Source organism: Sphaerospermopsis sp. LEGE 00249 (assembly GCF_014299995.1).
Taxonomy (GTDB): Bacteria; Cyanobacteriota; Cyanobacteriia; order Cyanobacteriales; family Nostocaceae; genus Sphaerospermopsis; species Sphaerospermopsis kisseleviana.
In genome coordinates this window covers 1-47,209 of record NZ_JACJUZ010000041.1, presented here as the reverse complement: position 1 = coordinate 47,209, position 47,209 = coordinate 1, and the positions used below count along the sequence as shown (strand labels likewise).

The 47,209-nt window shown below is 38.6% G+C and carries 44 protein-coding genes, 1 rRNA gene and 1 pseudogene; 24 read left to right on the top strand and 22 right to left on the bottom strand.

The genetic code is table 11. The features are described from left to right. Positions 1–99: 99 nt before the first annotated feature. The 5 genes from H5968_RS15045 to H5968_RS25775 form a co-directional block, all read right to left on the bottom strand. A complete protein-coding gene (locus H5968_RS15045) occupies positions 100–555 on the bottom strand; it encodes a hypothetical protein (RefSeq protein ID WP_187040597.1) in 456 nt (151 codons plus the stop codon). Positions 556–887: 332 nt separating this feature from the next. Next, complete coding sequence (locus tag H5968_RS15040) at positions 888–1,082, bottom strand: hypothetical protein (protein WP_187040596.1); 195 nt, start codon at positions 1,080–1,082, stop codon at positions 888–890. Then, complete coding sequence (locus tag H5968_RS15035; RefSeq protein ID WP_187040595.1) at positions 1,075–1,644, bottom strand: zeta toxin family protein; 570 nt, start codon at positions 1,642–1,644, stop codon at positions 1,075–1,077. Before H5968_RS15035 ends, H5968_RS15040 begins: the two co-directional genes overlap by 8 nt. 39 nt (positions 1,645–1,683) lie before the next feature. Beyond that, positions 1,684–3,585 carry an ABC transporter ATP-binding protein gene (locus H5968_RS15030; RefSeq protein WP_222620691.1) on the bottom strand — a complete coding sequence of 634 codons (1,902 nt, stop codon included), beginning with the start codon at positions 3,583–3,585 and terminating at the stop codon, positions 1,684–1,686. A 131-nt stretch (positions 3,586–3,716) separates the two neighbouring features. Continuing rightward, positions 3,717–4,013, bottom strand: a complete 297-nt coding sequence (locus H5968_RS25775) for a DUF4351 domain-containing protein (RefSeq protein ID WP_255427145.1) — start codon at positions 4,011–4,013, stop codon at positions 3,717–3,719. 497 nt (positions 4,014–4,510) lie between these two features. Between H5968_RS25775 and H5968_RS25770 the strand changes: the two genes are divergently transcribed. Beyond that, positions 4,511–4,642, top strand: a complete 132-nt coding sequence (locus tag H5968_RS25770; RefSeq protein WP_255427144.1) for a hypothetical protein — start codon at positions 4,511–4,513, stop codon at positions 4,640–4,642. 73 nt (positions 4,643–4,715) lie between these two features. Here H5968_RS25770 and H5968_RS15020 read toward each other — a convergent pair whose 3' ends face one another. The 3 genes from H5968_RS15020 to H5968_RS15010 form a co-directional block, all read right to left on the bottom strand. Next, a complete protein-coding gene (locus tag H5968_RS15020) occupies positions 4,716–5,621 on the bottom strand; it encodes a DUF4351 domain-containing protein (RefSeq protein ID WP_187040593.1) in 906 nt (301 codons plus the stop codon). A gap of 462 nt (positions 5,622–6,083) precedes the next feature. Further along, entirely contained in the window at positions 6,084–6,278 is a 195-nt protein-coding gene (locus tag H5968_RS15015; protein WP_187040592.1) for a hypothetical protein, read from the bottom strand. 886 nt (positions 6,279–7,164) lie between these two features. Continuing rightward, positions 7,165–8,490, bottom strand: coding sequence for a glycosyltransferase family 4 protein (locus H5968_RS15010; protein ID WP_187040591.1), 1,326 nt, complete (start codon positions 8,488–8,490; stop codon positions 7,165–7,167). Between the two features lie 707 nt (positions 8,491–9,197). Here H5968_RS15010 and H5968_RS15005 point away from each other — a divergent pair. Both H5968_RS15005 and nadA read left to right on the top strand, forming a co-directional pair. Beyond that, complete coding sequence (locus H5968_RS15005) at positions 9,198–11,453, top strand: polysaccharide biosynthesis tyrosine autokinase (RefSeq protein ID WP_187040590.1); 2,256 nt, start codon at positions 9,198–9,200, stop codon at positions 11,451–11,453. Between the two features lie 292 nt (positions 11,454–11,745). Continuing rightward, positions 11,746–12,708: a quinolinate synthase NadA gene (nadA, locus tag H5968_RS15000; RefSeq protein ID WP_187040589.1), complete on the top strand. Its 963-nt coding sequence runs from the start codon at positions 11,746–11,748 to the stop codon at positions 12,706–12,708. Between the two features lie 106 nt (positions 12,709–12,814). Here the strand turns inward: nadA and H5968_RS14995 are convergent, their stop codons facing one another. The 4 genes from H5968_RS14995 to H5968_RS14980 all read right to left on the bottom strand — a co-directional run bounded on the left by H5968_RS14995 (position 12,815) and on the right by H5968_RS14980 (position 18,655). After that, complete coding sequence (locus tag H5968_RS14995; protein ID WP_187040602.1) at positions 12,815–13,720, bottom strand: hypothetical protein; 906 nt, start codon at positions 13,718–13,720, stop codon at positions 12,815–12,817. 118 nt (positions 13,721–13,838) lie between these two features. Continuing rightward, on the bottom strand, positions 13,839–14,969 hold the full coding sequence (locus H5968_RS14990; RefSeq protein ID WP_187040588.1) for a CO2 hydration protein: 1,131 nt from the start codon (positions 14,967–14,969) through the stop codon (positions 13,839–13,841). A gap of 222 nt (positions 14,970–15,191) precedes the next feature. Further along, positions 15,192–16,691 (bottom strand): NADH-quinone oxidoreductase subunit M, encoded by a 1,500-nt coding sequence (locus tag H5968_RS14985; protein WP_187040601.1) that lies wholly within the window; start codon positions 16,689–16,691, stop codon positions 15,192–15,194. A 107-nt stretch (positions 16,692–16,798) separates the two neighbouring features. Continuing rightward, positions 16,799–18,655 carry an NAD(P)H-quinone oxidoreductase subunit F gene (locus H5968_RS14980; protein ID WP_187040587.1) on the bottom strand — a complete coding sequence of 619 codons (1,857 nt, stop codon included), beginning with the start codon at positions 18,653–18,655 and terminating at the stop codon, positions 16,799–16,801. An 862-nt stretch (positions 18,656–19,517) separates the two neighbouring features. Here H5968_RS14980 and H5968_RS14975 point away from each other — a divergent pair. From H5968_RS14975 to H5968_RS14935, 9 genes and pseudogenes are all read left to right on the top strand, one after another. Beyond that, positions 19,518–19,826: a carbon dioxide-concentrating mechanism protein CcmK gene (locus H5968_RS14975; RefSeq protein WP_006276527.1), complete on the top strand. Its 309-nt coding sequence runs from the start codon at positions 19,518–19,520 to the stop codon at positions 19,824–19,826. Positions 19,827–19,925: 99 nt separating this feature from the next. After that, positions 19,926–20,270, top strand: a complete 345-nt coding sequence (locus tag H5968_RS14970) for a carbon dioxide-concentrating mechanism protein CcmK (protein ID WP_187040586.1) — start codon at positions 19,926–19,928, stop codon at positions 20,268–20,270. A 6-nt stretch (positions 20,271–20,276) separates the two neighbouring features. After that, positions 20,277–20,579: a EutN/CcmL family microcompartment protein gene (locus H5968_RS14965; protein WP_096571311.1), complete on the top strand. Its 303-nt coding sequence runs from the start codon at positions 20,277–20,279 to the stop codon at positions 20,577–20,579. 159 nt (positions 20,580–20,738) lie between these two features. Further along, positions 20,739–22,394 carry a ribulose bisphosphate carboxylase small subunit gene (locus H5968_RS14960; protein ID WP_187040585.1) on the top strand — a complete coding sequence of 552 codons (1,656 nt, stop codon included), beginning with the start codon at positions 20,739–20,741 and terminating at the stop codon, positions 22,392–22,394. Positions 22,395–22,588: 194 nt separating this feature from the next. Continuing rightward, positions 22,589–23,371, top strand: a complete 783-nt coding sequence (locus H5968_RS14955; RefSeq protein WP_187040584.1) for a transferase — start codon at positions 22,589–22,591, stop codon at positions 23,369–23,371. 49 nt (positions 23,372–23,420) lie between these two features. Continuing rightward, positions 23,421–24,206: a carbon dioxide-concentrating mechanism protein CcmK gene (locus H5968_RS14950; protein ID WP_096571305.1), complete on the top strand. Its 786-nt coding sequence runs from the start codon at positions 23,421–23,423 to the stop codon at positions 24,204–24,206. A 554-nt stretch (positions 24,207–24,760) separates the two neighbouring features. After that, entirely contained in the window at positions 24,761–25,702 is a 942-nt protein-coding gene (locus tag H5968_RS14945) for a LysR family transcriptional regulator (RefSeq protein ID WP_096571303.1), read from the top strand. Between the two features lie 200 nt (positions 25,703–25,902). Continuing rightward, a pseudogene (locus H5968_RS14940) lies at positions 25,903–26,290 on the top strand (DUF4140 domain-containing protein); the annotation flags it as partial. A 287-nt stretch (positions 26,291–26,577) separates the two neighbouring features. After that, a complete protein-coding gene (locus H5968_RS14935; RefSeq protein WP_187040583.1) occupies positions 26,578–27,324 on the top strand; it encodes a DUF561 domain-containing protein in 747 nt (248 codons plus the stop codon). A 729-nt stretch (positions 27,325–28,053) separates the two neighbouring features. On the opposite strand, the gene H5968_RS14930 is transcribed toward H5968_RS14935, so the two are convergent. Further along, positions 28,054–29,202: a DegT/DnrJ/EryC1/StrS aminotransferase family protein gene (locus H5968_RS14930; protein WP_187040582.1), complete on the bottom strand. Its 1,149-nt coding sequence runs from the start codon at positions 29,200–29,202 to the stop codon at positions 28,054–28,056. A gap of 156 nt (positions 29,203–29,358) precedes the next feature. On the opposite strand from H5968_RS14930, the gene fetB reads away from it, so the two are divergent. Beyond that, positions 29,359–30,135 carry an iron export ABC transporter permease subunit FetB gene (fetB, locus tag H5968_RS14925; RefSeq protein WP_187040581.1) on the top strand — a complete coding sequence of 259 codons (777 nt, stop codon included), beginning with the start codon at positions 29,359–29,361 and terminating at the stop codon, positions 30,133–30,135. Next, a complete protein-coding gene (locus H5968_RS14920; RefSeq protein WP_187040580.1) occupies positions 30,132–30,341 on the top strand; it encodes a DUF3368 domain-containing protein in 210 nt (69 codons plus the stop codon). The genes fetB and H5968_RS14920 overlap by 4 nt, the downstream gene beginning before the upstream one ends. Before the next feature lie 13 nt (positions 30,342–30,354). Here H5968_RS14920 and H5968_RS14915 read toward each other — a convergent pair whose 3' ends face one another. Both H5968_RS14915 and H5968_RS14910 read right to left on the bottom strand, forming a co-directional pair. After that, positions 30,355–31,995 carry a DNA methyltransferase gene (locus tag H5968_RS14915; RefSeq protein ID WP_187040579.1) on the bottom strand — a complete coding sequence of 547 codons (1,641 nt, stop codon included), beginning with the start codon at positions 31,993–31,995 and terminating at the stop codon, positions 30,355–30,357. Positions 31,996–32,200: 205 nt separating this feature from the next. Beyond that, positions 32,201–32,812: a hypothetical protein gene (locus H5968_RS14910; RefSeq protein WP_187040578.1), complete on the bottom strand. Its 612-nt coding sequence runs from the start codon at positions 32,810–32,812 to the stop codon at positions 32,201–32,203. 135 nt (positions 32,813–32,947) lie between these two features. Here H5968_RS14910 and H5968_RS14905 point away from each other — a divergent pair, with 135 nt between their 5' ends. Then, entirely contained in the window at positions 32,948–33,391 is a 444-nt protein-coding gene (locus H5968_RS14905) for a biotin carboxylase (protein ID WP_187040600.1), read from the top strand. 214 nt (positions 33,392–33,605) lie between these two features. Here H5968_RS14905 and H5968_RS14900 read toward each other — a convergent pair whose 3' ends face one another. The 3 genes from H5968_RS14900 to upp all read right to left on the bottom strand — a co-directional run bounded on the left by H5968_RS14900 (position 33,606) and on the right by upp (position 35,150). Beyond that, positions 33,606–33,878: a YggT family protein gene (locus tag H5968_RS14900; protein WP_187040599.1), complete on the bottom strand. Its 273-nt coding sequence runs from the start codon at positions 33,876–33,878 to the stop codon at positions 33,606–33,608. A 137-nt stretch (positions 33,879–34,015) separates the two neighbouring features. Next, positions 34,016–34,363 carry a hypothetical protein gene (locus H5968_RS14895; protein WP_187040577.1) on the bottom strand — a complete coding sequence of 116 codons (348 nt, stop codon included), beginning with the start codon at positions 34,361–34,363 and terminating at the stop codon, positions 34,016–34,018. A gap of 136 nt (positions 34,364–34,499) precedes the next feature. After that, a complete protein-coding gene (gene upp / locus H5968_RS14890; protein WP_187040576.1) occupies positions 34,500–35,150 on the bottom strand; it encodes a uracil phosphoribosyltransferase in 651 nt (216 codons plus the stop codon). 354 nt (positions 35,151–35,504) lie between these two features. Between upp and crtH the strand changes: the two genes are divergently transcribed. Next, positions 35,505–36,992: a carotenoid isomerase gene (gene crtH / locus H5968_RS14885; protein ID WP_187040575.1), complete on the top strand. Its 1,488-nt coding sequence runs from the start codon at positions 35,505–35,507 to the stop codon at positions 36,990–36,992. Positions 36,993–37,044: 52 nt separating this feature from the next. Here crtH and H5968_RS14880 read toward each other — a convergent pair whose 3' ends face one another. Both H5968_RS14880 and purT read right to left on the bottom strand, forming a co-directional pair. Then, positions 37,045–37,851 carry a DUF4058 family protein gene (locus H5968_RS14880; RefSeq protein WP_187040574.1) on the bottom strand — a complete coding sequence of 269 codons (807 nt, stop codon included), beginning with the start codon at positions 37,849–37,851 and terminating at the stop codon, positions 37,045–37,047. A 120-nt stretch (positions 37,852–37,971) separates the two neighbouring features. Next, positions 37,972–39,141 (bottom strand): formate-dependent phosphoribosylglycinamide formyltransferase, encoded by a 1,170-nt coding sequence (gene purT, locus H5968_RS14875; protein WP_187040573.1) that lies wholly within the window; start codon positions 39,139–39,141, stop codon positions 37,972–37,974. Positions 39,142–39,414: 273 nt separating this feature from the next. On the opposite strand from purT, the gene H5968_RS26150 reads away from it, so the two are divergent. The 7 genes from H5968_RS26150 to H5968_RS14830 all read left to right on the top strand — a co-directional run bounded on the left by H5968_RS26150 (position 39,415) and on the right by H5968_RS14830 (position 44,902). Continuing rightward, positions 39,415–42,396 (top strand): GUN4 domain-containing protein, encoded by a 2,982-nt coding sequence (locus H5968_RS26150; protein WP_370569773.1) that lies wholly within the window; start codon positions 39,415–39,417, stop codon positions 42,394–42,396. A 48-nt stretch (positions 42,397–42,444) separates the two neighbouring features. Then, complete coding sequence (locus H5968_RS14855; RefSeq protein ID WP_370569774.1) at positions 42,445–42,693, top strand: DUF4258 domain-containing protein; 249 nt, start codon at positions 42,445–42,447, stop codon at positions 42,691–42,693. Then, on the top strand, positions 42,690–42,890 hold the full coding sequence (locus H5968_RS14850; RefSeq protein ID WP_187040571.1) for a DUF2283 domain-containing protein: 201 nt from the start codon (positions 42,690–42,692) through the stop codon (positions 42,888–42,890). The genes H5968_RS14855 and H5968_RS14850 overlap by 4 nt, the downstream gene beginning before the upstream one ends. Positions 42,891–43,039: 149 nt before the next feature. Then, positions 43,040–43,264, top strand: coding sequence for a hypothetical protein (locus H5968_RS14845; RefSeq protein WP_187040570.1), 225 nt, complete (start codon positions 43,040–43,042; stop codon positions 43,262–43,264). A gap of 66 nt (positions 43,265–43,330) precedes the next feature. Then, complete coding sequence (locus H5968_RS14840; RefSeq protein WP_187040569.1) at positions 43,331–43,894, top strand: Uma2 family endonuclease; 564 nt, start codon at positions 43,331–43,333, stop codon at positions 43,892–43,894. Between the two features lie 260 nt (positions 43,895–44,154). Next, positions 44,155–44,508 (top strand): hypothetical protein, encoded by a 354-nt coding sequence (locus tag H5968_RS14835; RefSeq protein WP_187040568.1) that lies wholly within the window; start codon positions 44,155–44,157, stop codon positions 44,506–44,508. Continuing rightward, positions 44,501–44,902, top strand: a complete 402-nt coding sequence (locus H5968_RS14830) for an HNH endonuclease (RefSeq protein ID WP_137666627.1) — start codon at positions 44,501–44,503, stop codon at positions 44,900–44,902. The genes H5968_RS14835 and H5968_RS14830 overlap by 8 nt, the downstream gene beginning before the upstream one ends. 190 nt (positions 44,903–45,092) lie before the next feature. On the opposite strand, the gene mnmE is transcribed toward H5968_RS14830, so the two are convergent. Next, positions 45,093–46,487 (bottom strand): tRNA uridine-5-carboxymethylaminomethyl(34) synthesis GTPase MnmE, encoded by a 1,395-nt coding sequence (gene mnmE, locus H5968_RS14825; RefSeq protein ID WP_187040567.1) that lies wholly within the window; start codon positions 46,485–46,487, stop codon positions 45,093–45,095. A gap of 117 nt (positions 46,488–46,604) precedes the next feature. Between mnmE and H5968_RS14820 the strand changes: the two genes are divergently transcribed. Next, the gene (locus H5968_RS14820) at positions 46,605–46,805 is read left to right on the top strand and encodes a hypothetical protein (protein ID WP_187040566.1); all 201 of its coding nucleotides are present in this window, start codon (positions 46,605–46,607) and stop codon (positions 46,803–46,805) included. A 222-nt stretch (positions 46,806–47,027) separates the two neighbouring features. On the opposite strand, the gene rrf is transcribed toward H5968_RS14820, so the two are convergent. After that, positions 47,028–47,145, bottom strand: a 5S ribosomal RNA gene (gene rrf / locus H5968_RS14815). Between the last annotated feature and the right edge of the window lie 64 nt (positions 47,146–47,209).

Sequence of the window (47,209 nt, the reverse complement as noted above, 5' to 3'; positions counted from 1 at the left end):
TATTATTTAATTCTGACACATTTTGCCTAATTTTTTAGTCAACTTATTCCATGTATACGTCAAATACTTGTAGTTTTGTATGTACTTGTATAGGTTTGTCTAGTAAATTGTCAACTTAGGACAAGCTCCCTTAGCACCAGCTGATTTAGCCGGTTGAATTCCCCCCTCAATGGCAAACTTGTGCCAATGAGTGGGTAAATTATCCAGAAACTTTCCCTCATTACAACCTACGTCGAGGACAGAAATAGACTCTTGATTCTGGAAATACTCTAGCAATAACGTCTTACTTTTTGACCATCCCGCATTCTTTGCCAACTCATAATCCATCGCGCCACCCGGCGCTGTAGCATAAACCTGTTTAAGTTCATCCCCTGTTAAGCAAGGTAGCCGTTGTCCTAACCCACAGTCCTGACAACGATATAACTGACCGGGGGAAAGATTCGATAGTCCGACCTGTTCGAGTAATCCATTGGGAAATTCGGCACAATCCCATAAATAAACAAGACGATCAGAACCACAGGCCCGACACAGTAATTTTTTAGATCCTGTTAACACTGAATTTACACTCTATATATTTCAAGTATTCTGTGAAGGTGACAACGGCACTTTCTTTTGGCTTGACTGTAACTGCCAATAATTCCTATAGATACCCGACGACAACCCCAGTAACTCACTGTGGGTTCCCCTTTCCACAATGCGTCCCTGCTGAAGCACCACAATCTGATAAAATTGTACCTGGGGTATGTTGACTAATAGTTTGTTGTTGCAATATTTGTTTTTATCATCCGTGAGTGTTAGTTTTTCTCGGATGTGTTCTGGAACAAGAGAAAATACGTTAATCATCTGAAGTCAAAGGTGGAATTTATTCTAGAATGAGAGAATATAGTTTATTCATCTGAGTTTAAAGGTGGAATTTGTTCAGGAGTTAAGGTAACAACTTGGCCATCTTGCCAAATGCTAATCGCCTCGCCTAATTTGCGGTGTCTTTCAATAGCTTTAGCAATAGCGAGTTTAACACCTGCATCAATTTGGCTAGATAATTTCTCAGGAATTGGTTTATTTACAGAAATTGGCTTATTCATTAGTAGTAATTTGACTCCATAGTTGAGGTTGATAAATGATAGGTTCTTGATTTAAAGGGCGTTCAGCTATTAGCTGTAAAATTGGGTTAGAGTTATCATAAACAATCCATCTATCACATAAAGGTAAGTATAATTCAATTAAGTTCTTTCTACCACGTTCGTAGCGACGGCGAATAGTGTCTTCTGGGATGTTGTGACCGCCACTTTCTACCCGTCTGCTTACCCTGGCGATCGCTAATTCTGGACTTTGCAACCAAAAGTAAATTAAGTTAATCATATAACCTTTATCTTGACATTCTCTCAAAAATCGGGCAAAGTTACGGGCTGCTAATGTAGTTTCAAAGGCAAAATCAGTGTTAGCATTTACCAGTGTTTCTAATCTTGCTAACATTAATCTTCCGGCTTGAACTGCTACAGATTCGGGGTTAAAAGGAGAAAGTCCGGCTGCTATTTCATCAGCGTTGACGTATTCAAATACTTCTAGAAAATAGGGGAGAATTTGCATAGCGGCGGTAGTTTTACCAGAACCGTTTGCACCACCAATAATGTATAAGTTAGGCATTATTTTAATGGTAAGTTTATTCAGCAAGCCCTATATATTTCAAGTATTCTGTGAAGGTGACAACGGCACTTTCTTTTGGCTTGACTGTAACTGCGAATAATTTCTATAGATACCCGACGACAACCCCAGTAACTCACTGTGGGTTCCCCTTTCCACAATGCGTCCCTGCTGAAGCACCACAATCTGATCCGCATTAACAATCGTCGATAATCGGTGAGCAATCACTAACACCATCCGGTTTTGCCCAAACTTATCCAAAGCTTCTTGGACAAGCTTTTCTGAAACCGTATCTAGAGCGCTAGTAGCCTCGTCTAAAATTAGCAAATCCGGATCGGATAAAATCGCCCGAGCCAGGGCGATCCGTTGCCGCTGACCCCCACTGAGTCGGTACCCCCTTTCGCCGACTACCGTGTCATAGCCCAAGGGTAAATCCTGAATAAAGCCATCGGCTTGAGCCGCTTGGGCGGCAGCCATCACTTCCCAATCTGTAGCAGTCGGACAAGCGAAACGAATATTTTCAAGGATAGTGGCATTGAACAGAAAAGTATCCTGACTGACAACCCCTAATCGTTGCCGCCAGCTACTAGGATCATAGTCGCGCAAATCCCGACCATTGACCAAAATCTTTCCTCTGGTCGGCTCATAAAGCCCCACCAATAAATCCGCCAAGCTGGACTTACCCGCCCCCGACGATCCCACCAGGGCCGTTACCTTGCCCAAAGGTAGGACAAGATTAATATCTTGCAGTACCTCCCCCTGATCAGCCAAATAACGCAGACAAACCCCATCGAAGCTAATATCTGTGGCTAGGTTAGTAAAGGGTACTGTTCCCAGCCGCCCAAACTCCTTATCCCTGGGGTTAAGAATCTCTTGAAAGCGGGCTAACCTACCATAGTTATCAGCAAACCCCGTGACCGCTCCAGTAACACCCTGAAGACGGATATTAAACCGTTGCAAGGCCAAGACAAAGGTGACTAAGCTGGGTAACACCCCAGTGCTCCGCCGGGAAAACAGCAAAAAGGCAATACCCGCAATAATAGCCAACAAAACGACCGGTAAGGTTTGGGTAATGGGATTGGTAATATTCAGTAAGCGGATCTGTTTTTGCAGCCCTGGTTTAACCTGCTCTACTAATGCCTTAACTTGAGCCACAGCCCTGGATTGATGTCCTGTGGTGTGCAAGAGCCTTAACCCCTGCAAATTTTCGGTTACCTGTTTGCTAATTTCCACCAGTCCTTGCTCATTAACACTAGAGTAATGGCGGATACGGGGCAGTAATTGCTTTTGGATAACATAAAAAACTAAGACAGTGGACAGAGCGGCCAATAACAGCCAAGGGGAAATCACCACCAGAATGCCTAGATAGACCAAAAGCAGCAAAAAGTTAGTGATCAAAGTATTAGCTAATGTAATCTGGGTTTTAACCGTGGGCCCAGCGCTAGTGGCATAGGAAGTTAGATCTCCTACCTTATAACGACTGGCACAGGCAAAGCTAAAACTGAGAATCAGGCGATGAATATACTCTGTGAACTTAACCTGTAATCTGATCCCCAAGTCCCCCGCAGTCACCGCATTCCAATAGTTGCAAAGCCCCAGGAAGATTTGGGCTGTCACTGCTAGTCCTAATAAGAGAATAAATAACACCTCCTGACCAAGGGCATTCAACCAACTCCCTAGTCCGGGGACTGCCGCTAAGATGGCATACTGGTTCCAGTCTATTCCTTGGGGAGTGCTCAACAGGGCAACTGCCAAGAAGATAATGCCAAAGGTTCCCCCTTCAAACATAGCCCCTATAATACCAGTGACAAAGTTGGCTAGGATTAAACCCCAGTTCTCCCATGCAGACTGCAAAATCAGTCGATCTGCTTCAGTTTTCAGGTAACGATTCAAAAACCTAGAGGCTGATCTGCGTCCTAGCTTCACTGTCTTTGCTAAAGTCATTAATTCGGTTAAGGTTGTTTACAATAAGTCAAGACTTGATTTCTTCAATACTAAAGGCGATAGCGCCAGTGCAGCAAGGCGATCACCTTTGCCGTGCTGCATCATACCCAATTAATCTCATAAATTTTTGATTAACTGATATTTTGTTGTAACCAATTTTCCAGTTGATTTATCTCAGTGATTTCTAGTAAATCTGTAGCCAAATCTTCTAATTTAGAAGTTGACAATTGATTAATTTTAAGGTTTAACTCCGATGATAAAGCCCCAAAACGACGGTCAATTAATTTCTTTACTAACTTGAGACTTTCCTGCTGTAAACCTTGCTGTAAACCTGTTGCTAGACCTAGTTCTAAACCCTGTTTTTCTCCTGCTTCTAAACCTTCCTTTAATATTTGTTGATACCAAGGAGACTCTCTTAAAATAGTCATATCCCACCTCATTATCTGTTGTACTAAAGGTATATCTAAGACAAAACTAGCAAAAAATGATAGTAATGGTTCTAAATCTGTTAGAGTTTCATTGGCTCGTAATTCTACTACTGCTTTTCTGACTATGTTTTCATTTCCTCCTCCTTTTAATATTGGTACGAAAGGTAATGTATATTATGTACGTTATTTCGGTGGTAAATCTGTATGGTATCAGCGGAGGACATAAAGTAATTTAGATGATATTTAATAGAACCAAATGATATGCGATCGCTCTTTTTGTTCTAGAAAATGCTCCGGTCAGTCAGATGGGGAATAACTTCATAGTCTCATAATCTCATAGTCTCATAATCTCAAAGTCAGCCAGGGAATAAATTCCCTGTCTGAAAGCTTAAGTCGGTTTTTAACCGACTGCTTAGTTCAATACCTTTGCCATTTTTCCGTAGGTTGGGTTGAACGAAGTGAAACCCAACGTAAACTCAACGTATTTGTTGGCTTTCGTGCCTCAATCCAACCTACAAATTAAGATATTTTTGATTTTGGCGAAGGTATTGTTAGTTGTTGTAATTATGACATTTATTCAGGGCGATCGCCCCTTGGTGCACAACATCACTGAATGGCGATCGCCCTAGCACTGTTGCACTAAGTCTATCGCTCCTTATTACAGTCAACCGTGGTCGGTGAGCGAAGTCGAACCGTCAACCATCAAGAAAGGCTTTCCAACCAAGTCTGTAACTGTTCCACATCCCTAAAGTCTAATAATTCTTCTGCTAATCTTTCCAGTTGCTCTAATGGTAGCATCTGAATTTGCTGTTTGAGTGTATCATCCAAGGTTCCTAAGCGACGCTGTAACAGACGTAGAACCAATTGGGTTTCCCCTTCAAGTCGTCCTTGTTGTCGCCCCTGTTGTAATCCCTGTTGTAATCCCTGTTTTTCCCCCTGCTGTAATCCCTCTTTCAATATTTCCTCATACCAGGGCGATTCTCTTAATACCGTCATGTCCCACCTCATGATTTGTTGAACTAAGGGAATATCCAATACAAAACTAGCAAAAAATGACAATAATGGTTCTAAGTCTTGCAGTTGCTCATCCCGTCTTAACTCCCTCACCGCTTGGCGTAATTTCTCTTCCCTGTTTCCACCCTGCAAAATTGGTACAAATGGCAATAAGGTTGATATCTTCTGCTCAAATACCAGATTAACATCCACTTCCCACAGGTTAATCACTTGGTAATCTTGATAGGCTCTTATCCCTAATATCTCTGATTCATAACGTTGGGGAATGCTTTGTTTACTGCTCGGTGGCAGAATATTAATTAAAACTGGATACACTGGTAAATTATAACGCTCTTCTGCCAAAGCTGTATAAGCCCGTATCCTTCGGGGCATTTTCTGATTGTACCGTAGCTGTAATTCGTTGAGCAGCAAAAATTCCCCTATTTCTGGCGATAAAACCTTCAGTAAAACATCACTTTCCCGCTCTATCCACTGAAATTCTGTGTTGAGGATGTCTTGTACTTGTAAGTCACTGCGCTGGGTAATCCATTTTACCCAGGTGTTGGGTGCGAGACTGATTAATCTTTTTCCCCCTATGTCTGCTTTTTTAACCATTGATTGGTTAAGCTGTTGTGCATTTAATTTGTATAAGTGGAACAGGCAAGATGCCTGTTCCACAAGAGTTCAGAATATTAGGATTATACAATTTAGCTGTGTAACAGCTTATAAGTTATCAGTATGTTTATCTTGTATCATAGTTTTCTGTGTGTCTAATCAACTACACACTAATTTCCCATCCATTCCTATTCCCTATATCCTATATCTTGTGACAAATCACACAAAAACTTTCAACCCCCTTCTCAGTCGGTCTTTAACCGACTTAAGCTTTTAGCCAGGGAATTCATTCCTCGCAACTCTATCGAGTATACTGAATGGCGATCGCGAAGCGCAGCAGCACCAAGCCGATCGCCCCTTAATACAGTCAACCGTGGTCGGTGAGCGAAGTCGAACCGTCAACCATCAATAAATCTTAATCACATAGCACTTACCCGCCCAATGGAAAAATGCCGGATAGCGCTAATTATCCACTACCCGTAATAAATTAAACTGCTCACCAAAAGAAAGGTGAGGGTTTAGTTCGCTATCTTGGGGGCAACGCCGGGGATAAAATGAGGACTTACCTACTTGGGGTCGAGCTTGTTTCAAAATATCTGGATATTCCCTGACAAAGTGCTGACATAAATTTAAAGTGGCTTGAGCTTGGGCCTTCATCCAGGAAGGTTTAGGGTGCGATAAAACAATATTTGATCCATTAATCATGACTTATCAAACATCCTCTTAGACCATTGCCAAAAAATGATGATCCGGTTTTGAATAGCCTTGTTTACGTTAGCTGGAGGTTATTGACACAGAGGAGCCGGGGAATGAATTCCCCGAATCCCCTGTGGATAACTACGGACATCATATGTCCCATCATCCAACTGACGCACATAATACCAATTTTTCTTCTGGCATTGTGGACACCAAAAAGCTTCTAACCACTCTTCCTTTATGGGTACGGACACACAAGTGTTTTTTAACTTTGATGAATCGGACGTAACTTTATATTTGCGACTGACACTATCTAGATAACAACTATGAATAGGACAGTAAATAGCTCTACGTTTGGAACGTTTCCGATTATGGTTACACCTTTTATGCAATTCGTCCCCCTAATATCAAAATCAATAGGAAGATTAGGTTTGGAGAAACTGAGATCAATCAGACCATCAAAGCCCACTCCACAAAAATCAGCTTATACTGAAAGTAACTATTATTTTTTTTTAATTCACTTGATAAACTTGAGATGAAAAACCCCGTTAGGAATTATTTCATTTTTAGGTTTATCTTATTTTATTACACATAATTAGGGTTTGCTGAAAAAGTCCCTTCGTTGAGGCAGGGAATAGGGAATAGGGAATAGTTTTAGCTATCTGTTATCCCCAGATTTTCTAATTTATCAGACCCAAAATGCACAGTTTTTAAGGTATACCCTTCAAAAATCTTGCACTTTCTTTCCTCCTGATCAGCTTCAAACCTTTGATTTACGAGTATTTTGGGTTTATTCAGCAAGCCCTAATTACACAAGTCAATTGTACCACAAATTCAAGCAGTAATTTCAAAAATTTTTACCCTTTTTAATATTCACTGTTTGCAGTAAAACCTCAAGATACTGTTGGCAAATAATTTGCGGTGTAAAGTGGGATTGTAGATACTCACGGCCAGCTTTACCCATCTTTTCTGCTAGTGTTTGGTTACTTTGCAATAAACGGATAAATGTCGCCAGTCCCTGACCATCCCCATGGTCAAATGCTGCCCCACATTCAGCGTCAGTAATTATTTTTCTTAAGCTAGAGTAGGGTGAACAAACTACCGCCAATGGCCTCCCAGCTGATAATGCTGAATACAACTTACTCGGCAATACTAAACTTTCGCTGCTGGGGTTAACACTCACTAAAGACAGGTCGCAGGCTGTGAGAGAATAGGCTAAATCTTCCTTATCTTGATAAGGTAAAAATGTAAAATTACTTAGCTCTAGCTGAGAGACCCTAGCAATCAACTCTTCCCGTTTAGCACCCCCACCAATACACACAAACTGCACGGACTCATGTTGTAATTCTCTGGCCGCTACTAACAAAGTATCGATGTCGTGACATCGCCCCATATTCCCAGAGTAAAGGACAGTGAATTTATTGACTAAGTTGTACTTCCAAGCAAACCAGTTTTTTGATTTGGCAATAGGTACAATTAAATCTGGGTTAGCCCAGCTATGAATTACAGAAACTTTATGGGCGACTTGGGGACAGTATTCTACAACCCGTTGTTTCATCTCTGGACTGAGAACCACAATTCCCCCAGCTTTGAGCCAAACTCGCTGATTTAACCCTTGCCAAAGTTTTGTTACCCAGTGCTGCTTTGATACTACACCCAGTGCGATCGCCACATCTGGATACAAATCATAGACTATACAAACATAGGGCAACTTCCACAGCAGATTAGCCACATAACCCACAATGGGCAAAAATGGTGGTGCTGTTGTGATCAGTAACACATTACTTCGCCGCCAAGGTGAGAGCAGATACAAAAAAGCACGAATGCTGTATAAAACTCCATTTACAGCCTTTCCGCGAATTCTCCCAGTCCACATTTGCGCAGTCCGAGACCTATGAATCCTAGTTTGCTCACGCAGTTCCACACGGGGAGCCTTACTCACCCTGAAAGCATATCCAGGTTGACTGGTAAACACATCAATCTCTACCCCCTGCTGTTCTAACTGCTGTACAAGTTCCTCAATTAATTGTCCGGTAGCAGCATAGTCTGGAGGAAAAAACTGTGTCACTACAGATAACTTAATTGTTTGCTCATAGAAACAATCATCACCCTTGTTTGTACCATCTACCGACGACAGTCCTAATGGTTTGTAGGTCTGTTGAGCATTCTTCATACATCGCAATTAATTTTTAATTCAAGCTAATACTAAGCTGTTATTTATGTAGCTACACAGAAGAGTTGAATGTTAAGATTTTGAGAATATTGTTCAAGTTGTGCATTGGTATTGGTGATACCAAACTTGAGCAATTAAAAAATCTTATCGCAGGATTCAGCACTTAAATATCACAATGTTACAATATCACAATATCACAATATCACAATATCACAATATCACAATATCACAATGTCATTTTATTTCATGTATCAACACTGTATAAATCTTTATGAATCTATCCGACTAATACCCTTGTATTTATTAGATAGCAAGGACACACAGGATGTAGGCATTTTGTACTTTTAGCCCCTATCACCTTAACATTTATAATCACATATGAGACAATCTTGCAACTGCAAAATTAATGTCATTGAGTGCTATTTATAAGGAAATGGAGTGAGCCAAAACCACTGAAGCAAATAGGACTTACGCATTGACAAAGTAGTAAAATAGTGTATTGATAGAAAGTGTTATCTACTCAGCAGGTATCAAGTGTCAACAGTTCACGGATTAACTACTCTATATTAGACCTCTTTGAAAAAGATATAGGGACAATTCATGAATTGTTCCTACGAATGGGTTTCAGGTTACGCATATTTAATTTTCACCAGATGTCTATTGGATTTCATCTGATCTTCGTACTTAGTAAAAATAGAGTGTAAAATATGTCTAATATCCACAATCAAACTGATAAACCCGTAAATCCCGAACAGACGAGAAACTCCATCACTCCATTTTTTCCCTATCCCCCTTTTCTGGAAAATCAGCAACAAGAAAATCAGCAACAAAGGGAGGATTGGAATTACAAAGAATTTTTAAGTTTGTTAAGGCGTCGAATTGTAGTTGTTGTGGGAGTAGCTACAACTGTACTTGCCAGTGTAGGTGTAAAGATTTACTTAAATCCCCAAATCCCACCAGAATATGAAAGCAGTTTTACAATCCTGGTTGAAACCCCTGATAATAGGAGTGAGTTGTTAAACTTAGGCGATAACATCAACCGAACAATTACAAAGAGTTTCGATTATGAAACTCAAATTCTCGTGATGTTGGGTTATGATATTCTGCAAAACAGCATTAAACAGTTACAAGCTAACTATCCAAACATCAACTATGGATATCTGACTCGGGGTCTGAGGATTTCTCGTGTAGGTCAAACCAAAATTATCCAAGTCAATTATCGTAGCCAAAACCCTGTGGAATCCAAAGATGTACTAGAACAAATTGCTGCCGATTATATAGCTTACAGTCAACAACAAAAGCAAAATACCCTCAGTGAAAGTTTAAAATATCTAGATGAAGAACTACCCAAGATACAAAGACGCGTCAACCAGGTTCAGGCAACATTAGAACAGTTCCAACGTAGGCATAACTTTCTCAGTCCAGAAGTCCTAGCAGAAACAATTGGAAAGCAAATCACAGATGTAAATCAACAACTGCAACAACTACAACTACCACTAGCCCAAGCTCGTGCTGATTGGAATTTCTTACAAACTGAAGATGGTGTCAGGTCTATCCTGGATAACTATCCTATATATCGGTCATTAAATGAAGAATTGCGCCAATTAGATATTCAAATTGCCACACAATCAGCTGTTTTTCAAGATGGAAACCCCGCTCTAATTGCACTCAAGGAAAAACAGAACAACATCAGACCAGTAATCGAGCGAGAATCAGAATTATATATCCAAACTAAGCGAGCAGAAGCATATAAATTACTCAAATCCTTAGAACTTAATCAACAAGAACTGGAAACAAATCGCCGAATTTTAGAACGGAAAAGCCTGGAATTACCTACACTGATCCGACAATATACAGAAATACAACGCCGTTTAGCTATTGCTAATGAAAGTCTGAATCGTTTTTTATCAGCTAGGGAAGATTTGCTCATTAAAAAATCCTCTCAGACGGAACAAGGTTGGCAATTAGTTCAGTCACCTAACCTACCCATAAGTCCTATAGCTGTCTCTTCAACTATGATCCGGGATATGATCATGGGAATTGCCGCGAGTATCTCCCTAGGGATTGGTGCAGCTTTACTCTTGGAAAAGCTAGATCATACTTATCACAACGCTTTGAGCCTCAAAGAAAGAATCAAATTTCCTGTATTAGGGAATATTCCCTTTAATCAAGAAATGCAGCAGGATAAATCCCCTACTCTCAAACTCAAAAATGCTTTGATAAAATACTCGGATGGGCAGATGGAAACTACTACCCAAAGAACCACCGTAGCCAAACGGCACTACACCAATTACGCTAACAATTTTATCGAAGCCATCAGAGTGCTCTACACAAATATACAATTATTAAGCTCTGATACTCCCATCAGTTCTATTACCATCACCTCCTCCATGCAAGGTGACGGTAAAAGTACAATTGCCTTTTATCTGGCTCAAGTAGCTGCAACTATGGGGAGAAAAGTATTACTGGTAGATACAGATTTGCGCCGCCCTAGTATTCATACCTTGGCAAATTTAAGTAATATCTGGGGGTTGAGTAGTTTAATTACTACGGATATGTCCATAGAAAATGTAGTCACACTACTACCTGCTATGAATGAATTATCTATCATTACTTCTGGACCTATTCCCCCCGATGCACCTAAGTTACTCTCATCAGGGAAAATGAAAAAACTGATGGCACAGTTTCAAGATACCTTTGATTTAGTCATTTATGATGCTCCTCCCGTTGTGGGGCTAGCTGATACCAATTACATCGCTCCCCAAACCGACGGTGTGGTGATGATCGTCAGGATGGATAGAACAGACCGTTCTGTATTTGAGCAGGCTTTAACTGATATGAAAAATGCGTCCATTAATGTTTTAGGCGTAGTTGCCAATGGACAGCATAGTCATTCAGACAATTACTACAACTATTATTACAGGACTTACGCAAAAGGAAACGAAAGTAGGGGTAATTCATGAATTACCCCTACGCAAGAATATTCCTACTTCAAGAAAAAATCGTTCCTATCCAACTCTTGAAACTGTTCCCTGTTAAGAGTTGCCTGTTCCCTGTCTCCACGACAAGACTTTTATGCCTACGGCACGCTACGCGAACAGCAAACCCTAAGTGGACTCGTTGAATCAAGAATCTCCGGGCTTCAGCCCGGAGAGTGTCAAAAATTACCTTCATCAATTGTCTACCATTTTTGGTAAAAACTACTATAATTGAATCTATAAAGTAACAATTTGTAATCTAAAGCAGTTCTTAATTGTGTTTACAACTAAACTCTCTCGACTACAGGGTACACTACCACTAGATTTATTTGCGGCTATTGAGGATCTGAAAACAGAACTCAACGCGGTGATATTAGCGCATTACTATCAAGAACCAGATATACAGGATATTGCAGATTTTATTGGTGATTCTTTACAATTAGCAAGAGCAGCAGCACAGACAAATGCAGATGTGATTGTGTTTGCTGGTGTTCACTTCATGGCAGAAACCGCAAAAATCCTCAATCCTGATAAATTGGTGCTATTACCAGATTTAAATGCTGGTTGTTCTTTAGCTGATAGCTGTCCCCCAGATCAGTTTGCAGCTTTTAAAGCCGCACACCCAGACCATCTAGTAATTTCTTACATTAATTGCTCTGCCGAAATCAAGGCCATGAGCGATATTATCTGCACCAGTTCCAACGCTGTGAAAATTGTCCAGCAAATACCCAAAGAACAACCGATTATTTTTGCACCAGATCGGAACTTAGGACGGTACGTAATGCAGCAAACAGGACGGGATATGCTGTTATGGCAAGGTAGCTGTATTGTCCATGAGACATTTTCGGAAAGGAAAATAGTTGAGTTAAAAACTACACATCCAGAAGCAGAGGCGATCGCTCACCCAGAATGTGAAACCAGCGTTTTACGTCACGCCAGCTATATCGGCTCTACAGCAGCTTTATTGAATTATTGTCAAAAAAGTCCTAGCCATGAGTTTATCGTGGCTACAGAGCCAGGAATCATCCACCAGATGCAAAAATTAGCACCGGGTAAACACTTTATTCCTGCCCCTCCTGAGAATAATTGCAATTGTAACGAATGTCCATTTATGCGGTTAAATACCTTAGAAAAGCTGTACTTAGCGATGAAAAACCGCACCCCTGAAATTACCATGTCAGAGGATATCCGTCTTGCAGCACTCAAACCCATGCAACGGATGTTAGAAATGAGTGTTTAGCCATCAGGAGGCAGGAGGCAGGAGGCAGAATAATTTTAGATTTTAGATTTTAGATTTTAGATTGGAGTTGAGAAAAACAATCCAAAATCCAAAATCCAAAATTGAGTCACCTATCACCTATTTTTTCTGCTTCTTTCTCAGCAGCTTTACTATATTCCCTATATAACTTAGTACGAATTTGTGCTTCTTGATATCGGCTATGACTGGGTGGAACCTGACTCATTAAATCAGAAGCCCTTTGCCATCTAGCAGCTAATTCCAACCACTGAGTTGAAGTTGTAGCTGTTTTACCAGCAGCAGAGGCTTGATTAGCAAGTCTCACTGCATCTGCAAATTTGTCATCAGATGTATCATTTGCCGATTGAGCAGGGCTTTTTTGAGCATGAGAGGATGATACTTCTGATTTTATCTCACCTGCGGTTTTTACAGAAGGAGAAATTTGTAATGGTATCAGATTTTTTATTGAATTACCTAAACGTTCATCAAACAAAGCAGCCAGCAAAAGTAATGCACACAAACTAACTGATCCAATGATCAGCTTCTTGATTGTATCTTTGTTTTTATCTTGGTTAGTTAGTAAAGATTGAGCTTTGGGTAAAATCGGTTTTCCAAACTCAGTATAGGCTGCTGTAAAATCTTGAATTAATTGCTGGAAAAGACTAGGCTGAGATAAAGTAATTTCCTGTGACCAAAGTAATTGATTTTCGCTATTGCGGTTAATTTCCTCCAACCATAATAATTGCTCTTCCCGCACAATGCGACTGTTGATCTTGACTTTGCGAATGTTACGCGGTGCAATGGACTCTAAAATTTGCTGGATGTTGGCTACCAAGGTAGACTGCTCAAGTTGTTCTACCGTAGCCGCTTCACATAAAATTTGTAACACACCATCAGCAAAGATCGCTCTAGTTCTGACACCAGACATCACGAGTCTTTCGTTCAATACCTGAATAATAGCGGCAACGCTGCCCTGGTGAGCTTGCCAAGCTATATCGTTGATTCTATCTACCATTTGAGATTGAGTGATCTCTCGCACCCTGACCTATGAACTAACTCATTATCATTAATTTTGCACTCTGTTGTCACTAACTTCACCTAGTCTAAAGCAAACTTTTGTCTATACCTATGTACTATTCATTTACTTCTAATAACCGAGAAGTTTTAAATCTATCCATCCACTTTTCTAAATATACCCGATTCGCTGTTTGCTCTGATTGATCTTTTGTATCTACAGGATAAGGCATCAATCCTAAAATAGCAGCACTGGTGACACAAAACATTGATTTTTGAAAACTCATACAAATTTGTACACGCAGATCATCTTCACCCCGCAAACTACGCTTATAAATTTTATGTAAATAATCTGGTAAATAATGGCGCATATCTTGCATTAACAATGTGGGAGGAATACCCGCACCACCAATAGGTAAAGGATCTGCATATAAAGCACCATATTGAAATCTTGCCTGATCTGGGGGAACTTGATATGCTTGGGCGTTTAAAGAAACAGTTCCTAAAAAGGGAGTTCCCCGGAAAAATACCGCTTCTACATAAGGAACTGCGGTATCTGGCAAGAATTTTAAACCAACTGATTTAGGAATAATATCATAAACCTTACCGCCAATTTTCACATCGTAGGTAATAGGTCTTAAAGCATCTTTTACCAAACCTGCTTTAATATGTTCCACAACTTCAGGAATTGATTTAATTTTCCCTTGATCATAAAGGTCTGATAAGCTGAGAAAAATATCAGCCATGACTCGCCAAAATTGACCTAAACCACTATAATAGGCAGATACTCGCAACTGTTCAATTAAAAAATCAGGGAACAGGTTGTTAATTCCTAACATTAAAGGATTATGCTTAAATTTAGCAGCTATTACCGCTTCTGCTCTTTCTGCAAATTCTTTACTATCTAAATAATTATCTAAGCCACCACCACCATGCCACATCATGGTTTTCATGCAATATTCTGCATACTCAAAATTAATTCTGTCATGCCACCAATGATGCAGTAATTGAGATAAAGAAACTTTACCATTAAAATATTTAAAAAATGGGAAAAACACTAAAAACTGATGTTCAGCAATGTAAATAAGATTTTGGGAATAAGCATCTAAAACCACACCATAACTTTTCAGAATACCCACTACTTCTAAAACATTTTCTGGGCTATCTTTCAGTAAAGCTTGTCCAGTTTGTAAACGCTGAATAAACTCATTCAAGGGATGATCAACGGGTTTGTTTTTGGTATTAACCATTAGTGTTTCTCCAGAACATCAACAATAACTACGTCTAAATAAGATAAATAAAAAAGACATCTCCATAAAAGAAATTATGGAACCTATTTATGGGGGCAGGTCGAAGCATTTGGGATATCTAGATGTCTGATTTTTCCGTTAAATTATCGCCCAAATGCTTCGCCCCTACGACTCCTGACTCCTGAATTCTTACCTAAAACTCTACTACAGACCTTACACCTTTTAATTTCTTTCCCCTTGATCTACTGATGCAGTGGCTACTAAGCTGGGAGTATTTACCATTCCTTGAATTGTGGCTTGTGTCCAATATACTAACCAAGATGGTTGGATGCCAAAAACCACAATTAACACAGCTAAGATTAAAGCAGGAATGCGATCGCTCCAATATACTCTTGGTAAATTCATCACTTGCTCAGATAACCGCCCAAAAAAGGCACGATTTACCAAAATTAAGAAATAAACCGCCGTTAAACCAGTTCCCAGCATTGATAACAGGGTTTGTACAGGAAAAACTGCATAACTACCCCGAAATACAATAAATTCGGAAATAAAACCCACCATTCCAGGTATACCTGCGCTGGCCATGACTCCTAAAATAATCAAACTACCAATCACTGGCATTCCTCTTTCTGGGTTCAGTAATCCCCGAATTACTTCTAAATCACGGCTACCAGCTTTTTGATACACAACCCCCACCAAGAGAAACATCAACGCAGAAATTAAACCGTGACTCACCATTTGCATGACAGCACCCAAGACGCTGAGGGGTGTTGCTGCTGCTGCTGCTAATAAAATATAGCCCATGTGTCCGATAGAACTATAGGCTACCATTTTTTTCATGTCCGTTTGCGCGATCGCACAGGATGCACCAAACAATACACTAATTACAGCCCATGTTGCTAACGTTGGTGCTAGATATTCCCAAGCTTGGGGTAACAAGTTCATGCCAAATCTGAGTAAACCATAAGTTCCTAATTTCAACAATACCCCAGCTAATAAAACAGAAATTGGTGTAGAAGCTTCTACGTGGGCATCGGGCAACCAAGTATGAAAAGGAACGAGAGGAATTTTAATGCCAAACCCAACTAAAATTCCTGCTAATAATAATAGTTGAGTGGCTAAAGGTAGGGTGTGAGCATTTAAAGTTGCTAGTCCAAAACTAGGAGAATGACTCAACCAAACCATGCCCAAAAAACTAGCTAAAATTAAGATTCCCGAAATCGCAGTATAAATCAGAAACTTAGTAGCAGCATAACCCCGTTTTGCACCACCCCAAATAGCAATCAAAAGATAGAGGGGAATCAATTCCAATTCATAAAACAGGAAAAATAACAATAAATCCTGTGCTAAAAAAGCTCCTGTCACCCCTGCACTCAGCAGCAGCACCAAGGAGTAATAAAATTTAGGACGTTGAAGAGATTCATTACTACTATAGATGGCAATACCTGTTAAAAGTCCATTTAACAACAGCAATGGCAAGGATAAACCATCTACACCTAAATTATAGTTTAAACCTAAGGCATCTATCCAAGGTAACGACTCAGCAAACTGTATTCCCACTTCCCCTGGATTAAATTTAATTGTCAGGAAAACCGTCCACAGAAAAATAATTACCGCCAAGGCCAAAGCTATTTTACGGGCAATTTTCCCACTCAGAGTAGCGGGATAGAAACCAATTAAAGCTGCACCCAGTAACGGCAGCAATATCAATGTACTTAGCATCATAATGAGGAATTCAGGAGTTTAGGAGTTTAGGAGGAAGTAGGGGAGGTAAATAACCCAGTCACCAGTCACCAGTCACCAGTCACCAGTCACCAGTCACCAGTCCCCTAAAAAGGCAATTTATCCAGTAAACCCAAGGACCAGCTAATAAAGAAACCAAGAAGGCTGATCACAACGAGGATAGTTAACATATAACCTTGGGATTGACCGGAAATGCTGTATTTTAAGCTTTGTCCGCCAAAAATAGTGGCAAAGCCGACTAAGTTTACCAACCCATCCACTAAATAGCGATCGCTCCATGCAGATATCTTGGACAATAATGCTACTGCACTAACTATGGTGAAGCGATAAACTCTGTCAATGTAAAAATCATACCCTAGTAAATCTTGTAAAAATCTCCAGCCCAGAATTGTGGATCTTGACCAACCTTTATGCAAGTAAATCGTTGAGCCAATCACCACCCCTAAGACCGTGGAAGTCATCAAAGCTAATACAATGTACCAATCAATACTTTCCCAGTTTGGTAGTAAGTACCATTGCTGAAGCATCATTGGTATTAGCAGGGTGATGATAGTTAAAGTCACCATTGGCAAAGCCATTGGCCAACCGACTTCTGGGGCGCGGCGTGTTTTCTGTTGTGGTTTTCCCCAAAAGATGAGCCGGAAAACTCTGGTTAAATTTAAAGCTGTCAAGCCATTAACCAAAACTAAAACTGCAATCACCCAAGGGTTAACTTTGATTAAGCCATCAGCCCAAGCCAACATTGCCCAAAAACTACCCAAGGGTAATAATGTCACCATCCCTGCTGAACCAACTACAAAGGCGGTGGTAGTAGCTGGCATTCTTGACCACAAACCACCCATTTCTGTTAAGTCTTGACTTTGGGTGGTATATATGATAGAACCGGAACTCATAAATAATAAGGCTTTGGCGATCGCATGAGTTAACAACAACATCAAAGCTACACCACCCTGTTCTAAACCCACTGCCAAAAAGACCAACCCCATATAGGCACTAGTGGAATGAGATAAAGCCCGTTTAATATCAATCTGGGCTATTGACACCAATGTTGCACCCACTGCCGTCACCGTACCCATAATTACCAAGGCATTGAGCGCCACAGGGGATAGAACTAATATGGGCTGAATCTTGTACAAAACATAAGCACCACCAGCTACTACCAAAGAGTTTCGCATTACCGAAGCCGGGTTTGGTCCTTCCATTGCCTCATCTAACCACAAATGTAGGGGAAATTGGGCGCACTTACCAGCAGGACCAGCTATCAAGGCTATACCCAGTAATGTTGATGTTAATGGACTTAAATTAGCGGTTTGTACCCACTCATACAAGTCAGAAAAGTTCAAACTACCAGCTTGGGTGGAAAGCGTGACAACAGCCATCAGCAATAATAAATCTCCCACACGCTTGGTTAAAAACGCATCTCGCGCTGCTGTGACTACCAAGGGTTGAGCATACCAAAAACCCACCAACAAGTAAGTAGAAAGGGTGAGAACTTCCAGCAAGGCATAACTGAGGAACAAAGAATCACTAATCGCTAAACCAGTCAAAGCGGCTTCAAAAAATCCCAAAAGCCCAAAAAATCTGGCTAAAGACCAGTCTTTTTCCATGTAACCCAGGGCATAAATTTGAGCTAATAAACTTAATCCTGTGATTAAAACTATTGCCCCAATACTTACTGGTGACAGTTCTAAAGCAAAGGTTAGTTTAAAATCCGCAGTTTGAAACCAAGTAATTAATAAATTTTCTTGGTCTCTGTTCCAGATGTCTCGAAATACAATCAGGCTATGGACAAAACCTAGTAAGGTCGTCAACAAGTTCAAGTAAGCAGCAGGTCTAGGTCCTGTACGTTGAATTAACCCAATGCCCCAAGGCAGTGTTAAAATTGCCCCTAGTAAGTTATAAAAAGGTATAAACCAACTGGTGAAAAATAGAACTTCATTCATTTAATTTTTCCTTGACGACTCAGTCTTTGGTTTCTTAAACAGCCTTAAATCAATCATTTGCTTAAAAAATGTTAATTTTGAAAAAATCAAGTTTTTCTTAACTATTTCTCAAAACGCTTGAATCAGTATTTTTACTTTATTTTTACTTTCACCTGCGCTATTCACGGGCAGTTAGATATAAATTTACAAAATTTACAAAGTTTACAAAGTTTACAAAGTTTACAGATTTCGCAGCATTTACTGATTTTCAGTATTCAGCAATCTTGTTAAAAAAACAAGGACAAAAGCCAGTCGGTAAATTTGTATTGTGGAATTGGGCAAACTTTTAATTTCATCAAAAACCTCTCTGCTTATAATTAGGTTAAAACTGATTACTGATAGCTGAATGCTGACTAATTATCTTCTTTAATCATCTGATGGAACATTTGTCTTCCTACTTTGAAAAAAGAATTTTATACTTTATATTTAAAAATCTTATATATTGTTCATTCAATATCTGTGCCAATAGCAAAAATCAAGGAAAGACTGAGACAGTAAAATATACAGCCTTTGTTCAATCCTGAGTAGTTCAGATTAGCCCTGGCTATGAATGTGATTTTTTAAAGTAATAAAAAAATTATAAAGCATAAGTGGCCACTCTAGGAAACCGTGAACTTTGATGTATTTTTTGGGTATATTAAGTTTTGTTAAGTTTTTTAAAAGTATTTTATCATAAACTATTATAGTAATTTATGTTGCCAGGGATGCCAAGGTTTCATATCCTTAATTTTAGAAGTATTTTTCTTCAATGCTCAAAATGAGCATCCCCGTCAAAAAAATACACCCATAGTACAGATTGTATTAAATTTTTAGGAGTTCTGCGATGCCAATTGCAGTTGGAATGATTGAGACAAAAGGGTTTCCAGCAGTAGTAGAAGCTGCGGATGCGATGGTAAAAGCTGCCCGTGTTACCTTAGTAGGCTATGAAAAAATCGGTAGTGCGCGTGTTACCGTAATTGTGCGGGGTGATGTATCTGAAGTACAAGCTTCAGTAGCAGCGGGAATTGAAGCCGCAAGAAGAGTCAATGGTGGTGAAGTTTTGTCTACTCATATCATTGCTCGTCCCCACGAGAACCTAGAATATGTATTACCGATTCGGTACACAGAAGCAGTAGAACAGTTCCGAACCTAAACACTTTTAAAATAAAGTGGTTAAAGGATTTGCTTGCTTACGTGGACAATTTGTCTGTTTGTTGTTTGTTGAAAAATTTGATTTAAGGATAAAAGAATAATGTCAATTGCAGTGGGAATGGTGGAAACCCTGGGCTTTCCAGCAGTAGTAGAAGCTGCTGATGCTATGGTAAAAGCGGCTCGTGTTACCTTAGTAGGCTATGAAAAAATTGGTAGCGGTCGGGTAACAGTGATTGTGCGCGGTGACGTTTCCGAAGTCCAAGCTTCTGTAGCAGCAGGAGTAGAAAACGTGAAAAGAGTTAACGGTGGACAAGTGTTGTCTACACACATAATTGCTCGTCCTCACGAAAACCTGGAATATGTACTGCCAATTAGATACACCGAGGATGTTGAACAATTCCGGGAAGGTGTCAGCGTAATTCGTCCTTTCAGAAGCAGACAATAGTTAAGAATGCAAATTGCTAAAGTGCGTGGCACAGTAGTTAGCACCCAAAAAGATCCAAGTCTGCGGGGTGTAAAACTACTAATGTTGCAATTAGTAGATGAAAACGGAAATCTCCTCTCAGAATATGAGGTAGCAGCCGATAGTGTGGGAGCAGGAGTAGATGAGTGGGTACTTGTCAGTAGAGGCAGTGCCGCTCGTCAAGTTCTTGGTAACGAACAACGTCCGTTAGATGCAGCAGTAGTGGCGATAATAGATACCATTCACGTTGAAGATCGTTTCATTTACAGCAAAAAAGATCAATATAGATAGTCAGGGAACAGGTGACAGGTGACAGAAGTATATAGCAGGGGAGCAGGGAGCAGGGAGCAAGGGGCAAGAATAACCACCAACCACTGATTACTGACCACTGATTACTGATTACTGACCACTAAAAACTGACAAAAAGCATATTTGAGGAGGAATCTCACAATGGCAGTCCGCAGCACGGCGGCACCCCCAACCCCGTGGTCTAGGAGTTTAGCTGAACCAGATATCCATCAAACCGCATTTGTACATTCTTCTTGTAATCTCATTGGGGATGTACACCTGGGTCAGAATGTGATTATTGCTCCAGGAACTTCGATTAGAGCAGATGAAGGTACACCTTTTTATATTGGTGAAAATACTAATATTCAAGATGGTGTAGTCATTCATGGGTTGGAGCAAGGCCGAGTAATTGGTGATGATGGCGAGAAATACTCGGTATGGATTGGTAAAAATGCTTCTATTACCCACATGGCGCTGATTCATGGACCAGCTTATGTTGGGGACAGTTGCTTTATAGGTTTTCGCTCCACTGTCTTTAACGCCAGAGTCGGAGCAGGTTGCATCGTCATGATGCACGCATTAATACAAGATGTAGAAATTCCTCCGGGGAAATACGTGGCTTCTGGTTCTATTATTACGACCCAGCAACAAGCGGATCGTTTGCCAGATGTACAAGATCAGGATCAGCAATTTGCTCACCACGTTGTGGGGATAAATCAGGCTTTGCGGGCTGGTTATCGCTGTGCAGAGGATCTCAAGTGTATTACCCCAATTCGGGATGAACTGAATGTTTCTGGGGCAAAATCTTATACAAGCATTACCATTGAAGAATTGGATAGGAGTAGTGAAGTGGCAAGCAAATTGGGTGCAGAAACGATAGAGCAAGTGCGCTATCTACTGGAACAAGGTTATAAAATTGGCACAGAACACGTAGATCAAAGACGTTTCCGCACAGGTTCTTGGCAAAGCTGTAAGGCTATTGAAACCCGGTCATTAGGGCAGGCGATCGCCGCCTTAGAATCTTGTTTAGTAGACCACAGTGGCGAGTACGTGCGGTTGTTCGGCATTGACAATGGTAGAAAACGGGTATTAGAAACCATCATTCAACGTCCTGATGGTGTAGTTAGCAACGGTACATCTAGCTTTAAAGCTCCTGCGGCTACATCTTACAGCAGCTACAACGGCAATGGTCATGGTAACGGTGCTGTTGCCAGTGGTAGCCTCAGTGCCGAAACCATTAACCAAATTCGCCAACTTTTGGCTAATGGCTACAAAATTGGTACAGAACACGTGGATGAGCGTCGTTTCCGTACAGGTACATGGCAAAACTGCCAACCCATTGAAACAAATTCTGCTAATGAGGTAGTAGCAGCATTAGAAGATTGTATGGTTTCCCATCAGGGGGAATATGTACGTTTAATTGGCATTGATGCTAAAGCTAAACGTCGCGTACTAGAAACCATTATCCAACGTCCTAACGGTCAAGTAGTATCTTCTAGCACAGCGAAACCAGCAGCAACTGCTTATGGTGGTGGAACTGCAACCGTAACTAGCACCCGTTTAAGTGCAGAAGTAGTAGATCAACTGAGACAGTTGTTACAAGGTGGGTTAAAAATTAGCGTAGAACACGTAGACCAGCGCCGTTTCCGTACAGGTACTTGGGCGAGTGCGGGACAAATTGAAGCGAGAACAGAAAGAGATGCGATCGCTGCTGTAGAAGCTTGCCTCTCTGAATATCCAGGTGAATACGTGCGATTAATTGGAATCGACACCGCAGCAAAACGCCGCGTGTTAGAAGCAATTATTCAGCGTCCATAATTTTAGGTGATAGGTGACAGAAGGCAGGAGTCAGGAGTCAGGAGTCAGGAGTCAGGAGTCAGGAGAATTTAAGAATAAAGAATTAATTTTTCTTCCCCTGCTTTCCCTGCTTTCCCTGCTTTCCCTGCTTCCTCCACCTACCTATCTCAAAATATTCAACATTAATTTTTCCGGCTTCCGAGGTAATAAATTCCATGTCTGTGCCGCTGCTACGCCTGGGCAACAGTTTTGATTCTCTTATGAGTGGCGATGTCAATATTCATGAAACCGCCGTAATAGCACCAGGGGTAATACTCCAAGCAGCTGCCAACAGTAAAATTATTATTGGTCCTGGGGTTTGTATTGGCATGGGGTCAATTCTTCAAGTCAATGAGGGTATCCTAGAAATAGAAGCAGGAGCAAACCTGGGAGCCGGCTTTTTGATGGTTGGCCAAGGCAAAATTGGGGCTAATGCTTGTATTGGTGCTGCTACGACAGTGTTTAACTGTTCCGTCGCACCGGAGCAAGTAGTACCAGCAGGTTCAATTCTGGGAGATAGCAGTCGCCAAATTGATGCAACTCAAAATCAACCAACGGTAGAAACTTCTTCTAATACCACGGTGACAAATCCCCCAGAAACAGAACCAGAGAACCCACAAGAAAAAGTAGTTACTTCTACTCAATTCTCTGCTGTGGCTTTTGTAGATTTTAAACAAGAATCTATTTCTGTACCTCCACCTTCTCCCACTCCTAAAAGCCAGTCGCCTCCAGTTGCAGCAACCCCCCTGGTTACTGACTCTACCCCCACAGAAACTACTCTTCCAGGTTCACAAGAAACTAACTCTCAAGCACCCGAACCCAGTCCTGCTAACACTGAAAGTTCTCAAATTTTTGGAACACAGATATATGGACAAGGAAGCATTAATAGACTATTGACTACATTGTTTCCCAATCGGCAACCCTTGAGTAACCAAAACTCTGAAAATTCTTCAGAGTAAGTGTTATTTGTTAGTTGTCTGCCTTTGCGAGAATCCTGGTGAATTTATGATGGAAACATACAACCAACGCTCTCTTAGTACCATCCATGCACCACGTCGCCGCGATCCCCTCAAGGATGCAGCCTTGGGTATGGTATCCACTCTCAGTTTTCCGGCTATTGTTGGCACGGCTGATATGATGCTCAAGTCGGCTGGTGTTCATTTAGTCGGATATGAAAAAATTGGTAGTGGTCACTGTACGGCTATTGTTCGGGGTAATATTGCTGATGTGCGTCTAGCTGTAGAAGCTGGTGTACAAACAGCAGAACAGTTTGGACAATTGGTGTCTAGTTTGGTTATTCCTCGACCTTATCCCAATTTGGATATAGTTCTACCTATTAACCGTCTCACGCAAATAATGGAGGATGGCAGTTACAGCCGTTTGAGTAATCAAGCGATTGGTTTGGTGGAAACTCGTGGTTTTCCGGCAATGGTAGGGGCTTGTGATGCTATGCTGAAATCAGCAGATGTCCATTTAGCTTCCTATGAAAAAATTGGTGCGGGTTTATGTACTGCCATTATTCGGGGTACGGTGGCTAATGTGGCTGTTGCTGTAGAAGCGGGAATGTATGAGGCAGAAAGGATTGGTGAGTTAAACGCTGTCATGGTGATTCCGCGACCTTTGGATGAGTTGGAACAAACCTTGCCTGTGGCTAGTTGCTGGGTGGAAGAACGTCAACCAGTGAATATACCCTTGAATATCAAGGATAAAATTGTTGATGCAGAAGCTGTTGAATTACCTGATTTAGCGAAATTGCCTGTTAAGGTTAAGGAAGAACTTTGGAGTGATGAATGATGAATGGTGAATAATCAATTATATGTAGCTGTGGACAAGAACTTTAAGACATGATTGAAAAGTCAAACCTAGTTTTGACAAGGGTTTTACGTTTGCCTTTTGCCTCTTGCCTTCTGCTATATTTTTCGATATTCAGCATTCATCTTGGGTTAGAAGGAATCTTACGTTTTGTGTTGTTTTGATCATATCTTTTCAATTCCATAAGTCCAATACTACACTTCTGATAGACAGGATAGATTTTTACCTATACTTACACTCATAACTTTAATATGTGTGCCACTACACAATTTGTCAGTGTTAAGTAATACTGAATATATATAGTAGTCGGCAGATAATGAGGATCATCTCAAATTCTACAATCTTTGTAAAACAAGAGTTTTCACAATCTTACTGCTGACTAGTATATCTAACCCAAATTGCTAGTTACAAAAAAGTCAGGGTGTAGGGGTGTAGGAGAAAAACTGAATTCTTGGTTCTGAACTTCTGAACTTCTGAACTTCTAACACAACTAGCAAATTAAGTTATCTATTAACTGCTATTAGAGGAGAATCACCTTGAACCAAGCGACACTGCACCAGTTGAAGGTGTTCGAGGCCGCTGCAAGACACGGTAGCTTTACCCGTGCTGCTGAAGAGTTATTTCTCACCCAACCGACTGTATCAATGCAAATCAAGCAACTAACAAAATCTGTGGGGTTGCCATTGTTTGAACAGGTGGGAAAACGCTTATTTTTAACAGAAGCGGGACATGAGTTATTTGCCACTTGTCGCCAGATTTTTGACACTATCGCCCAGTTTGAAATGACTGTTGCGAATTTAAAGGGGCTAAAACAAGGTCAATTGCGTTTGGGGGTAATTACCACGGCTAAATATATTATTCCCCGTTTGTTGGGTCCGTTTTGCCAACTTTATCCGGGAATTGATATTTCGCTACAGGTGACAAATCATGAAGGTATTTTAGATCGGATGATTACTAATTTGGACGACTTGTATATTATGAGTCAAGTTCCAGATCATTTGGATATCAATTGTCAACCTTTTTTGGAAAATCCTTTAGTGGTTTTTGCTCCCGCTGGGCATCCGTTAGCAAAGGAAAAAAATATTCCTTTAGAACGACTGGGAGAAGAACCGTTTATTATGCGCGAACCTGGTTCGGGTACACGCCGCGCTGTGCAAAGTCTCTTAGATGAACATGGGGTGAAGGTCAAGGTAAAATTGGAATTAGGGAGTAATGAAGCTATAAAACAGGCTATAGTTGGAGGTTTGGGAATTTCGGTGTTATCTCGTCACACTTTGTTGACGGATGCCCATGAGTTTAGTATTTTGGATGTCCAGCATTTTCCCATTAAGCGGACTTGGTATATAGCTTATCCAGCAGGTAAACAATTATCTATTGTTGCTCGTACTTATTACGAGTATCTATTAGAAGCAGCAAGGAAAATTGTGGAACAGGAAATTGCTCCTCTCAGTATTAAGGTTGAGCAACTTCCGTCATAAAATTTGCATCAAATTTACATTCAAAACTTCCTTACTGCTTGACGGTGCAACAGGAAACCATTGACAATTAACCAACATAATTATTAAACCAGTGAACAGGCAAAAGGTGACAGTAATAACTGGTAACTGTTAAACATGGTGGAAAACTGGCAATGGTAAACTCGGAATTATCATCTTGGCGTAAAACAATACAAAGCTAGATTGTATCTGTCACAGTCTATGGTGACAAAGCTTTGGTTACAAGAAGAGGTGTAATATCCTTAACAGGAGAAGAACGAGAGTTATTAATTACACCTTTGCCTGTGACTTTGGAAACGGAGTCTGTGCGGGTAAATGGTGCTGGTACGGTAGGGGTGCGGTTGCTGGGAGTCAGCAGCGATCGCATTTATACTACTGAACCTGTAGGATAAAAGGTAGCACAGTTGACTAAGCAAATTCATCATCTTAAGTGAAACTTTGGATTTTTTGAATTTTATTGGTAGTCAGTATAGCGAATATGCGATCGCCTCTGGAGAATGTAAAATCCAACAGCAAGAATTAGAAAAACAAGTACAACCTCTTCGCGCTGCATTACAGAAAATTCAAACTTTATTAACAATTCTCAACCTGATGTTTTAGAAAAGCATTTTATAACAGAAGAAATGGTTACTTTATATAACCAGGGAAAAATAGATAATTTTGTTTCTCAAAGAGATGAGTATTTAAAATCTCAAGAAAGTAAATTTGTTGAAAGTTTGAATATTAAATATGTAGATTAAATTCTGAGAAATATCTGGTAATTTTACCTATTTCCTGTTCCTTATTCCCAAAGCCCTATTCCCAAATCCCCCAAATAGTGTATAATTCTTACCTCAATAGATTCAAAATCAGATATTATGACTATGCTTCCTAATTTGCAACGTGCATTTGCTAACCGCAGTGTTTTAAAAGTAATTAGCGGTTTAAATAATTTTAACGCTGAAAGTGTTGCTGCTACCGTGAAAGCTGCTGATTTGGGTGGTGCGACTTTTGTTGATATCGCTGCTGATGCGGCTTTGGTACATTTAGCTAAAAGCTTGACTAAATTACCTGTTTGTGGTTCCGCAGTTGCACCAGAAAAATTTGTAGCAGCTGTTGCTGCTGGTGCTGATTTAATTGAAATCGGTAATTTTGATTCTTTTTACGCTCAAGGTCGCAGATTTGAAGCGGATGAAGTTTTGGCGTTAACTCAGCAAACCCGCGCTTTGTTACCAGAAATTACTTTATCTGTGACTGTTCCCCACATCCTAACTTTGGATCAGCAAGTTCAATTAGCTGAAGATTTAGTCAAAGCTGGTGCTGATATTATCCAAACTGAAGGCGGTACTAGCAGTCAACCTACACACCCTGGTACTTTGGGTTTGATTGAAAAAGCTGCTCCCACTTTAGCCGCAGCTTATGAAATTTCTCGTGCGGTTTCTGTACCTGTTTTGTGTGCTTCTGGTATTTCTAATGTGACTGCACCTTTGGCTGTAGCTGCTGGTGCTGCTGGTGTGGGTGTGGGTTCTGCTATTAACCAACTTAACAGCGAAATTGCGATGATCGCTGCTGTGCGTGGTTTGGTTGAAGCTTTGGCGACTGCAAATACTCGCACTTTTGCATAAAAGGCAGGAGTTATTTATTTTGGATTTTGGATTTTGGATTTTGGATTTTGGATTATTTACTTTTGTCAACTCCAATCTAAAATCTAAAATCTAAAATTAGACACTCTGCACTCGTAAAAACTCATAACAAGACTTTTTCAAACCTTAAATACAAAAAACGCATCTGAACGCAGATCGTTATAAATGATTTTTTGTCAAGAGTTTATTTGTACTATTCAAGTTTTCAGATCAATTTACCCCTAAAATTGGTGCAAGCAACATCTATTTTTTCTCAGTGTTTTTTAGGGTGATTTAAGTATAGATTTTGCAAACCTTTGTATATCACGGGTTAAAAGATGGCAATTTTTGATTTTTTTAAAATTTGACATACTTACCCTGATGATGAAATTTAGAGAAATTATAGCAAATGCCGGAAACTATTGCAATACCGTTGGGAAATAAAAATAATTCTCAATAAAATTTGAATAAATGTTAAGGGAAAATGGTTGTAAGATTTGAATATGTAAACAGCTACTACTTTAAGATAAGTTAGGGTTATAAAAATATGAGTTTCTGAGTTGCGGTAAAATATGTTGATTCGCTTTTTTTATTGTTAAGGCGCATTTTTTTATTTCACGCAGAGACGCAGAGGCGCAGAGAGAAATTAAGATTTTATCTATCGAAGTTGGGGAGAAGTTTCTCACCCCTCCCTCTTAACTGTCACCTGTCACCTGTCACCTGTCACCTCTTCTAACTTAAACAGTCTTTCAACGCATAAATGACTTTATCTTGCTGTTCCTGTGTGAGTTCTGGGAACATGGGTAAAGAAATCACTTCATGACAGGTTTTTTCGGACACAGGTAATTGTCCTGGTTGATAACCTAAACTTTCATAAACTGGCTGCAAGTGTAAAGGACGGGGATAATAGAGCATTGTGCTTACTTCTTTTTCTTGCAGTTGAGTCCGCACCCAGTCCCGATATTTGGAACTTGCACCATTTCTTTCTTCACTGGAAACGCGGATGGTATATTGATTCCAAACGGCTTCTCCTCCTAATAATTCTTGGGGGGGAGTAATGCCAGGAATTTGACTGAGGTATTGATAATAATATGTTGCTATTTTTTGCCTGTGTTTGTTCCAGGTGTTTAAATAACGAAGTTTGATTTGCAGGATGACTGCTTGAATGGCATCTAAGCGACTGTTAACTCCGATTTCTTCGTGAATGTATCTAACTTTGCTGCCATGTTCTCGTAATATTCGCAGTTTAGCAGCGATCGCACTATCGTTAGTTGTAATTGCACCCCCATCACCGCAACCACCAAGGTTTTTGGTGGGGTAAAAGCTGAAACATCCAATATGACCAATACTACCAACTTTTTGATTTTCCCAACTTGCACCGGTGGCTTGAGCGCAATCTTCAATTACTGCTAAATTATGAGAGTTGGCGATCGCCATTAAAGCTGTCATATCCACTGGTAAACCAAACAGGTGAACGGGGATAATAGCTTTAGTTTTGGGTGTAATTGCTGCGGCTATTTGGGTGACATCTAAATTAAAGGTAGTAGCATCAATATCTACAAATACAGGTGTTGCACCGACAGCAGTTATGACTTCGGTGGTAGCAAAAAAGCTAAAGGGTGTGGTAATAACTTCATCACCTGCACCAATTTCTAAAGCACGTAAAGCCAGATATAAAGCGTCAGTACCGGAATTACAAGCTACACATTCCGTGACACTATGATAAGCTGCAAACTGTTCTTCAAAACCTTCTACCGCAGGACCACCAATATAACGGCCAGAACTGAGAACTTCTAAAACAGCATGACTGACTTCGGCTTCAATGGTGGCATATTGCTGTTTGATATCAAATGCAGGAACGGAATTTACACTTTGGATCATAGTTGTTATTTTATCGGGAGATTCAAAAGATACACTTTTAACGGTGATATAGCAGTATACAGGGTAGTTATGACATTAATTGATCATAAAACTAGGACTAAAATAGGTTGTACTTCTGCCTTCTGCCTGTAAACTATCTCAGGAAATAAAGAAACCATGCCGGATTTGATTAAACTGGATATTGTAGATTTAGTGTTAGCTGTGGGTTTAATGGCGATCGCTATTGGTTTATCTGTCTGGGAAAAATTAGGACTAGAGTTAAACCTAGCATTAGCCACCGGTAGAACCATCCTCCAACTTATAGTATTAGGATACGTTTTAGACTTCATTTTTGCTGTCGATAATGTTTGGTCTGTTGTGGGAATTTTTACTATCATTCTCACAATTACGGCGATTGTCGCACGAAACCGCATCAGTCAAAAAATTCCTTTGGTACTGCCTTTAGTTTGGGTAGTGATTTTTGCTAGTACGTCATTAACCTTACTTTATACCAATTTTTTGATTATCCAACCTGACAGATGGTATGAACCCCGTTATTTAATTCCTTTGGGTGGTATATTGATCGGTAACGCTATGAATGCCGCAGCAGTAGCCGGAGAAAGGCTAGTTAGCAGTATTAATCAATTTCCTACAGAAATAGAAACACACCTCAGTTTAGGTGCAACACCCCAGCAAGCTGTTAGTCACTATCGCCAGGATGCAATTAAAGCTGCATTTGTTCCTACTTTAAATCAAATGATGCTAATTGGCATGGTGACAATACCCACTTTTACCAGTGGACAATTATTAGCTGGAGTATCTGCATTGGCAGCGGTTTCTTATGAAATTTTAATTATTTTTATGGTAGCTGTGGTTAATTTGTTGACGACTATTTTTGTCACTAAAGGTTTATGTCGGCAATTTTTTAATGATGCAATGCAATTGGTAAGATGATATTAAGTTTTGCTATAATTAAAAGTAAATATCACATTTTTGATTATGAGTATCTTAATACCTGGTTATTAGGAGTCCTATTGCAAGCGAAACGACAAATTTTGATCCCTTCTGTAAAAATTTTGTTAGATAAAATGATTGAAAAAGCTGACTTTCGAGTCAGTAAGGAATTGTATTCAACAATTATACAAGCTGCTGGGGAATAATTAGGATTGAGAGTTATTCATCCCGAAAAAGTTCTAATTGTGTTTGTTTAATTTCCTTTTGTTTTTCCGCAGATTTCAAAACTTCTAAACTTAATCTCATATCTAATCTTTTTTGTTGTTCAATGATTTCTTGTACTGTGATAATCTGAATTTTATCTACAGGTTGACTCATATACCGACTTTGATAAATTCCTGCTTCTTTTGCAGTTTTGATCATGTCTTTTGTCGGTGGTTTTAAGGTAATAAAAATCCCTAATACTGCACTTTCTAGGGTTATTGTTCCCTGTAAATCTCTAATATCTCCAGATTTGACATTACCAGATTTTACTTGTAAAATTATCTTTTCTGGTTCGTTTTTGTCTCCTGTAAAATACGCTATTCCATCAATTCCTTTATCTGCTCCTTTCTTTTGATTAATGGTAGCACGATTATTAGTATAGGTTAAAATTGCCCATTTCTCAAATTCTTTACGAGTGCGATCGTCTTTTTTAAATGCTAATGCTTCCGCAGATTGCATATCTTTGGGAATACCGCTAATATTAATATTTTCTAATACTTGTTTGCCAAAAGAGTCTTCTAATCTTTTCAGAATTAAACTAATACTTTGATAAGTAATATCAATTCCTATCCATTGTCGATTTAATCTTTGTGATACTGCTACTGTTGTTCCACAACCACAATAAGCATCTAATATTATATCACCTTCGTTACTACTGGCTTGAATTATTCTTTCTAATAATGCTTCGGGTTTTTGGGTGGGATATCCTAATAATTCTTTGTGCCAAGATCGCAAAGCTTCTACATCATTCCAAGTATCTTGGATTGGTAAACCTTCACTTTCATCTAAATATCTTTTAATTCTCGCAACACGATTTTTAGTATAGTAAATTCTCCCTTGTTTATCAAGTTTTTCCATTGTTTCTTTTGGACATCTCCACAGTTTTGTCACTCCATTCCATTCATATTGATAACCGCCTCCAGCTAAACCAGCAGCACCCAAATCACCTGACATCCATTTTCTCCCATCATCATCTTGATATCTGTAATATTTATCAATATAACTTTGTTCATATTTTTGATATACCTGATTCCAGGTAGTTTTCAAACTTTTGGAATAGTAAAAAATCACATCATGAACATTACCATATTTACCAGAATCACTATGTCCTGATGTACGTTTCCAGATAATTTCATTTTTGAAATCTCCACCTTGAGAACAAAAAATAGCATCTATAATAATTTTTAAATAATGGGAAGCTGTGGGATCACAATGCAAGTAAAAACTACCTGTGGGTTTCAAAACTCGGTGGATTTCTGCTATTCTTAAAGTCATGTTCACTAAATAAGCTAATAGACTTCCTTTACCCAGAACTTTGGTTAACCCAGAAATTAAATCTATGCTTTGAGAAGTAAAATGTCCTAAATAGTTTTCTTGAATTTCTGCTAAACCTTGATTAGCGTGATCATCCCATGTCCATGTATCAATAAAAGCTTGAGTTTGTGCTTTATCTTCTTTACCAACATTATTATAAATTTGGTGATAATTGCGTTTGGAATTAAACGGCGGATCAATATAGCAAATATCCGCAGTTTCATCTTTGATGTGTTTTCTCAAAACCTGCAAATTATCACCATAAAATAACTGATTGACCATAATTAATAATCTCAAAATTTAAATGTTTTAGCTATTTCAAGATCATATTTTACAATATGTCTAATTCAATGCTATAAAATCGTATAAAATTTTAATATTTTCCTGGTTGATTACTTTAATAAATAAGTCAAAATCAAATTAAAATTGATAGATACCGGACTTCTTAAAGAAGTCCGGTATCTGGGTAAATGATATTAAATGATATTTACTTCTTCGGCCAACGCCAATTATACCGATTCCATTCATAAACACCAGGAATTTCATATTCACTACCATTAAAAAAGCGAATTTGACAAATACTAAAACTGTCATTACTATTAACAACTTCATCAATATTAATTACCATACAGGGAATCCATTCCTTCTGAGATATATCATCTTCTGGTATCCATTCCCACAGTGTATTAGAAACTTCAATGCGATCGCCTACTTTCAGTTTTAAAGCTTCTTCCAAATAAGCATACTTATCAAAATGATATGCTTGCACCCGATTTAACCACTGTAAACCATAACGTTGGCGAATAAATTGCACTTTTCCCGAATCTTGTGCTAAAAGCCAATCATTAAGTAATTGTACTTTCCAAGTGCGGTTTTGTGCTTCCTCTGCTTTGACAAACTCCAAAAACACCTCTAATTCCTCTGGATTCAGTTCATCCAAAGGGTTGTTAGTATCTGATACCCTAGAAGTTAAGCTTCTCTGAATCTGTTCGACTACTTGCAGCAATATTTGTTTCTGTATATCAGTGAGAGGACAGTCAGCAGCATCACAACGACTAAATGCTGTTTGCAAGACTGCTTCAATCTCATCTGGATTCATAAGCTGGTGCAAAGAATGGTCTATTGATACAATTATTGCAAAATTAAATTCCACTTTCTCATTAAAAAACAGGGAATTTTCGGTAATCGGCAAATAAAACTTTTGTATACTTTTTGTAAATTTACTTTGTGTTTTATGCGATCGCACTCACTCAACCTATCACTCAAGCTAATATTAATCTCTTGTTTATTAGTTTTCTGCTCTTGGGTTTTTACCTTACCAGCCCAAGCTTTAACACAAATTAAACTATCTGACCTATCATACCAAGATTGTCCACCAGAATTAGCTCAAGGTGCTGTTGTTAGTAATGGTTCAGGGTCTGCTAATTGCTTTATTGTCACTGGTAAAGCAGAAAACAGCACTTATAAAACAGTCTATGACGCAGATATCTACGGACGCATCTATGATGCCAATAATAATCCAATATTACAAAACCGCACCCGTCTAGGTTCTATTCCTGAAGTACCACCTGGTGTTAGTAATTTTGAGTTAAGAATTTCTGTACCTGCAAACCAACCAACTCCTTTGAAACTCAAGCAATTTAAAGCATCTGGGTTTAGCGGTAAAGTGCGAAGATAGGAGGCAGGAGGCAGGAGTTATTGATTTTGGATTTTGGATTTTGGATTTTGGATTGTTTTTGTTAACTCCAATCTAAAATCTAAAATCTAAAATCTAAAATTTTCCTCCCTATTCCCTGCCTCCACGAAAAGACTTTTTCAGCAAATCCTATATTTTTACAATACATTCCCGGCTGATATCAGACCGGGTAATTACCGAAATGAGCAGAAATGATTTAAAATCCCTGGACTAAAGGAACAAGACCAGATATTACACTTCCAGCAACATTGAGTGCAAGGAAAGCTAGGATAGGCGAAAAATCCATACCACCCAATGGGGGGATAATAGAACGAAATAGATTAAGATAGGGGTCACTAATCTGGCTCAAGGCTGCAAATGGTTGGTTATACCAGTTGACTTGGGGGAACCAGGTTAATAAAACCCGAATGATTAGCAAAGAGCTATAGATAGTGATGAAAGTATTGAGAGTGTTAATCAGTAAATACATAGATGTAGATAGGTGATGTTTGTGGTAAACGTTAAACGCTGTCTTATGTCTTGATTTTAATTTAGCTAATGTCATAGCGTCTGCAAATAGCAGCGACATCTACCAAAATAGGTTTTTCGCTATGATGTAACTGCTGTTTAAGAGTCTTGGGAAATAGAGCGTTCCGCTGATCCAGATGAACTGCCATTAACATTGCTCAACTGATTTCGCACATCATCAATTGTGGCATTGAGTTGAGCGATTTTATCTTCTAGCGATCGCCTTGCTGTTTCCATTTCTAAATCTTTACCAGCAGCGGATCTCATCTGCCGTCTTCTTCTAGCTGGAACTTTACCCGCTGTCACAGAACCATTGTTAATTTCTATCTCTTCCTCTTCCACTGTATCCCGTCGAGATGCCAGCACAGCACCTAAAACGCCGCCAACTACACCGCCAACAATAGTCCCAAGTAAAAAACCACTGGCAAAACCATCTTTTTGACTCATATTTTCACCGCCTTGAACAAAGAAACCATCAGAAGCCAATTTTCAGTAATTTTATTAGTTATCCAAACATTCGGGTCTAAAACCCCGCTTTTTCAGGTGCAAAGTTTTTGCAGTGGGTGATTAATACCCATCTTCGTCAAGTCCCAAAGATGCGATCGCCTGCATCTCCTAATCCCGGTACAATAAATCCCTGATCGTTAACCGTTTCATCAATAATGGCACTATAAACTGTTAAGCCAGGATAAGCAGCACTCAATTTTTGCAAAGCTGGTGGTGCAGCTACCACGCAAACAATTCGCGTTAACGCCGGATCAACACCCCTTTGTGTCAATTCTGCCATTGCTGTCATTATAGATCCTCCTGTTGCTAACATGGGATCGGTAATTAACACCCTCGTTTCTGGATCAAATTTCTCTGGTAGTTTGTTCAAATAACAAGAGGGTTCTAAGGTTTCTTCATTTCGCACTAAACCCAAATGGTAAACTTTTGCTAAAGGTAATACTGTTTGCGCTCCCTCTAATAAGCCTAACCCAGCCCGGAGAATCGGTACAACTGCCACTGGTACTTGTGGATCAATGAAAGTTGCTGCACAAGGAGCTAAGGGAGTATTAACTACCGTGTTTTGCGTTGGTAACCACTCTCTTGCGGCTTCATAACTTAGCCATCGTCCCAACTCCGTAATCGCAGAGCGAAATAATACTGAAGGTGTAGCTGCATCACGAGCTACCGCCAGCCAGTGTTTGATCAGGGGATGGGGTGGGACATAAACTAGCAATTGTTGAGTCATAGTTCAAAAAGCAGCCTCTCACTATCAAGGAACTGATCCACCATCATACTCTTTCCCGCCTGTGCATTGGTTAGATAGGCTCATTTATGGCTGTGGAGAATCTGTGTATTTCCGGCATTTGTGCGATCGCTTTCCAACTATTGCAATAAATTTTCATTAGTAGTTGACAGATATTCTCAATCAAGGCTATATTGTTTATAGTGTTCTCCTCTCTTTAAAGGATCGGCAGACGGGATTGGCCAGTAATAGCGGCTTGTCCCTCTTTTTTTTCAGCTTTCAAGGCTAAAATATAAAAAATGAGAACAAATACGCAAACTCTAGTATTTACCAATTACCAATTACCAATTACCAATTATGTTTGATGCTATTATTATTGGTGCTGGTATCGGGGGTTTAGTTACCGCCACCCAGTTAGCAGCTAAAGGGGCGAAAGTCTTGGTTTTAGAACGTTATTTAATTCCTGGTGGTAGTGCAGGTTATTTTCAGCACCAAGGATATACTTTTGATGTTGGTGCATCCATGATATTTGGTTTTGGTAAAAAAGGAACAACCAACCTACTCACCCGCGCTTTAGATGCAGTCAATGTTGACATAGAAACCATCCCTGATCCTGTCCAAATTCATTATCATTTACCTGATAATTTAGATATTAAAGTTGATCAAAATTACGAGAAATTTTTACAAAATTTAATTGCTTATTTTCCCCATGAAGAAAAAGGGATTCGCCGATTTTATAACGAATGTCAAAAAATTTTTAATTGCCTCAATAGCATAGAATTATTATCATTAGAAGAAATTGGTTATGTAATGCGAGTATTCTGGCAAAACCCCTTAGCTTGCTTAGGTTTAGCCCAATACTTACCGCAAAATGTTGGCGATATAGCCCGCAAATATATTAAAGATCCGTTATTATTAAAATTCATAGATATTGAATGTTATTGTTGGTCTGTCGTTCCTGCTAATATGACACCAATGATTAATGCCGGAATGGTGTTTTCTGATCGTCACTATGGGGGAGTTAATTATCCTAAAGGTGGAGTAGGAAAAATTGCCCAAAAATTAGCAGAAGGTTTAGAAAAATGTGGTGGTAAAATTGAATATCAAGCAAGAGTAACAAAAATTCTCACTAAACAGGGTCAAGCTATTGGTGTACAATTAGCAACAGGTGAAGTTTATCATGGTAAAAAAATTGTATCTAATGCTACTCGCTGGGACACTTTTGAAAAATTACTACCAAAAGCACAAATACCACCTGATGAGAAAAATTGGCAGCAGAGATATCAGAAATCACCAAGTTTTTTAAGTTTGCATTTAGGTGTAAAAGCTTCCGTATTACCTACAGGAACAGAATGTCATCACATTATTTTAGAAGACTGGGAAAAAATGGAATCAGCAGCAGGGACGCTGTTTGTATCTATTCCTACATTGCTAGATCCGAGTTTAGCTCCTCCAGAATACCACATTATTCATGCTTTTACACCGGATTGGATTGATAATTGGCGGGGACTTTCTAGGAGTGAATATGCAGAAAAGAAGGAACAAGCAGCAGGGAAAATTATTAACAGATTAGAACGAATTTTTCCCGGTTTAGATGCGGGTTTGGACTATATGCAAGTGGGAACACCCCTAACCCATCGGCGGTTTTTAGGTAGGGTAGACGGGACCTATGGACCAATACCCAGACGTAAGTTATGGGGTTTGTTGGGTATGCCTTTTAACCGTACTGCTATACCTAATCTTTATTGTGTGGGTGATAGCACGTTTCCGGGTCAGGGTTTAAATGCTGTAGCGTTTTCTGGGTTTGCTTGCGCTCATCGTATTGCGGTAGATTTGGGAATTTAGATAATTAGTGTGGTGAGTTAGGCGATCGCTAACACACCCTTATCTATCTACTTTAGCTGTCACCTCTTCTTCCTTGTTCTCTTAATAATTGATCCATCCATTCTTGAGCTTCCACAGATAAATCTGGTACAGGAGGAATATTATAATCTAAGGTTAAATCAAATCCCGCTTGTTCATATATTTCTAATAACAAATCCTGCAAGTTGACTTCTATTTCCTGTTCTCCTTTTTGTAGAGGAATGGTAAAATTAGGGATAGTTTCTCTGACACTAAATGCAAATAGTTGAGCCGATGGTAAGCGATAAGACCTAACAATTAAAATTCGATAATCTGTATCAGCAATATGGGTAATCATAGGCATTTTTTCCCCAGCCCTAATTAAGTCTATTTCTACTAAATTAGTATCACTTTGTAGTATTTTATCCCGTTTTTCTAAATAGGATTTTCTACCTTCTTTTGTTCTTTTATTAGTAGGAGAAAGCACTTCAATTATAGTTACTACTTTACCTGTAGAAACTTCTCTAATTTCTAAATATCCTTCTTTGATTTCTAAAGGTAAAGGTAAGGTGACATCAACGGATTTATTTGCTGTTTCTGTGGATAAAGTTGCTGTTGCTGTATAAATATCTGATTTTTGAGTTTTTTGTTTTACTGATAAAATCGTTACATTGGGAATACCAACTAACAGAGAATCTTCACTGTCAGTTCTATAGGTGCGTTTTTCTATAGCTACGCGATATTTTTGGCTAAGATGGGATTCTATATTATCAGCTATGGCTGTAATTAATCTATGATGTACTTCTGACCATAAATCAGGATTTTCTAAATAGGGATTCATCCCTGGAAATGGTGAAGTCATAAATTTATCCTATACAATTATTGGAGTTCCTGTTTTATTATAGCATTTCTAGGAAAGTAAGTATTATATATTGTAGGGTGTGTTAGGCACAGCGTAACGCACCCTAATGGAGTTTTACATTTAAACTAATTTGACTTTATTTGCTGCTTTTGTCGCTTTTTCCCTCGCTGATTTTTCATCATTTCCTTGTGCTAATGCTACTCCCATTCTTCTGTAAGGATGTGCGGTTGGTTTTCCAAATAATTTAATATCTACATCCTTTTCTGCTAATGCTTCTACAACACCAGTAAAAGCAATGGAATCAGATTTTTCAGAGGCTAAAATTACCGCACTTGCAGAATATCCTAGTTGTTCAATATGGGGAATAGGTAAACCTAAAATTGCCCGCAGATGTAATTCAAATTCATTCAAATTTTGGGAAATTAACGTTACCATTCCGGTATCATGGGGACGAGGTGAAAGTTCAGAGAAAATCACTTCATCTTGAGTGATGAAAAATTCAACACCAAAAATTCCCGCACCTCCTAAAGCATCAGTTACTTTTTTAGCTATTGCTTGAGCAGCTAATATTTTATCATCAGAAATACCGGCAGGTTGCCAAGATTCTTGATAATCTCCTCTTTCTTGTCTGTGTCCAATGGGAGGACAGAATATAGTTTCTGCATCCCATTGTTTAATGGTAAGTAAGGTAATTTCTATTTCAAAATTGATAAATTCTTCAACTATGACTTTTTGACTGTCACCCCTAGAATTTTCAATTGCATATTTCCACGCTGTTTCTACTTCTGTTCTATCATTAACTACAGATTGACCTTTTCCTGATGATGACATTACAGGTTTTACAACATTAGGAAATCCGATTTCTTCAGAAATAGCAATCAATTCTTCTAAGCTGACTGCATAACCATATTTAGCGGTTCTGATTCCTAATTCCTTATGTGCTAATTCCCTAATTCTATCACGATTCATCGTGTAATTAGTTGCTGCTGCGGTAGGAATAACTGTGATTCCTCTTTGTTCAAATTCTTGTAATTTTTCAGTTCTGATGGCTTCGATTTCTGGGATAATAAAATCAGGTTTGTGTTTACTAACTACCGCTTCTAAATCATCTGCACTGAGCATAGAAATTACTTCTGAACAGTCAGCAACCTGCATTGCGGGAGCGTTTGCATAACGATCAACTGCAATCACATAATTACCTAAGCGTTGTGCAGCAATGACAAATTCTTTTCCTAGTTCTCCTGAACCGAGTAACATTAATTTTTGGGGTAGTTGCAGTGATTTTTTCATGAGTTTAACTTGGTCGGTTTTTAATATGTTGATCTTTTAAAATAATAAACTATTTAGATGACCGAATTTTGCGAGGGGACTTGAATTTTTTAATTGTCAGAATCAGGACACCTTTCGGGAAGTCAAAAGTCAAAAGTCAAAAGTCAAAAATTTTTTTGTCTGAATCAGGATGTCCAGGATTTGAGGATGTACAGGATGTTATTGATTGCTGATCGTGTTAATACTCACGCAGTATGTTATAATCACGGACATCATCAATCATTATCCTGATTTATGCTACAACCCGGAAAAGCATTAAAAAAACGTCCCCAATATGTGATAGAAACAGAAATTGGTGTTGGAGGTTTTGGTGTTACTTATAAAGCTAAACATCAAGATTTGAATTTTCCTGTAGTTATTAAAACTCCTAATAGTCGGTTGTATAGAGATGCTAATTATCCTAAATTTGTGGAAGGTTTTCGCAAGGAAGGAAGAAGATTAGCAGATATTACGCAATTTCATCATCCTCATATTGTCAGAATTATAGACTTTTTTGAGGAGGATAATTTACCATGTTTAGTCATGGATTTTGTTAAGGGTGAAAATTTATATCATTTAGTACAAGATAAGGGTGTTTTATCAGAATCAATTGCTATTGATTATATTAAACAAATTGCTGATGCTTTATCTATTTGTCATCAAAATGGCATTATTCACCGGGACGCACATCCTGGGAATATGATTTTAAGAGAAAATAGCAATACTGTAGTGTTAATAGATTTTGGTTTAGCAGGAAATGTGAATAGTCAAAGTATTAACCAAGCTGCTAATTTAGCTTTTGCACCTTGGGAACAAATATTAGAAACGGAAAAATCAGCAAGTATAGATGTTTATACTTTAGCTGCTTCTTTGTTTTATTTGGTGACTGGCGATACCCCTATTGCATCTTTAGCGAGGAAGCTAAATAATCGGACTTTAATAGAACCGCAGGAATTAAATTCTAGAATTAGTGATAAGTTAAATCAAGCGATTATCAAAGGTTTAGAATTAGAACCTAAAAACCGTCCGCAAAGTATGAAGGAATGGGTTGGTTTATTTCCTGGTTTAAGTAGTGGGAATAATGGTAATGAGGTAGAATTAAAATCAGCCGTAGGGATGGATTATAGTAAACTGCGTGATTTACTCAAAGCTGGGAAATGGAAAGAAGCTGATGAGGAAACAGCATGGGTAATGTTAGTGGTTGCGAAACGAGAAAAAGAAGGTTGGTTAGATGATGAACACATTGATAATTTTCCCTGTGCTGACCTGCGAATAATTGACCAATTGTGGGTAAAATACAGTAATAGTAAATTTGGGTTTTCGGTTCAGAAACGGATTTATCAAGGTTTAGGTGGAACGAGAGAATATAATAGAGAAATATGGGATAAGTTCGGGGACAAGATAGGATGGATGGGGGGATGGGAGTGGTTGTACTACAGTGATATTACTTTTAATATAAAAGCACCAGAAGGCCACCTCCCAAACGTTCATGGTTTATGGCATAGATGTGAAAGTAAGTGGCTTATTTATTGTGAGTGTAAGGTATTGGGGTATCTCTTCTCTCGCATCGAGACTTGTAACCTTTTTCCAGTACAGGAAAGACAACCGCAAAATATCCCCACACCTCAACCTGCAAACCCAGGAGTACAATTAAAATCACCTGTAGGAATGGACTACAGAATACTGACTAACTTACTCGAAGCAGGAAACTGGAAAGAAGCGGATAAGGAAACAGCAAGGTTAATATTAGCAGTTGTAAAACGTGAAGAAGAGGGTTGGTTAAGAATAGAAGATATTGAGAATTTTCCTTATGATGAAATTCGCACCATTGACCAATTATGGGTAAAATATAGCAAGGGTAACTTTGGGTTTTCTGTACAAAAACAGATTTATCAAGATTTAGGTGGCTCGAAATATTATGATCAAAAAACTTGGGAAGTATTTGGTGAAATAGTAGGATGGAGAATAAAAGATAATTGGTTGTATTACAGAGAAATTATTTTTGATATCCAAGCACCAGAAGGTCAATTTCCAGCTTGTATCTGGATTTTGATATTTAAAGTTATGAGTAGTTTTGAATTTATCAATGTAGGGTGGGATATATTCTCTCTTGTTGAAAATTGTGATCCTAATCAAAAATCTAATATTAAAAATAATAACTTCATAGAATTAGATGATATTGAGTTAATATCATCCGTAGGAATGAACTACAGGAAACTGCGTTACTTACTCGTAAAAGGAAAATGGAAAGAAGCGGATCAGGAAACCGCAAGGCTAATGTTAGCAGTTGCGAAACGGGAAAAAGAAGGTTGGTTAGATCCTGAAAGTATTGATAATTTTCCCTGTGCAGACCTGCTCACTATTGACCAATTGTGGGTAAAATATAGCAACGGACGTTTTGGGTTTTCCGTCCAAAAGCAAATTTATCAAAGTTTGGGTGGCACAAGCGAATACAACGAGAAAATTTGGCAAGCCTTTGGGGACAAGGTAGAATGGAGAAAAGGAGACAAATGGTTGTATTACAAAGATATTACTTTTGATATAAAAGCACCTTTAGGACGCTTCCCTTTAGTTTGTTTAGAAAGTAATACGGAATGGGTGGTGTTGAATTTTGTGGGGGTTGGTTATCGGGGTGGGGAGGTAGGTGGGGGTACATTGAAGTGTCAACTCTTCTCTCGCCTGGAGATTTGTAAACTGTTTCCAGTACAGGAAAAACAACCGCAAATTATATCTACGCCACAACCTGTAAACCAAGAGGTACAATTACAATCATCCTTTGGAATGGATTATATTAAACTGCGTGACTTACTCAAAGCCGGGAAGTGGAAAGAAGCAGATGAGAAAACAGCAAGAGTAATGTTAGCAGTTGCTAAACGGGAAAAGGAAGGTTGGTTAAGAGAAGAAAATATTGATAATTTTCCCTGTGCAGACCTCCGCACTATTGACCAGTTGTGGGTAAAATACAGTTATGGTAAGTTTGGGTTTTCTGTGCAGAAACAAATTTATCAGAGTTTGGGAGGAACGAGGGAATATAACGAGGAAATCTGGAAGAAGTTCGGGGACAAGGTAGGATGGAGAAAAGGAGGAAGGTGGTTGTCTTACAGAGATATTACTTTTGATATAAAAGCACTAGAAGGTAACCTCCCTTTGGGTGGAGGGAAATTGGTATTTAGTAATTACGAAGGTGTGTATCGTGTCTCTTCTCTCGCGTCAAGACTTGAAGATTGTAATATTTAAAAATTACAAAAAATTATTAAGTCAATATCAAATGAAATGACATAAAAGATTTCCCGTCATGCACAAATAGAGATGGAAAGACGACAAATTTCTCTTTCTTTAGTTGAATCTGTGTTAGACAATCCCCAACAAATTATACTAGAAAGAGAAGGACGGAAAGTATATCAATCAAAAGTTGACTTTGGTAACGGTAAAATCTTCTTACTGCGTGTTATTGTTGCAGATGATATTGATCCTAAAGTTGTAATTACTGTTTATCGAACTAGCAAAATTGAGAAATACTGGAGAGAATCATGAAAATCACCTACGATGCAGAAGTTGATGTTTTAAGAATTATATTCAGCAATGTGCCAATTGAAGAAAGTGATGAAGAAAAACCAGGAATCATTTTAGATTATGACGACGCTGGAAATATTGTAGTAATTGAAATAATAGACGCTTCTAAACTTATTGATAATCCCTGTTCAGTTGAGTATTCTGTTAGTAATTCTTAGGTAGATTTGACTTTTGATTTTTGACTTACCGAAGAGTTTCCTGATATGGCTACACTATCAGATAAACGCAAAATTTAATTAAGATTTGAGAATCTATACAGATTGTGATATTATATTATTATCATAATTTATCAAATGGAGATAAATAAATGATTAATTCAGTTAGATTCAATGCAAAAGTTAAACAAGGTATCATTGAAATTCCTCAAGAATATCAAACTAATTTGGTTGACGGAAGTGAAATTAGAGTTGTAATTAGTTTCCAAAATGAACCTCAACGAGAATATAGCTTAATGGATGAATTAGCAAAAAATCCTATTAGCGTTAAAGGATTATCTAAACTAACAAGAGATGAAATTCATACAAGAGAATAATCATTCATTCTGACAAATAATTAAAATAAGATACAATATTAATAATCCACATCACCCGAAATGATAATGGTTCAAACCCCTATTAAACCCCTAACCCTTGAGGAATTTCTCAAATTACCAGAAACCAAACCAGCAAGCGAATTTATTAACGGTGAAATCATTCAAAAACCCATGCCCCAAGGAAAACATAGCACAGTTCAGCTTGACCTCGGTTCTAATATTAACCTAGCACTAAAACCCCAGCATATCGCCCGCGCATACTCTGAATTACGCTGTACCTTTGGCGGTAGATCCATTGTACCAGATATTGCCGTCTTCACTTGGGAACGCATTCCCCGCGATGAAAATGGTGAAGTTGCTAATACTTTTACTATCCCTCCTGACTGGACAATTGAAATACTTTCTCCTGAACAAAGTCAAACTAAAGTAGTTAGAAATATTCTTCATTGTCTTCAATATGGTACTCAAATGGGTTGGTTAATTGACCCTGAAGAAAAATTAGTTTTTGTCTATTTTGCTGATCAACGTATTCTATTATTTGAATTAGAAACAGATACTTTACCTGTTCCAGCTTTTGCTGAGTCATTTAATCTCACTGTAGGTCAACTTTTTAGTTGGTTAAATGAATAGAAGTTTAATATATTGTTTGTCTGAATCAGGATAACCAGGATTAAAGGATGAGCAGGATAGTAATTTATAGATTGTTTAAATTATGCAAAATCAATCATTTGAAAACCTCCTCAAAAATCCCCAACATCCTCACAAACAATCATCAAAAAACATCCTGAAAATCCTCAAATCCTGGACATCCTGATTCAGACAAATTAAAATATTAGTAGTAAATCCTAATTCTCACAATAATAAAATAACAAACTTTGGAAAAATACACTATGCCTAAAATTATCCTAGAAATATCAGAAGAACTATCTCAACAAATAGCACAAATAGGAATAGATACCTTACCAGAACTCCTAGCTGTAAGTCTGCAAAAACCATTAATACCAACACAAGTTTACCAATATATCCTTAATTTTATTGCCAGTAACCCTACTCCACAAGAAATTGCTGAATTTAAACCCACACCGCAAATGCAAGAAAGGTTACGTACTTTACTAACACGCAGTAAATCAGGTGAAATTACACCTAGTGAAGTGCAAGAATTAGATGAATATGAACGCATTGAACACTTAATGGTGATGATTAAATCTGGTAATTTATCTTATTTAAAGAGTAAAAATGAGTAAATCATATATCTCGGCTGCACTTCGCCGCTTAGTAGAAGAACGTGCAAATTATCAATGTGAGTATTGTTTACTACCTGCAAAAGTTGCATTTTTTCCCCACGAAATTGATCATATTATTGCAGAAAAGCATGGTGGTGAAACCAATGCTGACAATTTAGCACTCACTTGTTGGCGTTGTAACCGATATAAGGGTAGTGATTTAGGTTCATTTGACCCAGATACAGGTAATTTTAGCTTTTTATTTAACCCGCGTCAGCAGGAATGGAAATTACATTTCATGTTTTCAGAAGTGGTTTTAGTTGGTTTGACTTGTGAAGGAAGAACAACAGTTAAATTGTTACAAATGAATAGCGAAGAAAGATTATCTGAACGCAAAAAATTAAATTTATCATAGTAAGTATAAAGAAAACAAAAACATCCTGATTCTGAAAAATTACAAGATCAGTACATCATTTTAATAACTGAAAATATTTCTCTGTGTCCTCTGTGTTTCTGTGGTTCGTTAAAAAAACATCCTGTAAATCCTCAAATCTTGGACATCCTGATTCTGACAAATGTCAAAATTTAAAGGCAAAATTTAAAATTCATTTACCAATACAAAACCTACTAAAAATCCGATCTAAAACTGATTCCGTCACCTCCTCCCCAGTTATTTCTCCCAACGCATAAATAGCACCTCGTAAATCAATAGTCCAAAAATCTAAAGGTAATTGATTTTTAATAGTTTCTTGCACCTGTGCTAAATCAATCTTTGCTTTTGTTAATGCTGCTGCTTGTCTTTGATTAATAGCTAAATCCAGATCAGCAGCTTCCACATTACCCATTTTTACCACATCTAAAATCGCCATTTCCAAATCATCAATACCCTGATTTTTCGCAGCAGCAGTTTCAATTTTAGCTTTTACATTTTGAATTTTAGATTTCAGAGTTTGTTTTTCTGCTTCAGAAATGAGGTCAATTTTATTAATTACTAAAATCAAAGGACGATGTTTTACCTGTTCATAAATTTCTTGATCTGCATCGGTCCAACCCACAGAACCATCAATAGTAAATAACACTAAATCTGCATTATTCGCAGCTTGACGCGATCGCTCTACCCCTATTTTCTCAACCTGATCTAAAGTTTCCCTAATACCCGCAGTATCCAAAACCTGTACAGGTATTCCCCCTACAACTAGCTGAGATTCTACCACATCACGGGTTGTACCAGGTAAGTCCGTCACGATAGCGCGATCGCTCTGACTCCAAGCATTTAATAAACTTGATTTTCCCACATTCGGACGGCCAACAATGGCAACTTTTAAGCCAGTTCTTAACAATTCACCTTGATCTTTTGTGGCTAATAATTTATTTATTTCTAAACTAATTCTATCAATTTCATGAATAATTCTTTGTTCATCTAAAGGCGGTAAATCTTCTTCAAAATCAATTCTCGCTTCAATTTCTGCTAAAATATCTAAACATTGAGAGCGTAAATTTCTAATCGGTTGCGCTAATTTACCCCGTAAACCTGCTAATGCTGTTTGTGCAGCTTGGGGAGATTTTGCACCAACTAAATCTGCAATACTTTCAGCTTGGGTTAAATCTAATCTACCATTTAAAAAAGCCCTTAACGTAAATTCCCCCGGTTGCGCTAACCTTGCACCATTTTCTAAACATAATTGCAATACTTGTTGCACTGCCATAATTCCCCCGTGACAATGAAACTCTACCACATCTTCACGGGTGAAAGAACGGGGTGCTTGCATTATTAATAATAAGGCTTCATCAATAACTTGCTTGGTTTGGGGTTGACGGATAAAACCATAAAGGATGCGGTGACTTTCCCACGCTTGTTTTCCCGGTGCTAAAAATAGAGTTTTGGCGATCGCCAATGCTTGATCCCCAGAAACCCGCACAATACCTACACTACCTTGTTGGGGGACAACAGCAGTAGCAATAGCAGCGATCGTTCCAGTATGAGTTAATAATTCTGACATAGAAGTTTAGATAACAGGTAATAGGTAGCACCAAGAATAACTTCTGATAACCATACAAACTTAATAGTAATATTTATCTAAAGGTTAATAACGCCGTACTTGAGAGAGGAATTTACTGTGGAGCAGACAATTAACTGCGCTGAAGCTTGCGTTAACGGTTGCGTTTTAGGCGATAAATGTCCCAATATTGAGTTTAGAGAAGCAACTTCCAAGTTTATTGAAGAGACTTCGTTGGATAAAATGCTGGAGATAGCTGAAGAACGACTGCGGAAAAAAATGATAGAACCTCCAAAATGGGTATTTCCAGAAGATCCTTAATTTCCTAGTTCTTGAAACTTCCTGGACAAGCAAATGCAATAACGAATTTCATACTATTAATAATCATTTCTAGTGGCAGTATCTAATAACTATTGCCACTAATTGCACCATTTTTAAACTAATGATCCCTTGTCTAGTTTACTTCTTTCTGAAGGTCAAGTACAAAATATCAAAAACCCCTCTTTAGTTTATCAAAAGAGAGGTTTTATGATATAATATTAAACCTGGCATCGAGCTATTGTGACAGAGGGCAACCCCTCAACTATCGTCGCCGCAGCAGCGTTTCACCTCTGAGTTCGGGAAGGGATCAGTGTGGTTCCACCGCGCCATAGACACCAGGAAAACCCGTTGGGAATTGATAATTGACAATTGATAATTGAAAATTAAAGAATTATCAAAAATCG

Bases quoted from the DNA above. Each gene is read 5' to 3' on its own strand.
- fetB (WP_187040581.1), top strand. From the start codon at position 29,359: ATGCCGGATTTGATTAAACTGGATATTGTAGATTTAGTGTTAGCTGTG.
- mnmE (WP_187040567.1), bottom strand. From the start codon at position 46,487: ATGTCAGAATTATTAACTCATACTGGAACGATCGCTGCTATTGCTACT.
- H5968_RS14850 (WP_187040571.1), top strand. From the start codon at position 42,690: ATGAAAATCACCTACGATGCAGAAGTTGATGTTTTAAGAATTATATTC.
- H5968_RS14985 (WP_187040601.1), bottom strand. From the start codon at position 16,691: ATGCTAAGTACATTGATATTGCTGCCGTTACTGGGTGCAGCTTTAATT.
- H5968_RS15020 (WP_187040593.1), bottom strand. From the start codon at position 5,621: ATGGTTAAAAAAGCAGACATAGGGGGAAAAAGATTAATCAGTCTCGCA.
- H5968_RS15015 (WP_187040592.1), bottom strand. From the start codon at position 6,278: ATGAAGGCCCAAGCTCAAGCCACTTTAAATTTATGTCAGCACTTTGTC.
- H5968_RS14840 (WP_187040569.1), top strand. From the start codon at position 43,331: ATGGTTCAAACCCCTATTAAACCCCTAACCCTTGAGGAATTTCTCAAA.
- H5968_RS15005 (WP_187040590.1), top strand. From the start codon at position 9,198: ATGTCTAATATCCACAATCAAACTGATAAACCCGTAAATCCCGAACAG.
- H5968_RS14930 (WP_187040582.1), bottom strand. From the start codon at position 29,202: ATGATCCAAAGTGTAAATTCCGTTCCTGCATTTGATATCAAACAGCAA.
- H5968_RS14970 (WP_187040586.1), top strand. From the start codon at position 19,926: ATGTCAATTGCAGTGGGAATGGTGGAAACCCTGGGCTTTCCAGCAGTA.
- H5968_RS14905 (WP_187040600.1), top strand. From the start codon at position 32,948: ATGCGATCGCACTCACTCAACCTATCACTCAAGCTAATATTAATCTCT.
- H5968_RS14955 (WP_187040584.1), top strand. From the start codon at position 22,589: ATGTCTGTGCCGCTGCTACGCCTGGGCAACAGTTTTGATTCTCTTATG.
- H5968_RS14950 (WP_096571305.1), top strand. From the start codon at position 23,421: ATGGAAACATACAACCAACGCTCTCTTAGTACCATCCATGCACCACGT.
- H5968_RS25775 (WP_255427145.1), bottom strand. From the start codon at position 4,013: ATGACTATTTTAAGAGAGTCTCCTTGGTATCAACAAATATTAAAGGAA.
- purT (WP_187040573.1), bottom strand. From the start codon at position 39,141: ATGAAAAAATCACTGCAACTACCCCAAAAATTAATGTTACTCGGTTCA.
- H5968_RS14915 (WP_187040579.1), bottom strand. From the start codon at position 31,995: ATGGTCAATCAGTTATTTTATGGTGATAATTTGCAGGTTTTGAGAAAA.
- H5968_RS14935 (WP_187040583.1), top strand. From the start codon at position 26,578: ATGACTATGCTTCCTAATTTGCAACGTGCATTTGCTAACCGCAGTGTT.
- H5968_RS15040 (WP_187040596.1), bottom strand. From the start codon at position 1,082: ATGAATAAGCCAATTTCTGTAAATAAACCAATTCCTGAGAAATTATCT.
- H5968_RS14960 (WP_187040585.1), top strand. From the start codon at position 20,739: ATGGCAGTCCGCAGCACGGCGGCACCCCCAACCCCGTGGTCTAGGAGT.
- H5968_RS14980 (WP_187040587.1), bottom strand. From the start codon at position 18,655: ATGAATGAAGTTCTATTTTTCACCAGTTGGTTTATACCTTTTTATAAC.
- H5968_RS14965 (WP_096571311.1), top strand. From the start codon at position 20,277: ATGCAAATTGCTAAAGTGCGTGGCACAGTAGTTAGCACCCAAAAAGAT.
- H5968_RS15010 (WP_187040591.1), bottom strand. From the start codon at position 8,490: ATGAAGAATGCTCAACAGACCTACAAACCATTAGGACTGTCGTCGGTA.
- H5968_RS14880 (WP_187040574.1), bottom strand. From the start codon at position 37,851: ATGACTTCACCATTTCCAGGGATGAATCCCTATTTAGAAAATCCTGAT.
- H5968_RS14845 (WP_187040570.1), top strand. From the start codon at position 43,040: ATGATTAATTCAGTTAGATTCAATGCAAAAGTTAAACAAGGTATCATT.
- upp (WP_187040576.1), bottom strand. From the start codon at position 35,150: ATGACTCAACAATTGCTAGTTTATGTCCCACCCCATCCCCTGATCAAA.
- crtH (WP_187040575.1), top strand. From the start codon at position 35,505: ATGTTTGATGCTATTATTATTGGTGCTGGTATCGGGGGTTTAGTTACC.
- H5968_RS14830 (WP_137666627.1), top strand. From the start codon at position 44,501: ATGAGTAAATCATATATCTCGGCTGCACTTCGCCGCTTAGTAGAAGAA.
- H5968_RS15035 (WP_187040595.1), bottom strand. From the start codon at position 1,644: ATGCCTAACTTATACATTATTGGTGGTGCAAACGGTTCTGGTAAAACT.
- H5968_RS14990 (WP_187040588.1), bottom strand. From the start codon at position 14,969: ATGGTTAATACCAAAAACAAACCCGTTGATCATCCCTTGAATGAGTTT.
- H5968_RS14835 (WP_187040568.1), top strand. From the start codon at position 44,155: ATGCCTAAAATTATCCTAGAAATATCAGAAGAACTATCTCAACAAATA.
- H5968_RS15030 (WP_222620691.1), bottom strand. From the start codon at position 3,585: ATGACTTTAGCAAAGACAGTGAAGCTAGGACGCAGATCAGCCTCTAGG.
- H5968_RS14895 (WP_187040577.1), bottom strand. From the start codon at position 34,363: ATGAGTCAAAAAGATGGTTTTGCCAGTGGTTTTTTACTTGGGACTATT.
- H5968_RS14910 (WP_187040578.1), bottom strand. From the start codon at position 32,812: ATGAATCCAGATGAGATTGAAGCAGTCTTGCAAACAGCATTTAGTCGT.
- H5968_RS26150 (WP_370569773.1), top strand. From the start codon at position 39,415: ATGCTACAACCCGGAAAAGCATTAAAAAAACGTCCCCAATATGTGATA.
- H5968_RS14920 (WP_187040580.1), top strand. From the start codon at position 30,132: ATGATATTAAGTTTTGCTATAATTAAAAGTAAATATCACATTTTTGAT.
- H5968_RS14995 (WP_187040602.1), bottom strand. From the start codon at position 13,720: ATGGTAGATAGAATCAACGATATAGCTTGGCAAGCTCACCAGGGCAGC.
- H5968_RS14900 (WP_187040599.1), bottom strand. From the start codon at position 33,878: ATGTATTTACTGATTAACACTCTCAATACTTTCATCACTATCTATAGC.
- H5968_RS14975 (WP_006276527.1), top strand. From the start codon at position 19,518: ATGCCAATTGCAGTTGGAATGATTGAGACAAAAGGGTTTCCAGCAGTA.